This window comes from Streptomyces sp. NPDC127129, from assembly GCF_042671585.1.
Lineage (GTDB): Bacteria > Actinomycetota > Actinomycetes > Streptomycetales > Streptomycetaceae > Streptomyces.
Window position 1 is genome coordinate 54,928 of record NZ_JBHXTV010000021.1, and the last position, 55,692, is coordinate 110,619.

General features: G+C 72.3%; 53 protein-coding genes and 1 pseudogene (2 of these 54 cut by a window edge). 23 read left to right on the forward strand and 31 right to left on the reverse strand.

Annotated features, from left to right (window positions below; translation table 11 throughout):
• Window positions 1–111, reverse strand: partial view of an SGNH/GDSL hydrolase family protein gene (locus ACFVGW_RS31940; protein WP_385854389.1) — the 5' portion only. It extends 696 nt beyond the left edge of the window; only the first 111 of its 807 coding nucleotides appear in the window; the start codon lies at window positions 109–111; its stop codon lies beyond the left edge, outside the window.
• Between the two features lie 608 nt (window positions 112–719).
• Between ACFVGW_RS31940 and ACFVGW_RS31945 the strand changes: the two genes are divergently transcribed.
• The 4 genes from ACFVGW_RS31945 to ACFVGW_RS31960 all read left to right on the forward strand — a co-directional run bounded on the left by ACFVGW_RS31945 (window position 720) and on the right by ACFVGW_RS31960 (window position 4,651).
• Entirely contained in the window at window positions 720–1,547 is an 828-nt protein-coding gene (locus tag ACFVGW_RS31945; RefSeq protein WP_383312206.1) for a glycosyltransferase family 2 protein, read from the forward strand.
• Between the two features lie 11 nt (window positions 1,548–1,558).
• Window positions 1,559–2,590 (forward strand): glycosyltransferase family 2 protein, encoded by a 1,032-nt coding sequence (locus ACFVGW_RS31950; protein WP_385854390.1) that lies wholly within the window; start codon window positions 1,559–1,561, stop codon window positions 2,588–2,590.
• A gap of 20 nt (window positions 2,591–2,610) precedes the next feature.
• The gene (locus tag ACFVGW_RS31955; RefSeq protein WP_385854447.1) at window positions 2,611–3,384 is read left to right on the forward strand and encodes a polysaccharide deacetylase family protein; all 774 of its coding nucleotides are present in this window, start codon (window positions 2,611–2,613) and stop codon (window positions 3,382–3,384) included.
• An 82-nt stretch (window positions 3,385–3,466) separates the two neighbouring features.
• Entirely contained in the window at window positions 3,467–4,651 is a 1,185-nt protein-coding gene (locus ACFVGW_RS31960; RefSeq protein ID WP_385854391.1) for a DUF5925 domain-containing protein, read from the forward strand.
• Between the two features lie 28 nt (window positions 4,652–4,679).
• On the opposite strand, the gene ACFVGW_RS31965 is transcribed toward ACFVGW_RS31960, so the two are convergent.
• Window positions 4,680–5,054 carry a GntR family transcriptional regulator gene (locus ACFVGW_RS31965; protein WP_352189921.1) on the reverse strand — a complete coding sequence of 125 codons (375 nt, stop codon included), beginning with the start codon at window positions 5,052–5,054 and terminating at the stop codon, window positions 4,680–4,682.
• A 73-nt stretch (window positions 5,055–5,127) separates the two neighbouring features.
• Between ACFVGW_RS31965 and ACFVGW_RS31970 the strand changes: the two genes are divergently transcribed.
• Complete coding sequence (locus ACFVGW_RS31970; protein ID WP_385854392.1) at window positions 5,128–6,048, forward strand: GNAT family N-acetyltransferase; 921 nt, start codon at window positions 5,128–5,130, stop codon at window positions 6,046–6,048.
• Window positions 6,029–6,520 carry a DUF402 domain-containing protein gene (locus ACFVGW_RS31975; RefSeq protein WP_352189923.1) on the forward strand — a complete coding sequence of 164 codons (492 nt, stop codon included), beginning with the start codon at window positions 6,029–6,031 and terminating at the stop codon, window positions 6,518–6,520. The genes ACFVGW_RS31970 and ACFVGW_RS31975 overlap by 20 nt, the downstream gene beginning before the upstream one ends.
• Here the strand turns inward: ACFVGW_RS31975 and ACFVGW_RS31980 are convergent.
• The 5 genes from ACFVGW_RS31980 to ACFVGW_RS32000 form a co-directional block, all read right to left on the reverse strand.
• Complete coding sequence (locus ACFVGW_RS31980; protein ID WP_383226258.1) at window positions 6,507–6,923, reverse strand: DUF6299 family protein; 417 nt, start codon at window positions 6,921–6,923, stop codon at window positions 6,507–6,509. The genes ACFVGW_RS31975 and ACFVGW_RS31980 overlap by 14 nt on opposite strands.
• Window positions 6,924–6,997: 74 nt before the next feature.
• Entirely contained in the window at window positions 6,998–7,456 is a 459-nt protein-coding gene (locus tag ACFVGW_RS31985) for a GNAT family N-acetyltransferase (protein WP_385854393.1), read from the reverse strand.
• Window positions 7,453–8,949: a tripartite tricarboxylate transporter permease gene (locus tag ACFVGW_RS31990; RefSeq protein ID WP_385854394.1), complete on the reverse strand. Its 1,497-nt coding sequence runs from the start codon at window positions 8,947–8,949 to the stop codon at window positions 7,453–7,455. Before ACFVGW_RS31990 ends, ACFVGW_RS31985 begins: the two co-directional genes overlap by 4 nt.
• A gap of 2 nt (window positions 8,950–8,951) precedes the next feature.
• A complete protein-coding gene (locus ACFVGW_RS31995) occupies window positions 8,952–9,476 on the reverse strand; it encodes a tripartite tricarboxylate transporter TctB family protein (RefSeq protein ID WP_385854395.1) in 525 nt (174 codons plus the stop codon).
• The gene (locus ACFVGW_RS32000) at window positions 9,473–10,456 is read right to left on the reverse strand and encodes a Bug family tripartite tricarboxylate transporter substrate binding protein (RefSeq protein ID WP_383226268.1); all 984 of its coding nucleotides are present in this window, start codon (window positions 10,454–10,456) and stop codon (window positions 9,473–9,475) included. Before ACFVGW_RS32000 ends, ACFVGW_RS31995 begins: the two co-directional genes overlap by 4 nt.
• 121 nt (window positions 10,457–10,577) lie before the next feature.
• Between ACFVGW_RS32000 and ACFVGW_RS32005 the strand changes: the two genes are divergently transcribed.
• Window positions 10,578–11,246: a response regulator gene (locus ACFVGW_RS32005; protein ID WP_352189929.1), complete on the forward strand. Its 669-nt coding sequence runs from the start codon at window positions 10,578–10,580 to the stop codon at window positions 11,244–11,246.
• Here the strand turns inward: ACFVGW_RS32005 and ACFVGW_RS32010 are convergent.
• Window positions 11,228–11,797: a hypothetical protein gene (locus ACFVGW_RS32010; protein ID WP_385854396.1), complete on the reverse strand. Its 570-nt coding sequence runs from the start codon at window positions 11,795–11,797 to the stop codon at window positions 11,228–11,230. The genes ACFVGW_RS32005 and ACFVGW_RS32010 overlap by 19 nt on opposite strands.
• Window positions 11,798–11,923: 126 nt before the next feature.
• Here ACFVGW_RS32010 and ACFVGW_RS32015 point away from each other — a divergent pair, with 126 nt between their 5' ends.
• Window positions 11,924–12,793: a GyrI-like domain-containing protein gene (locus ACFVGW_RS32015; RefSeq protein ID WP_385854397.1), complete on the forward strand. Its 870-nt coding sequence runs from the start codon at window positions 11,924–11,926 to the stop codon at window positions 12,791–12,793.
• A 429-nt stretch (window positions 12,794–13,222) separates the two neighbouring features.
• Here ACFVGW_RS32015 and ACFVGW_RS32020 read toward each other — a convergent pair whose 3' ends face one another.
• Both ACFVGW_RS32020 and ACFVGW_RS32025 read right to left on the reverse strand, forming a co-directional pair.
• Window positions 13,223–13,741, reverse strand: coding sequence for a hypothetical protein (locus tag ACFVGW_RS32020; protein ID WP_385854398.1), 519 nt, complete (start codon window positions 13,739–13,741; stop codon window positions 13,223–13,225).
• A gap of 911 nt (window positions 13,742–14,652) precedes the next feature.
• Window positions 14,653–15,660 carry a hypothetical protein gene (locus ACFVGW_RS32025; RefSeq protein WP_385854399.1) on the reverse strand — a complete coding sequence of 336 codons (1,008 nt, stop codon included), beginning with the start codon at window positions 15,658–15,660 and terminating at the stop codon, window positions 14,653–14,655.
• Window positions 15,661–16,424: 764 nt separating this feature from the next.
• Here ACFVGW_RS32025 and ACFVGW_RS32030 point away from each other — a divergent pair.
• Window positions 16,425–17,396, forward strand: coding sequence for a lytic polysaccharide monooxygenase (locus ACFVGW_RS32030; protein WP_385854400.1), 972 nt, complete (start codon window positions 16,425–16,427; stop codon window positions 17,394–17,396).
• Here the strand turns inward: ACFVGW_RS32030 and ACFVGW_RS32035 are convergent.
• From ACFVGW_RS32035 to ACFVGW_RS32050, 4 genes and pseudogenes are all read right to left on the reverse strand, one after another.
• Window positions 17,393–18,256, reverse strand: coding sequence for an esterase/lipase family protein (locus ACFVGW_RS32035; protein ID WP_385854401.1), 864 nt, complete (start codon window positions 18,254–18,256; stop codon window positions 17,393–17,395). The genes ACFVGW_RS32030 and ACFVGW_RS32035 overlap by 4 nt on opposite strands.
• A 235-nt stretch (window positions 18,257–18,491) precedes the next feature.
• Entirely contained in the window at window positions 18,492–19,451 is a 960-nt protein-coding gene (locus ACFVGW_RS32040; protein ID WP_385854402.1) for a hypothetical protein, read from the reverse strand.
• Window positions 19,448–22,912 carry a DNA polymerase III subunit alpha gene (locus ACFVGW_RS32045; protein ID WP_385854448.1) on the reverse strand — a complete coding sequence of 1,155 codons (3,465 nt, stop codon included), beginning with the start codon at window positions 22,910–22,912 and terminating at the stop codon, window positions 19,448–19,450. Before ACFVGW_RS32045 ends, ACFVGW_RS32040 begins: the two co-directional genes overlap by 4 nt.
• An 897-nt stretch (window positions 22,913–23,809) precedes the next feature.
• Window positions 23,810–24,058: pseudogene (locus ACFVGW_RS32050) on the reverse strand (PHP domain-containing protein); the annotation flags it as partial.
• Between the two features lie 149 nt (window positions 24,059–24,207).
• On the opposite strand from ACFVGW_RS32050, the gene ACFVGW_RS32055 reads away from it, so the two are divergent.
• The 3 genes from ACFVGW_RS32055 to ACFVGW_RS32065 all read left to right on the forward strand — a co-directional run bounded on the left by ACFVGW_RS32055 (window position 24,208) and on the right by ACFVGW_RS32065 (window position 27,238).
• Complete coding sequence (locus tag ACFVGW_RS32055) at window positions 24,208–25,254, forward strand: DUF3533 domain-containing protein (protein ID WP_385854403.1); 1,047 nt, start codon at window positions 24,208–24,210, stop codon at window positions 25,252–25,254.
• Between the two features lie 100 nt (window positions 25,255–25,354).
• Complete coding sequence (locus tag ACFVGW_RS32060; RefSeq protein ID WP_385854404.1) at window positions 25,355–26,314, forward strand: GNAT family N-acetyltransferase; 960 nt, start codon at window positions 25,355–25,357, stop codon at window positions 26,312–26,314.
• A 42-nt stretch (window positions 26,315–26,356) separates the two neighbouring features.
• Complete coding sequence (locus ACFVGW_RS32065) at window positions 26,357–27,238, forward strand: alpha/beta fold hydrolase (protein ID WP_385854405.1); 882 nt, start codon at window positions 26,357–26,359, stop codon at window positions 27,236–27,238.
• Here ACFVGW_RS32065 and ACFVGW_RS32070 read toward each other — a convergent pair.
• From ACFVGW_RS32070 to ACFVGW_RS32090, 5 genes are all read right to left on the reverse strand, one after another.
• Window positions 27,217–27,921 carry a hypothetical protein gene (locus tag ACFVGW_RS32070; RefSeq protein ID WP_385854406.1) on the reverse strand — a complete coding sequence of 235 codons (705 nt, stop codon included), beginning with the start codon at window positions 27,919–27,921 and terminating at the stop codon, window positions 27,217–27,219. The genes ACFVGW_RS32065 and ACFVGW_RS32070 overlap by 22 nt on opposite strands.
• A 117-nt stretch (window positions 27,922–28,038) precedes the next feature.
• Window positions 28,039–28,929, reverse strand: a complete 891-nt coding sequence (locus ACFVGW_RS32075; RefSeq protein WP_385854407.1) for a S1 family peptidase — start codon at window positions 28,927–28,929, stop codon at window positions 28,039–28,041.
• 295 nt (window positions 28,930–29,224) lie between these two features.
• The gene (locus ACFVGW_RS32080; RefSeq protein WP_385854408.1) at window positions 29,225–30,013 is read right to left on the reverse strand and encodes a DUF1684 domain-containing protein; all 789 of its coding nucleotides are present in this window, start codon (window positions 30,011–30,013) and stop codon (window positions 29,225–29,227) included.
• Window positions 30,014–30,123: 110 nt separating this feature from the next.
• Complete coding sequence (locus tag ACFVGW_RS32085; protein WP_385854409.1) at window positions 30,124–31,881, reverse strand: FAD/NAD(P)-binding protein; 1,758 nt, start codon at window positions 31,879–31,881, stop codon at window positions 30,124–30,126.
• A complete protein-coding gene (locus tag ACFVGW_RS32090; RefSeq protein WP_385854410.1) occupies window positions 31,865–33,112 on the reverse strand; it encodes a DUF5685 family protein in 1,248 nt (415 codons plus the stop codon). The genes ACFVGW_RS32085 and ACFVGW_RS32090 overlap by 17 nt, the downstream gene beginning before the upstream one ends.
• A gap of 332 nt (window positions 33,113–33,444) precedes the next feature.
• On the opposite strand from ACFVGW_RS32090, the gene ACFVGW_RS32095 reads away from it, so the two are divergent.
• Window positions 33,445–33,879, forward strand: a complete 435-nt coding sequence (locus ACFVGW_RS32095; RefSeq protein WP_383226299.1) for a cell division protein SepF — start codon at window positions 33,445–33,447, stop codon at window positions 33,877–33,879.
• Between the two features lie 110 nt (window positions 33,880–33,989).
• Here the strand turns inward: ACFVGW_RS32095 and ACFVGW_RS32100 are convergent, their stop codons facing one another.
• Window positions 33,990–35,672, reverse strand: a complete 1,683-nt coding sequence (locus ACFVGW_RS32100) for an MFS transporter (protein WP_385854411.1) — start codon at window positions 35,670–35,672, stop codon at window positions 33,990–33,992.
• 406 nt (window positions 35,673–36,078) lie between these two features.
• On the opposite strand from ACFVGW_RS32100, the gene ACFVGW_RS32105 reads away from it, so the two are divergent.
• Window positions 36,079–37,116 carry a phosphatase PAP2 family protein gene (locus ACFVGW_RS32105; RefSeq protein ID WP_385854412.1) on the forward strand — a complete coding sequence of 346 codons (1,038 nt, stop codon included), beginning with the start codon at window positions 36,079–36,081 and terminating at the stop codon, window positions 37,114–37,116.
• Between the two features lie 71 nt (window positions 37,117–37,187).
• Here ACFVGW_RS32105 and ACFVGW_RS32110 read toward each other — a convergent pair whose 3' ends face one another.
• Window positions 37,188–37,391, reverse strand: coding sequence for an I78 family peptidase inhibitor (locus tag ACFVGW_RS32110; RefSeq protein ID WP_383226307.1), 204 nt, complete (start codon window positions 37,389–37,391; stop codon window positions 37,188–37,190).
• Window positions 37,392–37,720: 329 nt separating this feature from the next.
• On the opposite strand from ACFVGW_RS32110, the gene ctaD reads away from it, so the two are divergent.
• The gene (ctaD, locus tag ACFVGW_RS32115; RefSeq protein WP_385854413.1) at window positions 37,721–39,424 is read left to right on the forward strand and encodes a cytochrome c oxidase subunit I; all 1,704 of its coding nucleotides are present in this window, start codon (window positions 37,721–37,723) and stop codon (window positions 39,422–39,424) included.
• Here ctaD and ACFVGW_RS32120 read toward each other — a convergent pair.
• The 4 genes from ACFVGW_RS32120 to ACFVGW_RS32135 form a co-directional block, all read right to left on the reverse strand.
• On the reverse strand, window positions 39,372–40,340 hold the full coding sequence (locus ACFVGW_RS32120; protein WP_385854414.1) for a helix-turn-helix transcriptional regulator: 969 nt from the start codon (window positions 40,338–40,340) through the stop codon (window positions 39,372–39,374). The genes ctaD and ACFVGW_RS32120 overlap by 53 nt on opposite strands.
• 47 nt (window positions 40,341–40,387) lie before the next feature.
• Window positions 40,388–41,665 carry a glycosyltransferase gene (locus ACFVGW_RS32125; RefSeq protein WP_385854415.1) on the reverse strand — a complete coding sequence of 426 codons (1,278 nt, stop codon included), beginning with the start codon at window positions 41,663–41,665 and terminating at the stop codon, window positions 40,388–40,390.
• A gap of 83 nt (window positions 41,666–41,748) precedes the next feature.
• Window positions 41,749–43,038, reverse strand: a complete 1,290-nt coding sequence (locus ACFVGW_RS32130; protein ID WP_385854416.1) for an ABC transporter substrate-binding protein — start codon at window positions 43,036–43,038, stop codon at window positions 41,749–41,751.
• Window positions 43,016–43,507 carry a hypothetical protein gene (locus tag ACFVGW_RS32135; protein WP_385854417.1) on the reverse strand — a complete coding sequence of 164 codons (492 nt, stop codon included), beginning with the start codon at window positions 43,505–43,507 and terminating at the stop codon, window positions 43,016–43,018. The genes ACFVGW_RS32130 and ACFVGW_RS32135 overlap by 23 nt, the downstream gene beginning before the upstream one ends.
• Before the next feature lie 148 nt (window positions 43,508–43,655).
• Between ACFVGW_RS32135 and ACFVGW_RS32140 the strand changes: the two genes are divergently transcribed.
• Genes ACFVGW_RS32140 through ACFVGW_RS32150 form a run of 3 tightly spaced genes read left to right on the forward strand, consistent with a single transcriptional unit; the run spans window position 43,656 to window position 47,304 of the window.
• Window positions 43,656–44,054 carry a hypothetical protein gene (locus ACFVGW_RS32140; RefSeq protein WP_385854418.1) on the forward strand — a complete coding sequence of 133 codons (399 nt, stop codon included), beginning with the start codon at window positions 43,656–43,658 and terminating at the stop codon, window positions 44,052–44,054.
• On the forward strand, window positions 44,042–46,648 hold the full coding sequence (locus ACFVGW_RS32145) for an ATP-binding cassette domain-containing protein (protein WP_385854419.1): 2,607 nt from the start codon (window positions 44,042–44,044) through the stop codon (window positions 46,646–46,648). The genes ACFVGW_RS32140 and ACFVGW_RS32145 overlap by 13 nt, the downstream gene beginning before the upstream one ends.
• A complete protein-coding gene (locus tag ACFVGW_RS32150) occupies window positions 46,645–47,304 on the forward strand; it encodes an ATP-binding cassette domain-containing protein (protein ID WP_383296530.1) in 660 nt (219 codons plus the stop codon). Before ACFVGW_RS32145 ends, ACFVGW_RS32150 begins: the two co-directional genes overlap by 4 nt.
• On the opposite strand, the gene ACFVGW_RS32155 is transcribed toward ACFVGW_RS32150, so the two are convergent.
• On the reverse strand, window positions 47,288–47,860 hold the full coding sequence (locus ACFVGW_RS32155) for a transglycosylase family protein (RefSeq protein ID WP_385854420.1): 573 nt from the start codon (window positions 47,858–47,860) through the stop codon (window positions 47,288–47,290). The two genes, ACFVGW_RS32150 and ACFVGW_RS32155, sit on opposite strands and share 17 nt — an antisense overlap.
• Before the next feature lie 194 nt (window positions 47,861–48,054).
• On the opposite strand from ACFVGW_RS32155, the gene ACFVGW_RS32160 reads away from it, so the two are divergent.
• The gene (locus ACFVGW_RS32160; protein WP_383226320.1) at window positions 48,055–48,837 is read left to right on the forward strand and encodes a hypothetical protein; all 783 of its coding nucleotides are present in this window, start codon (window positions 48,055–48,057) and stop codon (window positions 48,835–48,837) included.
• Between the two features lie 179 nt (window positions 48,838–49,016).
• Window positions 49,017–49,292 (forward strand): hypothetical protein, encoded by a 276-nt coding sequence (locus ACFVGW_RS32165; protein ID WP_385854421.1) that lies wholly within the window; start codon window positions 49,017–49,019, stop codon window positions 49,290–49,292.
• A gap of 108 nt (window positions 49,293–49,400) precedes the next feature.
• On the opposite strand, the gene der is transcribed toward ACFVGW_RS32165, so the two are convergent.
• The 5 genes from der to aroH all read right to left on the reverse strand — a co-directional run bounded on the left by der (window position 49,401) and on the right by aroH (window position 53,821).
• The gene (gene der / locus ACFVGW_RS32170; protein ID WP_383226324.1) at window positions 49,401–50,849 is read right to left on the reverse strand and encodes a ribosome biogenesis GTPase Der; all 1,449 of its coding nucleotides are present in this window, start codon (window positions 50,847–50,849) and stop codon (window positions 49,401–49,403) included.
• A 70-nt stretch (window positions 50,850–50,919) separates the two neighbouring features.
• Entirely contained in the window at window positions 50,920–51,507 is a 588-nt protein-coding gene (locus ACFVGW_RS32175; protein WP_383226383.1) for a lysophospholipid acyltransferase family protein, read from the reverse strand.
• 53 nt (window positions 51,508–51,560) lie between these two features.
• Window positions 51,561–52,247: a (d)CMP kinase gene (gene cmk / locus ACFVGW_RS32180; protein WP_352191647.1), complete on the reverse strand. Its 687-nt coding sequence runs from the start codon at window positions 52,245–52,247 to the stop codon at window positions 51,561–51,563.
• Window positions 52,248–52,373: 126 nt separating this feature from the next.
• On the reverse strand, window positions 52,374–53,462 hold the full coding sequence (locus tag ACFVGW_RS32185) for a prephenate dehydrogenase (RefSeq protein WP_383226326.1): 1,089 nt from the start codon (window positions 53,460–53,462) through the stop codon (window positions 52,374–52,376).
• Window positions 53,459–53,821: a chorismate mutase gene (gene aroH / locus ACFVGW_RS32190; protein ID WP_383179229.1), complete on the reverse strand. Its 363-nt coding sequence runs from the start codon at window positions 53,819–53,821 to the stop codon at window positions 53,459–53,461. Before aroH ends, ACFVGW_RS32185 begins: the two co-directional genes overlap by 4 nt.
• Window positions 53,822–54,114: 293 nt before the next feature.
• Here aroH and ACFVGW_RS32195 point away from each other — a divergent pair, with 293 nt between their 5' ends.
• The 3 genes from ACFVGW_RS32195 to ACFVGW_RS32205 all read left to right on the forward strand — a co-directional run.
• Complete coding sequence (locus tag ACFVGW_RS32195; RefSeq protein WP_385854422.1) at window positions 54,115–54,450, forward strand: DUF952 domain-containing protein; 336 nt, start codon at window positions 54,115–54,117, stop codon at window positions 54,448–54,450.
• Between the two features lie 224 nt (window positions 54,451–54,674).
• Window positions 54,675–55,166, forward strand: a complete 492-nt coding sequence (locus ACFVGW_RS32200) for a Rieske (2Fe-2S) protein (protein ID WP_385854423.1) — start codon at window positions 54,675–54,677, stop codon at window positions 55,164–55,166.
• A gap of 10 nt (window positions 55,167–55,176) precedes the next feature.
• Window positions 55,177–55,692, forward strand: partial view of a DNA polymerase beta superfamily protein gene (locus tag ACFVGW_RS32205; protein ID WP_385854424.1) — the 5' portion only. The gene runs 174 nt beyond the window's last position; only the first 516 of its 690 coding nucleotides appear in the window; it begins with the start codon at window positions 55,177–55,179; its stop codon lies beyond the right edge, outside the window.

Below are 55,692 nucleotides of genomic sequence, written 5' to 3' on the forward strand. Positions count from 1 at the left end.
GTAGTCGAGAGCTGCGGTTTCGGCTGCCTGCGCGGCACCCGCCCCGGTGAGGGCGAGGACGGCACCGAGCAGGAGCGAGGACGAGAATGCCACGAATCGGGACCTTTTCATGGAACCTCCCTGTAGCAGGATCTCTGCGCTACTAGGTAGTAGCAGCGCGCCGGGTCCGCTGGAAGTGTCCATGCCAAGAAGATTTGGCGAGTAGCCGCCGACGCCCCGTCAGGGACCGTCGAGATCAAGCCATCTGATGGATCTTGCACAGAAATGAATTCGCACAACAATGCGCACGAGTTTCATTCGGCCCCAATAACACCACCAGACAAACGGATTGCGAAAAACAGATCGGGACGGTTCCGTATCTGACCGCCGAAGGGCCTCAATTAGCAGAAAGGGGAGTCACCGATCCAGGACTTGCCATACAGTCCCATTCATCAATACCGTCGTACATCTCACCCGCATCGGACCGACGCGCTCAACGGCTCAGGGGAGGGCTTCAGCGTCGCGAAGGTCCGAAGCGGGGCGCGGTAGGGGGGGCAGTGCTCGGCGTACGCATGTGTGCGCCGGGTCGCGTTGCCGCGCGGTCTGAGATGCCGACTCACCCATGCCGTACGGCGATTGTTCGCTGCGCGGACGGGGTGAGTACCCCCCTTTCGTAACCGGACAGACCACCGGACAGCCCGGGGGCGGGCGGTCCACCGGACGAGAGGGAAACACCACTCATGAGTTCATTCCTGCGCCCGGCCGTCGACCACGAAGCGGTGGACCAGAGCCGAATAGCAGCCCAATACAAGGCGATCACCTCGCATTTGGCGATCACTCCGCCGGTGAGTGTCGTGATCCCCGCGATGAACGAAGCGGAAAACCTTCCGTACGTCTTCAAGTCGCTGCCCGACTGGATCCACGAAGTGGTTCTCGTCGACGGAAACTCCACCGACGACACCGTCCGTGTGGCGCGTGAACTCCGGCCCGACGTCAAGGTCGTCAAACAGGTCGGCAAGGGCAAGGGCGACGCGCTCATCAGCGGCTTCGCCGCCTGCACCGGCGACATCATCGTGATGGTCGACGCGGACGGCTCCGCCGACGGCCAGGAGATCGTCTCCTACGTCTCCGCGCTCGTCGGTGGCGCCGACTTCGCCAAGGGCTCGCGCTTCGCCAACGGCGGCGGCACGGACGACATGACGCCCGTCCGCCGGCTGGGCAACTGGGCCCTCTGCGCCCTGGTCAACCGCAAGTTCGGCGCCCGCTACACCGACCTCTGCTACGGCTACAACGCCTTCTGGCGCCACTGCCTCGACAAGGTCACCCTGGACTGCACCGGCTTCGAGATCGAGACCCTGATCAACATCCGGGTCGTCAAGGCCGGCCTCAAGGTCCAGGAGGTACCGAGCCACGAGTACCTGCGCATCCACGGCGTCAGCAACCTCAACGCCGTGCGGGACGGCATCCGGGTCCTCAAGGTCATCCTCAAGGAGAAGGGCGTCAGACGCGCGGCCCGCCGCCGGCCGAACTCCTTCTCGGTCAACGTCCCCCGGGGTGAGACGTCTTGAGCGGAGACGTCGTGAGCGGAGACGTCGTGACCGACCGTGGGTTCTCCGTCGTGATCTGCGTCTACACGGAGGACCGGTGGGAGGACATCCTCGCCGCGGTCGGCTCCGTACGGGACCAGTCGCATCCGGCCCGGGAGATCCTGCTCGTGGCCGACCACAACGAGCGGCTGCGGGCCCGGCTGACCGCGCGGTTCACGGACGGGGCGGATCGGACGGAGGAGGTGCGGGTGCTCGCCAACGCGGGCCCCCGCGGCCTCTCCTCCGGACGCAACACCGGAATCGCCGCCGCCCGGGGCGAGTTCGTGGCCTTCCTCGACGACGACGCCGTGGCCGAGCGGCACTGGCTGCGGTACTTCGCCGAGGCGTACGACGACCCGCGGGTCATGGCGGTGGGCGGGCGGACCGTGCCCGCCTGGGCGTCGGGCCGCCGGCCCGACTGGTTCCCCGAGGAGTTCGACTGGGTCGTCGGCTGCACGTACCGCGGCCTGCCTCCGGGACGGGCCCGGGTACGCAACGTGCTGGGCGGCAACGCCTCGTTCCGGCGTACGGCCTTCGACGCGGCGGGCGGCTTCGCCACCGGCATCGGGCGGGACGGCGACCGCCGGCCGCTCGGCTGCGAGGAGACCGAGCTCTGCATCCGGCTCTCGCAGGCCCTCCCCGACGCCGTCCTGCTGATCGACGACCGGTCCGTCATCCACCACAAGGTCCCGTCCGCGCGCGAGCGCTTCGGCTACTTCCGCACCCGGACGTACGCCGAGGGACTCTCCAAGGCGCTGGTGTCCCGAAGTGTGGGCGCGAACGCGGGCCTTGAGACGGAGCGGCGGTACACCACCCGGGTGCTGCCGGCCGGTGTCGTCCGCGGGCTGCGCGACGCGCTGCTCGGCCGTCCGGGCGGCGCCGGCCGGGCGGGCGCCATCGTGACGGGCGTGACGACGGCGGCCGTCGGCTACGTACGGGGGGCGCTGCGGGCGCGCGGGGGCGGGGCCACGTTCTCGTCCGGGCCGATCCCGGGCCGCCGGGACGCCCCGGAGGTGGCCGCGTGAACGGAACCGTTCCGATCCTGATGTACCACGCGGTGGACCACGAGCCCGCCGCGGCCACGCGCCGGCTGTCCGTCTCCCCCGAGGCGTTCGCCGCGCAGATGGCGGTCGTCGCCGACCGCGGGCTCACGGCGCTCACCACGGCCGAGCTCGCCGAGGCCTGGCGCTCGGGCCGGAGTCTGCCCGCGCGCCCGGTCCTCATCACCTTCGACGACGGTTACGAGGGGGTGCACCGGCACGCGCTGCCCGTGCTCACCAAGCACGGCTTGGCGTCGACGCTCTTCGTCTCCACGGGCTGGCTCCGGGGCGCGCACGACGAGGGCGGCGCCCCGGACACCATGCTCGGCTGGGACCAGGTGCGCGAACTGGCGGCCGCCGGTACGGAGATCGGCGGCCACACCCACACCCATCCGCAGCTCGACCAGGTCGACGAGCGGCGCCTCTGGTACGAGACGCTGCGCTGCAGGGAGCTCGTCCGGGAGGAACTCGGCCGCGCGCCGATGTCGTTCGCCTACCCGTACGGCTACTCCGACCGCCGTGTACGGCGCACCGTCCGCGCGGCCGGCTACGCCCAGGCGCTCGCGGTCGGCAACGCCACGGCGCGGCGCCGGCAGGGGCCGTACGCGCTGGAGCGGCTGACCGTTCGGCGGTCCACCGGGATCGAGGAGTTCGAACGCCTCCTGGAGGGCCGGGCGATCGCCCGTACCTTCGCCGCCGACCGGGCGCTGACCAAGGGCTACGCGCTGGTACGCCGTACCCGTGCCGCGCTCCGCTCGGCGGGGCGGTACGGGCTCTGAGGATCCGGGGCCGTGGCGGGCCCCGGATCGTCCCGTTCAAAACACCGTGCACGGAATGCCCGGTTGCCGGATCATGGTCGCCATGTCTGCCACGCCAGCCGAGGGTTCCGCGCCGTCCGGGTCCGTGCCGTCCGAGGGTTCCGCGCCGTCCGGGTCGGCGCCGTCCGGCGGTACCGCGCCGTCCGAGCCGCACCGGGCGCTGCCCATCCGGCTCAACGTCGACGACAGCGACTCGCCGTCCGACGTCATCGACGCGCTCTTCCTCGGCCGGTTCGCCACCGGCGAGCAGCCGCACTCGCACAGCACGTCCCTGGACCGGGTGAAGCCCGCCGCGACGCTTCTTCCCGCCGGGGCGACGGTGGTGCGCGCGGCCAAGGACGACGACCGCGCCGCCGTGCTCGCCGAGGGCGAGGGCTGGACGCTGCTGATCTCCCGCTGGAACCGCGGCGCGGACGTCACGGTCACCGCGACCGCCCCCGAGCTGGCGGAGAGGATCCTCAAGGAGGCGACGGACGGGGCGAAGGACGAACCCGAACCGCAGCCCGAGAACGTGACGATGGGCTTCTGGTACGTGTCGCCGCGGCGCGGTCCGCACCGCACGACCCGGCAGATCAGCGCGGGGACCTGGGAGGAGATCCGGCCGAACTACACGGCGCCCGTCGCCGACGCGATGGACCGGCTGATGAAGGTCACCCCGGACGACATCGCGGGCCGGCTGCTGCTGCTCCACGGCCCGCCGGGCACCGGGAAGACCTCGGCGCTGCGCACCCTGGCCCGCTCCTGGCGGGACTGGTGCCAGGTGGACTGCGTCCTGGACCCGGAGCGGCTCTTCAACGACGTCGGCTATCTGATGGACATCGCGATCGGCGAGGACGAGGGCACGGCAAAGGGGCGGTGGCGGCTGCTGCTCCTGGAGGACTGCGACGAGCTGATCCGCGGCGAGGCGAAGCACACGGCGGGGCAGGCGCTGTCCCGGCTGCTGAACCTGACGGACGGGCTGCTCGGCCAGGGCCGGAACGTCCTCGTGGGCGTCACGACCAACGAGGATCTGGAGCGGCTGCACCCGGCGGTGGTCCGCCCCGGCCGCTGCCTGGCGCGGATCGAGGTCGGCGGGCTGACCCGGAGCGAGGCGGTGGGGTGGCTGGGCCGCGAGGAGGGCGTGGGCCGCGAGGGCGCGACGCTGGCGGAGCTGTACGCCCTGCGGCGCGGCACCTCGGCGCCCGGACTCCCCGAGCCCCGCATCCCGGACGCGGGGCTGTACCTGTAGGGCGGGCGCCCGGGCCGGCTCAGCCGGCTCAGTCTCCGTACGCCGCCCGCAGCGCGTCCGCCACCGCCGCCGACGCCGCCTCGTGGGTGAGGCCCAGGCGCCTCGCCTCCCCCGCGTACGTCGCCGCCGCGCCCGCCGCCAGGCGGGCCGCCGCGTCGCCCGCCGCCGCCACGAACGTGCCGTGCCGGCCCCGGGTCTCGATGACGCCGTCCGCCTCCAGCGACTTGTACGCCTTGGCGACCGTGTTGGCCGCGAGGCCCAGCTCCTCCGCCAGGCCGCGTACCGTCGGCAGCTTGTAGCCGACCGGCACCGCGCCGGAGCGGGCGCGCTCCGCGATCTGGGCGCGCAGTTGTTCGTACGGGGCGGTCGACGAGTCCGTGTCCACGGTGATTCGCAATGTCACGGCCCGATTCTCCCCCCGTCCCCGGGGAAAATGGGAGGCGGCCGCGCCACATCGGCACGTACCGTGCGGCACCATGACTGTGATCGTCCGTGACGTACGACCGGAGGACGCCGAGCACTTCGCGCGCGTCCGGCGGGCCGCTCTCCCGTTCATGCTGACGAACGCCGCCCAGGTGGCCTTCGACTGGGCCCACGCCCATCCCGACGCGCGCAGCCGGCCGCTGGTCGCCGAGATCGACGGCGAGATCGTCGGCACCGCCCAGCTCGGCATGGTCCATGACGCGCCGGAGTCCGGCGTCGGCTCGGTCAACATCTACGTCCACCCGGAGAAGCGGGGGCTCGGCGCCGGCACGCTGCTCGTCCGTGCCTCCGAGGAGCACCTCGCGCGGTGCGGGGCGACCTCGGTCTTCAGCTGGGTGCTGGACGGTCCGGAGTTCCGCGGCTTCGCCGAGCGGCGCGGCTACGCCGCCCGCCGCTCCGCGCACTTCCTCCGGCTCGACCTCGGCTCCGCCGAGCTGCCGCCGCTCGCGGAGCCGCCGGCCGGTGTCGAGCTGCGCAGTGCCGCCTCGTTCGCCGCCGACCCCCGTCCGCTGTTCGCCCTCGACGCGCTGACCACCGCCGACGAGGCGGGCGACGTCGGTGCCGAGCTGACGGACTACGAGCACTGGCTGGCGACCACCTGGAACCATCCGCTGTTCGACGCCGAGCTGACCACCGTCGCGGTCGTCGACGGCCGCCCCGCCGCGTTCAGCGCCGCCCAGACCGACGGCCGGGGCCGGTACAACTCGGGGATGACCGGCACCGACCCGGCCTTCCGTGGGCGCGGCCTCGCCAAGCTCGCCAAGAACCACTCCCTGCACCGGGCCCGGGCCGCCGGCTGCACGGAGGCGTTCACCGGGAACGACGCGGGCAACGGGCCGATGCTGGCGATCAACACGTGGTTCGGATACGAGATCTGCGCGACGGAGGTACGTCATGCCCGCACGCTCGGTTGAGGTCGTGCTCGTGAAGGCGGGGCGCACGAAGATCCGCTACCCCGCCGAGGTCCTCTCCGACGACGGCACCCTGCTGTCGGTCCGCGCCCCGTGGGCGGCCGAGGGGGTGCGGGACTTCGGCTTCGTACGGTTCGAGCCGGGTGATGTGTTCGTGGAGCACTACTGGCGCGACCGCTGGTACGCGGTCAAGGAGGTCCGCTCCTCGGAGGGGACGCTCAAGGGCTGGTACTGCGACGTCACCCGGCCCGCCGAGGTCGGGGGCGCGGAGGTCGTGGTCGAGGACCTGGACCTGGATCTGTGGGTGTCGGCGGACGGCAGCGAGGTGCTGCGGCTCGACGAGGACGAGTTCCAGGCGAGCGGCCTGGCCGCCTCCGACCCGGAGGCGGCGGCCCGCGCCGTCGACGCCCTCGACGAGCTCGAACTGCTCGGCCGCGAGGGGCTCGTCCGGCTGCTCGGCGTCAGCCGAGGATGACGTCCGCCTCCTGCACGGCGAGGAAGCCGGGCAGGGGCACGCCCAGCGGTCCCGAGGGCGTGAGCTGCATCAGGGTCGCCCTCACACGGGCCGTGCCGGTCCGGTAGCCGGGCTCCTTCACGACGGCCGTGTTGGACCAGTCGCGCACCTGCCCGTCGCAGACGGCGCGGGTCCCGCCGATCCCGGCGGAACGGTCCGCCTGGACGAGGGTGCTGCTGACGAAGACCGGTCCCGCGCTGTCGTCGAGGCAGCGGTAGGTGCCGGAGACGGTGACCGTGCCGTCGGCGGCGACGGTGCCGTACGCGTCGACGGAGAGGTCGTCGGCGACCGCGTGGGCGGCGCCGCCCGTGGTGGCGACCAGCAGCGAGCCGAGCGCGAGGGCGAGGGCAAGACGGATGCGCATGGGGAATGTCCCTTCGGGGTGGGGGGTGTATCGCCCGCCAGGGATATCGGATCAAGCCCCGAAGTGGCCGAAACTCACCCTATCGGGGGCGAGTTGAGGCGCTTGCGGTAATGAATACGGTCGTACGGTCCGTCCAGGCGGCGCTCGACGACCTCGTAGCCGTACCGCTCGTACAGCTTCTGGTTCTCCCACATCATCGCGTTGGTGAGGAGCCGGACCTCGGGAAGCCCGAGTGCGCAGGCACGGTCCTCCACGAAGGCCAGCAGGCGCCGGCCGAGTCCGCTGCCCTGTGCGTCCGGGTGGACGGCGATGTTGTCGAGATACAGATGGTCGGCCTCGGCCCTGAGGACCACGAGGCCGACCACCGGATCGCCTGCCACGAACACCCTCCCGGCGGCGACGTCCGCCGCGTGATCCGCCTCCATCGGGCCCGGCACGAGGCCGATCCGCTCGATGTAGTGGTGATAGGCCATGTCGGTCACGGCCTTCACCCGGGGGACGTCGGAGCTCGTCGCACGGCGGATCTCTGTCATGCCGACACGCTACGGCGGCGGACGATCACCTTCCTCAGCAGGGGCCACGCCAGGAGGACGGCGATGACGGCGTACACGGTCACCGCGAAGGGCGTGTTCACGAGGCCCGTGAGCGAGCCGTCGCTGATCTGCAGGGCACGGCGGAGCTGCTGTTCGGCTGCCGGACCGAGGATGACGCCGATGACGGCGGGCAGCACGGGAAGTCCGTAGCGCCGCATGCCGAAGCCGATCAGACCGATGATCAGCAGGATGACGAGGTCGAGCGCCTCGCCGCCGACCGCGTACGCGCCGACGGCGGCGAAGAAGAGGATGCCGGCGTAGAGGTAGGGGCGCGGGATGCGGAGCAGCTTGGCCCAGACGGGCGCGAGGGGCAGGTTGAGCGCGAGCAGCAGGACCATGCCGACGAAGAGCGAGGCGATCAGGCCCCAGACCAGGTCGGGTTCGCGCTCGAAGAGCAGCGGTCCCGGCTGGATGCCGTACTGCTGGAACGCGGCGAGCATGACGGCGGCGACGGCGGTCGTGGGCAGGCCCAGCGTCAGCATGGAGACGAGCGTCCCGGCCGCCGAGGCGGACGCGGCGGACTCGGGTCCCGCGACGCCCTCGATGGCGCCCTTGCCGAACTGGTCCCTGTGCTTCGAGAACCGCTTCTCGGTGACGTACGAGAGGAAGGTCGGGATCTCGGCGCCGCCCGCCGGGATCGCGCCGAACGGGAAGCCGATGACGGGCCCGCGCAGCCAGGACTTCCAGGTGCGCCGCACGTCGTCCCTGCCGAGCCACGGCCGGCCGACCGGGATGGCCTCCCCCGCCGTCCGGCGCAGATGCGCGGCGACCCAGAGCGCCTCGCCGATGGCGAAGAGACCGACCGCGACGATCACGACGTCGATGCCGTCGGCGAGCTGGAGCGATCCGAAGGTGAGGCGCTGCTGCCCGGTCATCTGGTCGAGGCCGACCAGGCCGAGGGTGAGACCGATGAGGAGCGAGGCGAGACCGCGGATCCGGGAGGAGCCGAGGACGGAGGTCACGGCGATGAACGCGAGGACCATGATGGCGAAGTAGTCGGGCGCGCCGATGTCGACGGCGAGCGCGGCAACGGTCGGAGCGAGGGCGACGAGCAGGAGCGTACCGATCATGCCGCCGGTGAAGTGGCCCATGGCGGCCGCCGCGAGCGCCTGTGCGCCACGGCCGGCCTTGGCCATGGGGTTGCCCTCCATGGCGGCGACGACGGCCGCGCTCTCGCCGGGGGTGTTGAGCAGGATCGAGGTGGTGGAGCCGCCGAACATCGCTCCGTAGTAGATGCCGGCGAACATGATGAAGGCGCCGGTCGGTTCGAGTCCGTACGTCACCGGGAGCAGCAGGGCCACGGCCATGGCGGGGCCGATGCCGGGCAGGACACCGATGGCCGTGCCGAGGAGCACGCCGATGGCGGCCCACAGCAGGTTCATCGGGGTGAGGGCGGTACCGAATCCGTCGATCAGGGAGTTCAGCGAGTCCATGGTCAGAGCACTCCCATCAGCGGGCCGCCGGGCAGCGGAACTCCGAGCAGGTTGTTGAAGACGACGTAGGTGAGGAGGGAGAGCCCGGCGGCGATCAGCGGGTCGCGGTGGAGGTGGCGGCTGCCGAGCGCGTAGGCGGCGCCCCAGAAGAGCAGGGCTCCGGCGACGGGGAAGCCGACGGGGCCGATGAGGACGGCGAAGGCGAGGAAGACCCCGGCGAGGAGCAGGACCGTGCGCCGGTCGGCGGGCTCGGAGAGGTCGACGTCCTCCCCGCCCTCGGACTCGCCGCGGCCGCCGCGCAGGACGTCGATCGCGAGGAGGACGGCGACGACGAGCAGGCCGGTGCCGACGACGACGGGGACGGTCTTCGGGCCGACGGGCCCGCGCTGGGCGATGTCGACGGTCATCGTGAGGGCGTCGGTGAGGACGAGGACGCCGATGAGGAAGAGGAGAACGCTGACGCCGAGTTCGGAGTGCTCGCGCAGCCAGGAGGAGGCTCGTCTGCCGGTGGTGGTCGTCGTCGTCACAGTCCCAGCTCCTTCAGTACCGACGCGACCTGCGCGTTCTGCTCGGTGAGGAAGGTGCCGAACTCCTCCCCGGGCAGGAAGGCGTCGTTCCACCCGTTCTTCCTCAGCGACTCCCGCCACTGCGGGGAGTCGCGCAGCTCGGTCGCCAGGCCGACGAGCTTGTCGCGCTCGGCGTCGGAGAGGCCGGGCGGGGCGACGATGCCGCGCCAGTTGATGAACTCGGTGTCGAGCCCGGCCTCGCGCAGCGTGGGGGCGTCCAGGCCGGGGACCCGCTCCGCGCCGGTGACGGCGAGGAGCCGCAGCTCGCCGGACTCGATCTGGTCGAGGTACTCGCCGACGCCCGAGACGCCGAAGGCGACCTTGTTGCCGAGGATGGAGGCGAGGAGCTCGCCGCCGCCGTCGAAGGGGATGTAGTTGACGCTCTTCGGGGCGATGCCCGCGGCCCTGGCCATCAGCATCGGGGCGAGGTGGTCGGGCCCGCCGGGCGCGGAGCCACCGCCGACGGGCAGCTTGCCGGGGTCCTTCCTCCAGGCCGTGAGCAGGTCCTGGATGGTCCTGTACGGGGAGTTCTTGCCGACCACGACGATGTCCTGCTCCATGGTGAGCCGGGCGATCGGGGTGGTGTCGGCGAGGGTCTTCGGGGTCTTGTTGGTGTGGACGGCGCCGACGACGCCGAGGCCCATGGACATGGCGAGCCTGCCGTTGCCGTGCTCGCCGACGAGCCGCGTGAGGCCGACGGTGCCGCCGGCGCCGGGCAGGTTGAAGACCTCGATGCCGGTGGTGAGACCGGCGTCCTCGGCGTTCTTGGCCGCCGTGCGGGCGGTGATGTCGTATCCGCCGCCGGGCGTGTTGGGAACCATGAAGCGCAGGCCCGGGATCCGGGTGCCCGTGTCGGAGCCGCTGCCGGTGGCGAGCAGGGGCGGCCCCACCAACACCAGCAGCGCGGCCCCGAGCAGGGCGAGGGGGGTGCGCAGACGCACGTGTGCCGCCTCTCGATAGGTATGTGAAGTGGCCCACATGTTGCCCGCGCGTTAAGAACCTGTCTCTCTTCCGCAACCAACGGACGTTGTGGTCCTTGTGGTCGCGACCTAGCGTGTCGGCGTGACGAAGGTGCTGGTGGTGGACGACGACTTCATGGTCGCGAAGCTGCACAGCCGTTATGTGTCGGCCGTGGACGGTTTCTCCGTCGTCGGGGTCGCACACAGCGGCGGTGAGGCGCTGCGCCTCGCCGACCGGCTGCGCCCGGATCTCGTCCTGCTCGACATCTACCTGCCCGACATGGACGGCGTCTCGGTCCTGCGCGAGCTGCGCGGGGCGGGTCTCGCGGTCGACGCCCTGTTCATCACGGCGGCGCGGGACGCGGGCATGATCCGCTCGGCGCTGCGCGCGGGGGCGCTGCACTATCTGATCAAGCCGTTCAACCAGTCGGCGCTCCAGGAGCAGCTGCGGCACGTGGCCTCGCTGCGGAGCCGGCTGGACGAGCTGGACGAGGCGCGCCAGGAGGACGTGGACCAGATCTTCGGCACCCGCCCGCCGGGCTCGCGCGAACTTCCGAAGGGCCTCGCCGCCCACACCGCCGAGCTGGTGGACGGCATCCTGCGGGCCCATCCGGAGGGCCTGTCGGCGACGGAGTGCGCGGAGGCGGGCTCCCTGTCCCGGGTGAGCGCGCGCCGCTACCTGGAGTACTTCGCGGAGACGGGCCGCGCGGAGATCACCCTCCGCTACGGCGGCACGGGCCGCCCGGAACGCCGCTACCGCCGCCTGGGCTGACGGCGTTCACGGTGCCTGCCGAGCAGTCGGCCCTGCTCCGCCTGGAGCCGGGCGAAGCCGTCGCGGGCATACGCGTGTATCGCCCCGGCGGGGAACACGACCACGGAGAGGTGGTCGGTGAAGTCGTCCCGCTCCCAGCGGGCGGCGGTGATCTCGAAGCCGGCGACGTGCGCGTACAGGTCCAGGAGGACGGGCGGCATGCCCGGCTCGTCGAGCAGGTCGACGTGGCGGACGACGACATCGCGCATGGCGCGGATGTTGGGCAGGAAGACCGTGCCGGCCCAGAGTCGCCACGCGGTCAGCTCCTCCTCCGTGGGCGGCGTCGTGTCCCGGAAGGGCGAGACTCCGCCGGGCCGGGCGTGCAGGGCAAGGAACTCCTCGAACATGCGCGAGTTGGTACTGGTGAGTGCGTACAACGGACCGTAGAAGTCGGCGAGTTGCCGGTTGACCCGGGCGAGCCGCTCCTGCCGCTGGGCGAGTCGGAGCCCGTTGAGGTACGTGACGAGGTATCCGGCGAAGGCCAGGACGACGGTGAGGACGGCTGCACTCATGATCCGGATGCTAGTTCGACGGCGAGCGCGCGCGACACCGCCTCGGGCCGCATGATCGGATCGGTCCGGATCTGTCGGGCGGGGCCGGTACGGGTCTTGCCAGGGTGGGAGTCGAAAGGAGGCCTTGTGATCTCGGCACTCAACCAGCTCGTCGACCTCGTCGAGGAGCACCTCGCGGAGGAGCCTGACGTCCAGGCGCTGGCGGGTTCGCTCGGTACGACCGAGTACCACCTGCGCCGGATGTTCTCGTCGCTGGCCGGTATGCCGCTGTCGGAGTACGTGCGGCGGCGGCGCATGACCGTCGCCGCCGCCGACGTCGTCCGTGGCGAGGGGGATCTGCTGAGCATCGCGGTCCGGCACGGATACGGCTCGAGTGAAGCGTTCGGACGTGCGTTCCGGGCGGTCCACGGCGCCGGACCCGGTGATGTACGCCGCGACGGAGGCCCCTTGCGCACACAACCGCAGCTCAGGTTCCGCCTGACCGTCGAAGGGAGCGTCCCCATGGACACCCGCCTCGTCAACCGACCCGCGTTCCGCCTCGTCGGACACGCCACTCGGGTCCCGCTCATCCACGAGGGTGTCAACCCGCACATCCAGGAGCACATCGCCGCTCTGCCCCAGGAGGAACACCTGCGTCTCAAGGCCCTCGGCGACACCGAACCGGGAGGCCTGCTGCAGATCAGCGACGGGCTCGACCCCGACGCGAGGGAGGGCAGCGAACTGACGTACCTGCACGGGGTCGCGGTGGACCGGAACACCCCGGCCCCGGCCGACCTCGACGCCATCGAGGTGCCGGACGGGATGTGGGCGGTCTTCCGTACCAGCGGACCGCATCCGCAGGCCCTGCAGACGACCTGGGCGGCGACCGCGACCGACTGGTTCCCCTCCAACCCGTGGCGGCTGCGCCCGGGCCCCTCGATCGTCGCCACCCTGGAACGCTCGGACGACTTCACCACCGCGACCTGCGAGCTGTGGCTGCCCGTCGAACCGGCGTGACGCACCCTCGAACGGGATGAACGCCTCAGCGGGCGGACCGGCGGCCTCCGCCCGCTGAGGCGCACCACACCCCCCCACGACACACGACCCCGGGCACTTCCTGAGCCCGCTCTTACCCCCGCCGTAAGTACCGCACTCCTGTGCCGCAGCACGGAAACACTGGTCACAGGCCCCCTTGAGCCCACGCACCAGCTCAGACGCGAGGGCGGTCGGATTCGCCAATAGGTCAGGCAACAGGCAGCCCTTGGCTCCGCCGGCGCAGACGTGGTCGTCTCAGATATGGAGGACATCGCGCGCCCTGGGCGAGCCGTAGAGCCGTTCAAGTAGCACGGGCCTCAGCCCACCACCCGAGGCGTCGGGCTGCTCCGCGAAGGACGGCAGCCCGACGCCATCTAGTTGAAGACTAGTTGGTCACCGAGTTCGCATTGATCATTGCTGCATCAGCGCGCCTGCGGCCAATGCTCCCAGTGCTGCGCCCGCGATCGCGCCACCAACTCCTCCGACTGCCGCCCCCGCGGCTGCACCAACTGCCGCGCCGGCGGCCATGCCAAGGTCCCGACTACTTCTCGCGAGGCCGGGAGTGATGTTAGCGCCGATCATGCCGCACAGCGAGGGGGCCCCGTCCGGGGTGACGGCTGACGGAATGACCGCTCGGGCTCCGGTGGCCGCGCCGATCAGCGCTTCCACCTCACCCTCTTCGAGCACCCCATCTTCCTTGAGCCCGTTGAGGGTCTTCTCGAAGTGCTTCTTCCGAACCTCCTCAGAGGCCCCCTTAAGGAGTTCCAGTTCTCGCGTGGTCGCGCGAATGATCCAGGGCAACTTGTCGCACCAAGGCTGGGGTTGCGGGACGAAGTCCCACGGAGGCATGTACGGGATGTAGTCCCCGGGGTCTGCGGGCCGAGGCGGCCGGCCGATGGGGTGAGGCCGTCCGATGACGTCGTTTGGCATGATCGTCTCCTTCAGACATGGTTTGCCAATACGATCGACGTAGTAGACCCCGGCGCGTCTTGCCGACCCTATTTGCCGAGGTCTCTTGGCTACGTCGTTTTCGGAACCCCCACTTGTCATGTTGCGCCTCAGACGGCGTAACTGCATCTCAAAGAGACTCCGCAGCCCAAGCCGCGCTTGAGAACGACGAGGCGCGAGTGGGGCTAGATCGATCGCCGTCGGCCACCGCTGTGTGCCCCTTTGGGAACCTTGCGGCGCCCTCCGACTGCTCGGGTCGTGATGACGCCTGATGGGAACTCAGGTTCATGCAGCCTCGCATTGTGGGGAGCTCTCTGGCGGGCATTTCGAGGCCTGCTCTGGGTCTAGCGCCGAGGTAGCCCGTGCAGATATGGCGTGCGTGGGTGAGGCTCGTTGCCCGGTGTTCAGCAGGGGCATACCGTCGGGCCGGGCCGCGCAAGGGGGGCGCTGTTAACCAGCAACGACCAATCATGACGGCTGGAACCCAGAACTCAGGCGAGCGAACCGTCATCCCCACAATCCAATCTGACAGATAGTCAGTTCTAGTTACAGTGGGCAATGTGCAGAACAAGCGGGGCCCGCCCCAGCTCCTACCGGTGGTAGGGCTCCTCACATCCGGCCTGAATCACCTCAGACTGCAATTCCGAGCAGCCCGGCGGCTGGTGCGTAGCCGAGCATTCTCGTGTAGGCGCCTGGCAACAGCCTTCAGAGAGCGTCGGAGCCGTTCCCTGTTCTACCCGTAGGTCTTCAAGGCGCGGCAGTTGGGACCGAGCGCGATCATGTTCCAAGGGTCGTCAGGTCCATCCTTGCCCAGGTCGTGGACGCGGTCGACCTGCAAGATCGGCAGGCCGGCCGTGGTCCGTTCCTTTGGGTGACCATCGCATTCAGGGTTCTCACGGTTGCCCTTGCTGCGCCTTGTGACCCCGGCTCGCGCGCTGGAATCTCGGACGTATCGGTCGGCCTGCGTGGGCTTTTTCGGCTGGCCGCGGCGCTCGGCGTTCGATTCCGCTCTTGCAGCCAGGCGCCTGTACGCGTCCTCGTCGCTCTCCGAGGTGTCGCGAACCTCCGGATCGACATCGCCCGGACGGGTAGTCGCCTGTGTCGTCGTACAGGATGTTCCTGTGTGCCTCTAGCGCTTCGTGAACATCAACGGGCCACGTATCACGCTCCGGAGAAGGCACGGGGCAAGCACTCAGAGAAATTTCGCGGCGCCACTTGCGGTCCTCGCCGATCCCCCACCGCCGCCTGCGCTGCGCGATGACGGCCCAAGTTTCGAAGCTGAGCTGCCCCCCCATACGGCTTGTACCAGTAGCGGAGCGGCGACCATCGGCCTGGTAGGCAGCCATGAGTTCGTTACCATCGACGATCTTCTGGTCTCCTGAGAGACCATCGCCGACGTACGCAATCCAGTTCGTCTCCGGGATGCGACCGTCGGCATAAGGCCCATTGTCGTCGGCAAAGACGCTCAGGATGCCGTCGCTCAGGCAGCCGATGCCTGCCATCTTCTGGCCTCCGTAGGAGCGCCGGACGGCATCCCTGTCTTTGAAGGCCTCGCCAAGCAGCGGGCGCAGGGCGTCCGCCCACCTGTCGGCGAGCAGGTCGTGGAGGCCAAAGTCCTCCAGCAGGCCCTCAGGAAGCGGGTAGAAGTAGCGCTGAAGAAGTCCAGCTGCAGCCTCCGCGGCTGCTTCGGGGTGTGAGCGCAGGAGTGCGTAGTCCTCCCTCGGGAGTCCACCTTCAGGATCGGCGCGGTTCAAGGACTCCACCGTCGGCCGCCGGCCCATGCTGGTGAGTGCCAGCTCGTCGCTGTGTTCCACGATCCAAAGGTCGTCCCGCACAAGGGCCCAGAAGGGGTACCGTGCCGCATCTGCACCATCTTCGACGTGCGCGTACTTCTCCAGCAACGGCGCTATTGCATCGCGAATGGTCGGCCAGGCGGGCTGCATGCGGGGCGCCCCCGTGACGACCCGGGCAAGCGACCAAAGGACAAGGGCGGGGCGCTGAAGAGCGGCACCAGCCTGCTACGCCCCTGTCGCACGTCCCCCACTCGCCGACGGAACGACTTCGGCGGCTCGCCCACCGTGAAGCCCTCACGCCTCGGCCAAGCCACCGAGGCCTTGGCGCCACCGCTGAACTCCGAGGGCTTGAGCGCGGTCCCGAAGTCGAACTCGTGGGCCACGCCCGCTATGGCCTTGGAGTCGTACTGTCGACCCTCGTGCGTAAGGACATAAGCGACCGCAGAGCGGTACCCGTAGGTGTCCCAGAATGCGTCCGACCCAACCCGGTCATGCTCTGCAATCGCCTGCAGGATGCCCGCTCAGGTGATCTCAGAAGGAGCCATGGCGACACCGCAGATCAACGCACTGACAATGATCGCTCCTTCAGGTACGGCCGCTGCCGCCCTGCGTGGCTCCCCCTGAGAGCCACGCAGGGAGCCCACAGAGACGACACGGGATGGATGTGGACGGACACTCACGGACGGAAGGGCTGTCCCGACCAGCGATCCGTGGCTGGCACCGGGCACTTCCTGAGCCCGCTCTTACCCCCGCCTTAAAGGCGTCCTAAGGATCGTCGTCTCCCGCTCTCCACGGCCTTTCTCGAGGTTTCCGGCGGCTAGCTTTCTGAGCGTCCCCCCACGCCCCACCCCTCGTGAAGGAGCTGTCCCCCCATGACCTCTCGCCGTACCGCCGCCTCGGCCGTGACCGTCACCGCCGCGCTTGCCCTGTCGGGGCTCGCCGCCGGGCCGGTCTTCGCGCACGGGTCCATGACGGACCCCGTGAGCCGGGTGTCCGCCTGTTACGCGGAGGGGCCGGAGAGCCCGAAGTCGGCGGCGTGCAAGGCGGCCGTCGCGGCGAGCGGGACGCAGGCGTTCTACGACTGGAACGCGGTGAACATCGCCAACGCCGCCGGGAAGCACCGCGAGCTCATCCCGGACGGCAAGCTGTGCAGCGCCGGCAACGACAAGTACCGCGGTCTCGACCTGGCCCGTGCCGACTGGCCGGCCAGCACCCTCGCCTCCGGGAAGCACACCTTCCGCTACAAGGGGACCGCCCCGCACCGGGGTTCCTTCGAGCTGTACGTGACGAAGGACGGCTACGACCCCTCGAAGCCCCTGAAGTGGTCGGACCTGGAGGCGAAGCCGTTCGCGACGGTCACCGACCCGCGGATGGAGAACGGCGACTACGTCTTCGACGGCACGATCCCGAACAAGTCCGGCCGCCACCTGATCTACTCGGTCTGGCAGCGCTCCGACTCCCCCGAGGCGTTCTACACCTGCTCGGACGTCGTGTTCGGGAAGGACAACGGCGGTACGACCGCGCCGGCGGCGACCGCGCCGACCGACGAGGAGTTCGAGGCCGGGAAGGACCAGTCCTCCGTCGAGCACGGCGGCCACGGCGACGACAAGGCCGAGACCGGAGCGAAGGAGACGGCCGCGGCGCCCGCGACCTCCGCGCCGGCCACCTCCGCGCCGGCCGCGCCCAACCAGCCCGCCGCCGCGGGTCCCGAATCGGGCGAGCGCCTCGCGGAGACCGGGGGCGACGCCACCACGCCGTACCTGGCGATGGGTGGCGCCGCCGTCCTGGCGATCGGCGCGGCCGTGCTCTTCGGTGCGACGCGCCGCCGCGCCGTTCGTCGCTAGCCGATCACGGACAGGCAGGTGGTCGGGGTCGCGTGGGCCGGGTCGAGGGCGTTCTCGACCTCGTGGAACGTGACCCGGTCCACCGTCCCGATCGCCACGTGCTCCGAGAGGTCGAGCGCGCACTTGTCCTGGATGACGACGTTGGTGACGTTCGGACCGTCGAGGAATCCCGAGCGGTACGGGGTGACGACCTCGTCGTACTTGGTCGCGATGACGGTGTAGGTGACGCCCGGAACCGTGTCCCCGCCCGCGTTGAGCTTGGTGATGAACGGGGAGCCGGCGATCTGGTCGGCGAGGCCCGGGGTCTTCTCGGTGACGAAGTCCTCGACACCGGGGAAGTACGGCAGGAGCTTGGTGAGGCCGAGGAGGGTCGTGCCGTGGTTGTCGGGGGCGATCCCGACGAGCGCGTTGACCTTCTCGGCCCCGCCGAGGAACTTCAGGTAGTACCGCGGCATCATGCCGCCCTGCGAGTGTCCGACGAGGTCGGCCTCGGCGGCGCCGGTCGCCGCGAGGACCTTGTCGACGTAGGCGTCGAGCTGTTCGGCGGACTTGTCGATGGGGCCGAGGCCGTGGAAGAAGGGCACGTTCGGCAGCTGGCCGTAGTCGAGCGAGTAGACGCAGTAGCCTCGGTTGACGAGGTACGGCGCGAGGGCCAGCCAGTTGTCGATGGAGTTCCCGAACGTGCCGTGGACCAGCACGACCGGGCGCGGGTGGGCGGCCGAGGGCTTGCAGGAGAAGTCGTTCCAGCCCCTGCTGGAGGTGGTGGATGCCTGGGCCGAGGCGGCGGTGGGGGCGAGGGTCGCGGCGGCGGTCAGCAGCAGGACCGAGAGGGCTCTGAGCACGTGTTTCCAGGGCAGCATCGTGCGATCTCCTTGCGGCTCAAGGGAAATCTGTGACGAACGATGGCAGTAAGCCCTGCGGCCCGGACCACAAGTGGGGATGCTCTGCTTCCAGCCAAGCTACGCACGGGTAGCCTCGGCTGGGAAGTTACGCGTCGGTAAAAAGTGACTTCTCGTCAATACGGAGTACGCGTACGCCGCGAAGACCCTCCGGACGCGCGGACCGGGCGCGCGGACCGGACGTACGGACCGGGCGTCAGGCCGCGAGCGAGCCCGGCACGATCGCCCGGGGCCCGAACTTCGCCCGTGCCCGGTCCGCCACCGCCTCCAGCCGCCGCGCCTTCTCGTCCGCCGGGTCGAAGGTCAGCTGCCGGGCGGCCCCCTCCGCGGGCGCCAGCCCCTCCGCGCGCAGCGCGATCCCCCGCACCCGGGCCCGCTGGAGCCCGAAGGAGCCGTGGATCGTGTACACGAGGGCCGCCAGCGCCGCCGAGTGCGCGGTCGGTTCCGGCAACGTGCGCGTACGGGTGGTGGTGGACCGGTCCGCGTACCGCACGGTCACCGTCAGGGAACGGCACACCTGCCGCTCCGAGCGCATCCTGGCACCCAGCTCCTCGGCGAGGGAGAGCAGCGCCCTGCGCTGGGCCGTCGGGTCCAGCTCGTCGTGCGGGAAGGAGCGTTCGGCCGCGAGCGAGCGGGAGGCCGCGTTCGGTACGACCACGGACCTGTCGATCCCCCGGGCCCGCTCGGCGAGTTCACGTCCGGCCTTCACGCCGACGAGCCGCTGGAGCACGGCGAGCGGTGCGTCCGCGACCCGGCCGACGGAGTCGAGTCCGTACGAGCAGAGGGTACGGGCGGTGGTGCGGCCGACCCCGTCGAGCACGGCGACCGGGCGGTCCCGCAGGAAGACGGCCGGATCCTCGACGACCCGGGTGACACCGGGGCGCGCCTCGCGGGCCGCCATCCGGGCCAGCATCGGGTTGGGCCCGACCCCGATGACGCAGTCCACGCCGTACAGGGCGAGCGCTCTGACCCGTACCACCGAGGCGAGTTCCGTCGGGGTCCAGCCGAAGTAGCGCAGCGCGCCACGGACGTCGGCGAGCAGGGTGTCGGGCGGGCAGGCCTCGACGACCGGGGTGAACTCGCGGACCAGCCCGACCAGTCGGGGAAGCATCGCCTCACCCTGGGCCTCGAGCCCGAACCGTACACAGAGGATCATCCCGCGCTCCCCGGACTCTGGTGCCACAGCTTCCTTCCGCTGGGAACCCCTTCACCGGCCGGTTTCAGGTCCGCCCAGGGGTTCATCTCGTATCCGGTCTCCATCGTGATCCGGCGTCCGCCGTAGGTCCCGCCCGTGCGTTCGCCGGCCTCACCGGCACGTTCGGGCTGTTCGGGCTGTACGGGCTGTACCGGCTGCTCGGCGAGCCGCCCCGCCACCGCCTCCAGACCGCCGGAGGCACGCACCTCCACCAGCTCGGCGAGGTTCCAGGCCGCGGAACCGACCACGCTGAGGCTGCGGGGGCCGCGCCGCTGCACCACGCCCCGGACGAGCAGCAGCCAGGAGTGGAAGACGGTGTGGGCGCAGGCCTCGTGGGAGTCGTCGAAGAAGGCGAGGTCGACCAGGCCGGTTCCGTCGTCGAGCGTGGAGAAGATGACCCGCTTGCCGGAGCGGATCGGCGGGGTCTGGGTGGCCGCCTTGGCACCCGCGACCAGGACCGTCTCTCCGTGCCGGGCCTCGCGCAGCCGCTTGGCGGAGACCACGCCGAGTTCGCGCAGGAAGGCGTGGTGGTCGGCCATGAGGTGGCGCGAGGCGTCCATGCCGAGGACGCCGAGTTCGGCACTGAGCCGCTCCGACTCGTCGAGGTCGGGCAGGCCGATGGGTGCGGTCTTCCGGCCCTGGGCGAGCGGGAGTTGGCCGCCGTAGGAGGCGGCTCCGCGCTGGGTGCGGTGGAGCTCTGTCACATGCAGCAGCAGATCGCGGCGGTTGGCGCCGAAGGCGTCCAACGCGCCGACCTGGGCGAGCCGTTCGGCCACCGGTTTGCGGGGACGGGCCCGCTCCCAGAAGTCGAGCAGTGAGGCGTAGGGCTGTCCGGCCTCGATCCGCGCGCCCTCGGTCTCGCTGATGCCGTGGACGTCCGCGAGGGCGAGCCGCAGCCCCCACCGCTCCGGCGTACCGGACACCAGTTCGATTCGATGGGCGGCCGCGGACCGGTTCACGTCCAGCGGCAGCACCGGGACGCCGCGCCGCCGGGCGTCCGCGAGCAGCAGCCGCTTGGGGTACATCCCCGGGTCGTGGGTGAGCAGCCCGGCGTAGAAGGCCGCCGGGTGGTGCGCCTTGAGCCAGGCCGACTGGTACGTGGGTACGGCGAAGGCGACGGCGTGCGCCTTGCAGAAGCCGTACGAGCCGAAGGCCTCCACGATCTCCCAGGTGCGGGCGACGACCTCGGGGCCGTACCCGCGCTCCTCCGCCCGCTGCGCGAACCAGACCTTGATCCGGCCCTGCGCCTCGGGGTGCGAGAGCCCGCGCCGCGCCTGGTCCGCCTCGCCCCGGCCGCAGCCGGTCATGATCCGTACGATCTCGATGATCTGCTCGTGGAAGACGACGACGCCGTACGTCTCTTTCAGCGCGTCCTCCAGATCCGGGTGCGGGTAGCGGACGGGTGCCCGGCCGTGGCGGGCCTCGATGAACGGGCGGACCATGTCGGCGGCGACCGGTCCCGGCCGGAAGAGCGAGATGTCGACGACGAGGTCGTGGAAGGTGCTGGGCTGGAGCCGGCCGACCAGATCACGCTGGCCGGGCGACTCGATCTGGAAGCAGCCGAGGGTCTCGGTGGACTGGATGAGCCGGTACGTCGCGGGGTCGGCGGGCGGGATCGCGTCGATGTCCGGCCGGGTGCCGGTGGCCCGCTCCACCTCGGCGACGGCGTGCGCCATGGCGGACTGCATCCGCACCCCGAGGACGTCGAGCTTGAGCAGCCCGAGGTCCTCCACGTCCTCCTTGTCGAACTGGGACATGGGGAACCCCTCGCCGCTGGTGGGCACGACGGGGGTACGGGTGAGCAGCGAGGCGTCCGAGAGCAGGACCCCGCACGGGTGCATGGCGATCCCGCGGGGCAGGCCGTCGAGGGCCTCGACCAGCCCCCAGAGCCGTCCGAACTTCTCCTTCTCCCTGGCCAGTTCGCGCAGCTCGGGCAGTTCGTCGAGGGCGGCGCGGGCGTCCCGGGCGCGGATGTGCGGGAACGCCTTGGCGATCCGGTCGATCTCGGCCGGGTCCATGGACAGGGCGGCACCGACGTCCCGTACGGCGTGGCGGACGCGGTAGGTCTCGGGCATGGAGACGGTGGCGACCCGATCGGTGCCGAAACGGTCGATGATCGCGCGGTAGACCTCCAGGCGGCGGGCGGACTCCACGTCGATGTCGATGTCGGGCAGCGCGGTGCGGTTCTTGGAGAGGAAGCGCTCCATGAACAGGCCGTGCTCGACGGGGTCGGCGTGGGCGATGCCGAGGAGGTGGTTGACGAGGGAGCCGGCGCCGGAGCCCCGGGCGGCGACCCGGATCCCCATCCTCTTCACGTCGTCGACGACCTGAGCGACCGTCAGGAAGTAGGTGGCGAAGTGGTGATGGGCGATGATGTCGAGCTCGCGGTGCATCCGGTCCCAGTAGTCGCGGCGCCGTTCGTACCCGCGCAGCACCATGCCCGCGGCGGCCCGGGAAGCCAGCACGCGCTGGGCGGTGCGGCGTTCGGCGCCGACGAGGGACGGCTCGGGGAAGTGGGCGGAGCCCATGCCGAGGTCGTCCTGGGGATCGACCAGGCAGTCGGCGGCGACCGCCTGGGTCCGGTCGAGCAGCCGGTACGCGGTGTCCCGGCGGAAGCCCGCGGCCTCGACGATCCGCTCGGCGGCGGCCAGCATGGCGTCGCCGCCCTTGAGCCAGGCCTCGCCGCTGTCGAGCTCCTTGCGGGGGTCGACGGGGACGAGGCGGCGGGCGGAGTCGAGGACGTCGGCGACGGGGCCCTGACCGGCGTCGGCGTAGCGGACGGCGTTGCCGAGGACGGGGCGGACACCGTGCTCGGCGGCGAAGCCGACGGTACGGGCGGCGAGCCGCAGCGAGCCGGGCCCGGTGCCGGCACGGCCGTGATGGACGGCCTCCAGACGGAGGGCGTCGCCGTACCGCTCGCGCCAGGGCACGAGGAGCCGGGCGGCCCGGTCCGGGCGCCCGGCGGCGAGCGCCTGCCCGACGTCGGAGGCGGGACCGAGCAGGACGACGAGGTCGTCGCCGTGATTGTCGTCCCAGGCCAGCAGGGGCCCGCCGGCCTCTCGGGCGTGCGCGGCGCTGACCATCCGGCAGATCGCGGCCCAGCCGGCGCGGGACCGGGCGAGAAAAACAGCCCGCGAGGCGGACTCGTCGACGAAGGCCCCACCCCGCACGGGCACGCGCCGCGCAGAAACCTCCCCCCGCCCGGGCCACCCCCCGCCCGGCCCTCCGGAACGCCCGACCGCGGCCGCAGGCCGGGACACCGCCCCGGCCGCGCCACCGGAACGGCCCGCCGGTCGGGGCGCGACGCCGAAACCGGACGCCGATCCGGGGGCGCCACCGAAACCGGACGCCGGTCCGGGCGCGGCACCGAGGCCGCGCGCAGCACCGGACGCAAGCCCGGCCGCGAACCCGGAGCCGGACACGGGCCCAGGCGCGACACCAAAGCCAGCCTCGGCAGTACCGGAACGGACCGCCGAACCAGGCGCGGCACCGAGACCGCGCGCAGCACCGGACGCAAGCCCGGACGCAGGCCCGGAGCCGGACGCAGGTCCAGGCGCGGCACCGGAGCCGGGCGCGACTCCGGAGCCGACCGCAGGCCCGGACACCGATCCGCCCGCAGGCTCGGGCGCCGTACCGGAGCCGACCGTCGATCCGCGCGCGGCACCGGAAGCGGCCGCCGGTCCAGACGCGACACCGAGGCCCCGCGCAGCCCCGGACGCAGGCCCGGAGCCGGACGCCGGCCCAGGCGCGGCACCGGAGCGGGGCGCGACTCCGGAGCCGACCGCAGGCCCGGACACCGATCCGCCCGCAGACTCGGGCGCCGTACCAGAGCCGACCGCCGATCCGCGCGCGGCACCGGAAGCGGCCGCCGGTCCAGACGCGACACCGAGACCGCGCGCAGCCCCGGACGCAGGCCCGGAGCCGGACGTCGGCCCATGCGCGGCACCGGAGCCGGGCGCAGGCCCGGACGCCGGTCCGGCCGCAGGCTCGGGCGCCGTACCGGAGCCGACCGTCGATCCGCGCGCGGCACCGGAACCGGACGCCGGTCCGGGCGCGGCGTCGGGTGGGACGGGAACGTCGGCGGGCAGGGGCGACCCGGCCGGGTGGGTGGCGCCCGCGCCGGGCGGCACGGCGCCCGGGAGGCCCGGATCGGTGGCGACGGCATGGGCGGAGCCCGGCCCCGCCCCCGGCAGGGACGACCCGGCTGAGGGCACGGCCCCCGGCAGGGACGGACCGGCCGAGGGCACGGCGCCCGGCTCCGTGCCAGCCGCTCCCGACGCCCCCCGCCCGAAACCGTTCACGGCGTACACACGCCGACCCGCGCCGCCGCGGCCCGCCTCGGGCGTCGCGGGCGGGGCGATCGACAGGTCCACGCCGAAGAGCGGACGCACACCCGCCGCCTCGCAGGCCTTCGCGAAGCGGATCACGCCCGCGACCGTGTCGCGGTCCGTGAGAGCGAGCGCGTCCATACCCCGCTCCGCCGCCCGCTCCGCCAGCCGCTCAGGGTGCGACGCGCCGTACCGCAGGGAGAAGCCCGATGCGGTGTGCAGATGCGTGAACCCCGGCATGCACACCTCCCGCATCAATTCGCACGTACGTTCCCACCCCCTCTTCCTCACCATAGACCATTTCGAACGTCCGTACGATACGCCGCGCACCTCATCCGTTCAGCCCCGTCCCACCTGCACAAACACCCCTCTCCCCCGAGCGTGGGGGCATGAGCTTCGTCGATGAACTGAAGAGTGCCGTCACGCCCCGAACCGCCCTGCTCGTCATCGGCGTCTTCGCCCTCCAGCTGCTCTTCATCGCCTCGTACGTAGGGGCGCTCCACGACCCGAAGCCGAAGGACGTCCCCTTCGGCGTGGTCGCGCCCCCACAGGTCGCCGCCCAGCTCGTGGGGCAGCTGGAGAAGCTCCCCGGCGAACCGCTCGACCCCCGGACCGTCACGGACGAGGCCGAGGCCCGGGATCAGATCCTGAACCGGGAGATCGACGGCGCCCTCCTGGTGAACCCGGCCAGGAACACCGACACCCTGCTCGTCGCCTCCGGCGGCGGCACGGTGCTCGCCTCCGCCCTGGAGTCGCTCTTCACCCGGATCGAGGGGCTCAACCAGCGCACCGTCCGAACCGTCGACGTCGCCCCCGCCTCCCCGGAGGACTTCGACGGCCTCTCCGCCTTCTACCTCGTCGTCGGCTGGTGCGTCGGCGGCTACATCTGCGCCGCGGTCCTCGCCATCAGCGCGGGCGCACGGCCCGCGAACCTCCAGCGCGCCCTCATCCGGCTCGGGACCCTCGCGCTCTACGCGATCCTCGGCGGCCTGGGCGGCGCGATCATCGTCGGCCCGATCCTGGGCGCCCTGCCGGGCAGCATCGCGGCCCTGTGGGGCCTGGGCGCCCTCGTCGTCTTCGCGGTCGGCGCCGCCACGCTCGCCCTGCAGTCGCTCTTCGGCATCGTCGGCGTCGGTCTCGCGATCCTGCTGATCGTGGTCGCGGGCAACCCGAGCGCCGGAGGCGCCTTCCCGCTGCCGATGCTGCCACCGTTCTGGAAGGCCATCGGCCCCGCCCTGCCGCCGGGGGCCGGCACCTGGGTGGCGCGCTCGATCGCGTACTTCAAGGGCAACGACGTCACCGTCTCGCTCCTGGTGCTCTCCGCCTGGGCGGTCGTCGGCAGCGCGATCACGCTGGTGATGTCCTCGCTGAAGCGCAGGCCGGGAACCGAGCCGACCCCCGAGGAACTCGGCGCCGCGGGCGGCGCCGCCGCCTGAACCGACCCGGTCCACACCGGAAAAGCCCTGGCCCACCGACCGGTGGACCGCTACGTTCGCGGGGCACCGCCGACCGCTCCCCGAACCGACAAGGCTCTCCGTGACTCTCGTTCGCCCTGCCCGCCCCGATGAACTTCCCGCCCTCGTCGAGCACCCCGGTGACCCCGAGCGCAACGCCGCCACCCGCGCCTACCTCACGCAGCTCCTCGACAGCGCGTGCACCCGGCCCGAGTGGTGCCTGGTCGCCGCGGAGGACGACGGACGGCTCACCGGCAGCGTGGTGCTGTGGACCCTGCCGGGCCACGAAGTCCCGCTCGCCGTCGTGCTGTTCGAGGCTCCGGAGCACTCTCCCGAGACCGCGTCCGCGCTGCTCGACGCGGCGGCCGCGAAGGCCGGGGAGCTGGGCGCGAAGGAGCTGGAGCACGTCGTCGACTCCCCCGCCCAGGCACCGCAGTTCCAGCGGAACCCGGAGCGCCGGGGCGAGCTGTTGCGCGACTCCGGCTTCGAAGTGGCCCGCGACGGAAGGCGGTTCGGCTTCCGGACCCCTGCCGCTTCCGGCGAGACCGGCGCGACCGGCGAGCTGCCCGCCGACGACCCCCGCCTGACCTTCCGCTCGCTCGCCGATCTCGGCCCCGAGCCCTTCGTCGCCGTCCTCGCCGAGCTGCTCGCGGACACCGCGGACGCCCGGCTCGCCGCCGACGTACGACAGCACGGCGCGCGGCGCGCCGCCGAGCTGCTCTTCGAGGAGACGGCCGGGCTGAAGCACGAGCCCGAGTGGTGGGAGCTCGGTTACGACGCCGACGGCACCGTCGCCGTGATCAGCCTGCCGGCCGAGAACCCCGGCTTTCCGGTGATCGGCTTCGTCGGCGTCGCCCCCGCGCACCGCGGCAAGGGGTACGCCACCTCCGTCGTGATCCGCGGCACGCGGGTTCTGGTCGCCGCCGGCGCCAGGGAGATCCGCGGGGACTGCGACGCCGCGAACGTGGCGATGGCCAAGGCCTTCGAGCGGGCCGGGTACGTGAACTTCGCCGACCGGCTGGAGTTCGCCCGCGCCCTCTGAGCCCTACGGCGGCGCCCGCAGCACGCCCTAGGCTGTCCGGCCATGGGAAAGCATGTGCGCACCGACGACGGCCGCCTGCTGCTGGCCGAAGAATGGGGAAACCCCTCGGGGACTCCCGTACTGCTCCTGCACGGCACACCCGGCAGCCGGCTCGGCACCGCGCTGCCCGATCTCGCCGACCGCCATCCCGACTTCCGGTTCTTCGCCTACGACCGTCCCGGGTACGGAGGTTCGGACCGGCTCCCCGGCCGGCGGGTCGCCGACGCGGCCCGGGACGCGGCGGCCGTCGCCGACGCGCTGGAGGTGGGGCGGTTCGCCGTGGTCGGGCGGTCCGGCGGCGGGCCGCACGCGCTCGCCTGCGCGGCCCTGCTGCCCGACCGGGTCCGGGCCGTCGCGGCGCTGGTGGGCATCGCGCCCCCGGACGCGGCGGGGCTCGACTGGTTCGCCGGCATGACCCCGTTCAACGTCCGTGAGTACGGCCTGGCGACCGAGTCGCCCGAGCTGCTCGACGCGGACCTCGCCGCCCGGGCGGCGGACATCCGGCGCGACCCCGAGCGCCTGATCGAGGATCTGCGGGCCGAACTCTCCGACCACGACCTGCCGATCGTCTCCGATCCCGCCGTACGCGCCGTGCTGCTGCGCACCTACCGCGAGGCCCTCGGCGCCTCGCACCACGGCTGGACCGACGACTGCCTCGCCTTCGCCCGCCCCTGGGGTTTCGACGTCTCCGCCGTCGCCGTCCCGGCCCTGCTCTGGCACGGACTCGACGACGCCTTCTCCCCGCCCGACCACACCCGCTGGCTGGCCGGACGGATCCCCGGAGCCACGCTCGTCCTGGAGCCGGACGCCGGTCACTTCGCCGCCCAGTACGCGCTGCCGGCCGTGCTCGGGTGGATCCGGGCTCAGGAGGGCGGCGGCAGATAGCCGGCGGAACGGGCGCCCTTGAGGCAGTTCATGATCCGCTCATGGCTGTCGCCGACCGTGTCCACGACCCGCATGCGCATGTGGAGGGCATCGACCTCGTCGACGAAGCGGCGGGAGAACGCGCCCATCAGAACGGTCTCGTACGTCCCGGTGCCCACCAGAGGGAACGTCCCGAAGGTGGGGATCTGGAAGTCCTCGCCGGCGACGAGACCGGCCGCCGTCAGGGTCGCCACCGCCCCCGGAACGTCCGTCCACGGGGTCGAGGCGGGGTCGGTCTCCCCCGCGAGCACGACTCTGCACTCGTACTTCTCGACCACCGCCGTGTACTGGCCGCCGTTGTAAACGCCGGTCCGCCACTCGGCGGCGTTCCCGCGCAGCGTGCCCTTCGTCCAGTCGCTCCGCCAGCCCAGGTAGGGCCGTACGGTACGGGCGTACTGGGCCCGCGCGAGGACGGCGGCCGCCGCGACGGCGAGGAGGCTGCCGAGCGGCTCCATGTCCAGGAGCTGCAGCCGCCACGGCCAGTCGGTCCTGGCCTCCTCGGTCATGTTGGCACGGACGATCTCCCAGCCCAGGACGGCGGTGAGCAGGCAGAGCAGCACGATCGGTGCCGTGAAGAGCAGGCGGCTGCGCCGGACCCTGCGCTGGGCGTCGCCGGGTATCGGCCCACCGGGCTGGACGGTCACGCGCTCTCCCCCACCACGAGTCCCTGCGTCGGGCCCCGGCCGTCACACGGCCGGGGCCCGACGCCCGATGGGATCATGGTGCTACGGAGAGCGGGTCTCCGCCTAGGGCGTTTCGGCCTAGAACACGTTGACCCCGTACGCGTTCAGCGCCTCGGTGACCGGCTGGAAGAAGGTCGTGCCGCCCGAGGAGCAGTTGCCGCTGCCGCCCGAGGTGAGGCCGATGGCGCGGCTGCCGGAGTAGAGCGGGCCGCCGGAGTCGCCGGGCTCGGCGCAGACGTTGGTGCGGATCATGCCGTAGACGATGTCTCCGCCACCGTAGTTGACGGTGGCGTTGAGGCCGGTGACGGAGCCGCTGTGGGTGCCGGTGGTGGAACCCCGGCGGGTCACGGACATGCCGACCGTGGCGTTGGCGGCGCTGGTGATGTCCACGCTGCCGACCGTGCCGGACTTGGTGACGCTGCTGTTGGTGTACCGGACGATGCCGTAGTCGTTGGTCGGGAAGCTGGATCCCGAGGTGGAGCCGAGGACGGTCGTGCGGCCGGAGTTGGAGTACCAGGTGCCCGCGCCGTCGGTGCAGTGCCCGGCGGTCAGGAAGTAGTAGTTGCCCGCGCTGTCACGGACGTTGAAGCCCAGGGAGCAGCGCCAGCTGGACGCGTAGATCGCGTCGCCGCCGGAGATCAGCTTGTTGAACTTTCCGGGGGTCCGCTCGATACGGATCGCCCCGGCGTTGGCGCCGGCCTGGCGCTTGATCTCGGCTATCTCGGCCTTCGACACGGTGGAGTCGGCGGTGACGACGAGGGTGCCGGTGGCCTGGTCCACGTGCCAGGCGGTGCCCGCCACGTCGGCGGCCAGCACGGCGTCGCCCGCGGCGGAGAGCTGCGACGCGCTGAAGGTCTGGGCGGTGTCGGCGCTCGCGGTGGGGATGGCGACGGCGGCCGCGGCGGCGAGTCCGGTGGCGACGGCGAGCAGACGGACGGATCTCGGGGGGGTGGTGCGCTTGGTCCTCACTTCTCGTTCCTCCAGAGGGGAATCGGGGGTCCGCCGTGGGGGGTCGGACCCGTGAGGCGCGGCCAGGGGCCGGCGCTGTGGGCGAGTCTCGGCCGCCCGACCGGGCGCCGCAAGGGCGCCTTTCGGCCGTACGACGCTCAACTACCGCCCGCCACAAGGAGGTTGTAGTAGGGGATCCGCGAGACGGGGCACGGGGCCGCCCGTGCGTGAAAGGCTCCGGCGGCCGCACCACCACCGCCGGACGCGCCCGTGTGCCCCTGTGCCCCCCTGTGCCCCCTATGAGAAGGAGTCCGGGTCAGGCTTCGATGAGCCGCCGCTCCCCGGCCGGCACCCCGGTGTCGAGGGTGTTCCCCGGGGGCGGGAAGGGGCAGATGAAGTGGTCCGCGAAAGCGCACGGCGGCAGCAGCGCGCGGTTGAAGTCGACCGTCACCGAGCCGTCCGCGGCGGGCGCGGGCGGACGCAGGAAGCGGAACCGGTAGCTGTCACGGCCGCTGGTGGCGTCGGCGAAGACCGCCCAGAGCGTGCCGTCGTCCTCCACGGCGACCTGGAGCGTGTGCTCGACGCCACGGAGCTCGAAGGAGAGCTCGCCGGTGAGACCGAGTCCCCGTTCCTTCCCGTCGGCGTTCCCGACCCGGACGTTGCGGGACTCCTCGTACGCCCGGAAGGTGCCGGGCACCACCCAGCGCTCGTCGTACGGTGTGGCCTCGATGCCCCGGAAGGCGCGGCGCGCCGCCGACTCGGGGTCGAAGTCCCGTACCGCCCAGAGCCCTTCGCGGCGCATGAGGACGAGCCGCCGGCCGGCGGACTCCGCGCGGGACTCGTGGATCGGGGCGTGGTCGGCGGTCAGCCGGACGCTGCCGATCAGCGGCTTGCCGTCGACGGTGACCGCGTCCTCGGCGCCGGCCGTGAGGACCACCTCGTCGCCGTCGTCCAGCCACCGCCCGGGAACGGCCGGAATTCGACCCTCCGGGTGGTCGGAGAGCCAGTACGTGCCGGTGAGGGAGAGCGGCCCGTACGACGAGGAGACCGCCGCCGTGCGCTGCTCGTGCCAGTGCTGCCAGTCCTGCTGGGGATCCGTGCTCATGGTGTTCAACCCTTCCATACGGGGTCGGGAAGCCCGGACGCGACGCTCGCGTGGCCACGCGGAGGCACGCGGGGCCACGCGGGGCCACGCGGGGGCAGGGCGCCGGGCGTTCACAGGTCGCGCAGGAGCGCGAGCGCGGCCCGCGCGGTCGCGTCGTTCTGCCGGAGGGAGAGGCCGTTGGCGCCGGGCCGGGCGAAGCCTCCGGCGCCCCGGGCGTCGGTGTGCGGCCCGAGCGCGAAGCGGCGGGGGTGCGGCACGCCGGACCGGTCCAGGACGCGGCCGTCGGAGGGATCGACGGCCAGGAGTCCCGCCGGGGTCGCGGCCGCGCCGTCGGCGTACAGCGCGCGCAGCAGCGGGTCCCGGGTGGTCGCGGCCGTGGGCTCCGGGAGCCGCGCCTCGACGAGGGCGCGGGCCTCGGTGACGTGCCCGGGGAGGGTGGAGCTCCGCGCGCGGAACACCCCGTTCTCGGCGCGCACCCGGAGGTCCGCGCCCAGGAACCGCACGACACCGGCGCGCGAGAGCGCGAGCAGGTTCCGCAGCCGTGGGCCGGGCGGTCCCGAGGCCAGGGAGCTGAAGAAGCCGTGCCACCAGGTCCCGGTGTCGCCGAGCCGTGCCAGCTGCCCGTAGACCGAGTTCAGGCCGTGGAAGAGGGCGAGGTCGGGGCTGTGCCCCGGGTCGTCGCGGCGGGCCACGTCGTCGGCGACATGACCGCGGACGTGGTCCTGGAGGGCGGCCGGGGAGGCGTGGCGCACCCCGGCGAGGGGGCGGTCGAGCGCGGCAAGGTCGAGCCGGTCGGCCCGGTGGGGCACGGCGGAGGCGACGAGGGCGTCGAGTCCGGGGCCGCCGGGCGGGCAGGCGGCGAAGGCGCGGTCGAACTCCACCCACGGGAGGTGGGTGCGTTCGGGGTGTGCGGTGAAGAGGCGGTGGTAGTGGGCGAAGCCGAGCTCCTGGGCGATCAGAGGCCGGACGTCCCGCCGGAAGTCGAACCCGCCGGGCCGGGCGAGGAGGGCGTCGATCTGCTCCGGCCCCAGGTAGCGCGGCAGCGGGGGCCGTTCGCCCTCCAGGGGGTACGTGATCTTCGCCCGGTACGGGACTCCGCGTCGCGACCCGACATGGAGGACCGGCTCGCGTCCGGACGGCACGTACGTCCCGTTCTCGTACCGGCCGCCGCGGCCCTCGGTGAGCAGCACCATGAGGTCGACGAAGGCGAGGCCCAGACCGCGCACGATCACGGGCGCGCCGGGCGCGAGCCGCCGCAGGTCGCTGTCGGCGGTGAAGTCGGGCGGCAGGTGGACCAGGCCGTGACGTTCGGCGTGTGCGGCCAACGCCGCCTGTTCGTCGTCCGGTTCGGCGTCCAGATGCCCCTGGGCCAGGATGACGGCGTCGGCGGTGAGCGGCGCGTCGACGCCTTCCAGCCAGACCGTCTGGCGTCCGGTACGCGCCCCTGCGACGCGCACCGCCCTGCGCCGGTGGTGGTGGACGACGGCGCCGGGCGGCAGGGCGGCGACGGCCCTCTCGTACACCCAGCGCAGATACCCGCCGTGTGTGCTGCGGCTGACGAAGGCGTCCCCGTCGCCGCCGGTCCACTCGTGCACGGTGGGCCCCGGGAGGACCGGGCCCGCCATCTCCACGGTGTCGTCGGTGAACATCGTGACGTGCCGGGCCTGCGAGTTCATCCAGAGCAGCGGCGACTGGCCGCGGCGCCACAGCCGCCCGCCGCCCGGCGGGTACGGGTCGACGAGATGGATGTCGAGGCCCGAACCGCCGTACAACCCTGGCGCGTTGGCGGCGATGCGTTCCAGCAGCCCGGTGCCGCGCGGCCCGGCGCCGACGATGACGAGGGAGCGTCGCTCAGCAGCCGCAGTCACACCCGCAGTCGCAGCCGTCGCAGCAGCCGCCGTCCCCTTCCCCGTCACCGCAGTTGCAGCAGGAGCAGCAATCGCCGCAGCCGCTGCAGTCGCAGTTGCTGCACGAGCCCTCGCGGCGCTCCCGGCTCCACGGGTCCTCGTACGTGCCGCAGCACAGCTGGCACGTACACGCCAGGCCCATCCAGACGGCACAACCGGCCATCAGGCCGCGGCGCCGGTTCGGCGGCTCGGGCGGCAGCGGGCCTCCGGGACCGCCGGGGCCGCCCGGCCCCGGGGCGTACGGGTTGCCCGGCACCGGGCCGGGGGCGTACGGCCCCGGCTGGTACGGCCCCGGCTGGTGCGCTCCCCCGGGAGCACCCGCCCCGTGCGCACAGCTCGTCGTGCCGAACGCGCGGTCCACCGAGACGCGCAGCTCGTGGGCGAGCAGTACGTGCACCAGCCGGCCGTTCACGAACTCCGCGTCCCGCAGCGCGAGGCGGATCCCGTGGAGCGCGTCGTCCGCGAGCCGGCGGGCCTCGGTGAGCGACGTGCCGGTCGCGGTGAGCGGGTTCCACGCGCCGGACGCGGCGTCCGCCTCCCGGTCCTCCACGGCGTCCAGCAGATGCGCGAGCCTCCCGAAGAGCCGGCCCGCCTCGGCGAGCGGCTCGAGGTTCCCGGGCCGGCCCGCGAGCACGGCGGTGTGCGCGAAGGCCGCGGCCGTCGCCGTCTCGGTCGGCTCGGTGACCACGAGGAGCGGGGTGCCGGGCCCGGCGAGGCTCTCGACCCCGGCCTGCCGGTCCACGGCGTCCACCAGGACGGCCGTGTCGAAGCCGATCGCCCGCCCGGTCCGCGCGCCCGCCCGGTCCCAGGACCTGGCGACCCGGCGGGCCGCCGCGGCGACCGGGCGGCGCGCCAACAGCCCGTCCCGGTCGGCGACGTGGTCCCGCACCTTCGCCGAGGCGAGGACCAGCGACACGGCCGCCGCGAGGCGTGCGCCCTCGCCCATGGCGACCGGCGCGGTCCTCATCTGGCGCAGCGGGCAGGGACCGGCGGTCCGGCGCCCGCCGTCGACCGGGCCCGTCTGAGCCTCCGTCAGAACCGAGACGATGAGGCCGTCGTAGTTGGTGACCACCCGGGCGAACTGCCCGTGGTCGGCCCGAAGTGCCAGACAGAGGCCGCAGAGATGGGCCATCCATTCGGTCCTGAGGCCCTCGGTGAGCCGATGGGTGCAGGGCCTGACTATGCCGAACAAGGGACTCCCCGTGAGTCGCGCGCAGGTGCTGCCGCAGCGGTCTGCGGCGGTGTTGCGGCATCGTATCGACCTGGTCCGTTCACCCGGACGCTCCGAGCGTCACCCTTCTGGACCGACTTTCATATTTTAGATCCACGACCCCTCCGGAACCTCCGTCAGGCCCCGTATACCGCAAGATTCCTGACGATTCACCAGAAACCGGGCCTCACGTTCTGCACCAGTACCGTCACGAAACCCGCGCGCGCCGACTATCCACTTGGCGCGCGATCCGCATCATGGACGACGATAGGGATATGCGGAACCACAAGTGACCGCGCTGAAAGGAGGCGACCATGGGATCGGTGCGCAAGGCGAGTGCATGGCTGGGCCTCGTCGAGGACAACGACGAGCGCTACTACGACGACGAGTACGCCGAGACTGCCGAGAGCGGCGACGCCTGGGTGACGGACCCCCGGGTCCGGGTGGCGTCCGACTCGGCGCAGGAGCAGGGCCGCAGGATCGCGACCGTCTCCCCGGACGGGTTCCGGGACGCCCGGGGCATCGGCGAGCTCTTCCGGGACGGTGTCCCGGTCATCGTGAACCTCACGGCCATGGAGCCCTCCGACGCCAAGCGTGTGGTCGACTTCGCCGCCGGTCTCGCCTTCGGTCTGCGCGGCTCGATCGAGCGGGTGGCGACGCGGGTCTTCCTGCTGACCCCCGCCGACACGCAGATCATCAGCGGAGACCCCGCGGGGCGTGCGCAGGACGGTTTCTTCAACCAGAGCTGAGCCGGGAGCGCCTCCCGGCGGCAGCGCCGGGGGAGCTCACCGGCCCGAGCACCTGCCCGTACCACCGGACGGATCACCGGACGGATCACCGGACGGATCACCGGACGGATTCACGACCGGCGGGCGCCCTGCCCGGCAGGCCCCGGGGACGAGCAGACCGGTTCGGCGGGCTCGCGGACGGCCGGTTCGGCGGGCTCGCGGGTGGCCGGCACCCGTACCTCCGCGGGGGCCTCGGGCACCAGGTCCTCCGGGTCGACCATGCACTCCATCACGCGCGGCAGCCGCAGCGCCATCAGCGCGCCGAGCAGCAGCAGCGCCGCGCTGACGAAGAGCGTGACGTGAAGGCCGTCCACGAAGGCGTGCCGCGCCGCGTGGTACAGCGCCGGACCCGCTGTGCCGCCGAGCTGGTCGGCGACCTTGTAGGCCTCGCCGAGCGAGTTGGCGGCGGCCTCGCTCGCGGCGGCCGGGACACCGGGCACGGCGGCCAGGCCGGGCGCGTACGCCGCGTTCATCACGCTGCCGAGGAGCGCGATGCCCATGCCGGCACCGAGCTGGTACGAGGTCTCGCCGATGGCCGCCGCGCCGCCCGCGCTCTCCGGCGGGGCCTCGCTGAGCATCGACTCGTACGCCGAGAAGAGGGTGGTCTGGAGCCCGAAGCCGAGCAGGACGAAGCCACAGGTGAGCAGCAGCGGCCGGTCGTGCTGGCCCATCAGGACGAGCAGCAGCACGGCGGCGGCGGTGAGGACGAAGCCCCAGCCGACCATCCGGCGCGGACCGATCCGGCGCAGCGTGTACGAGCCGGTGGCGCCGGCCGCCATGGCGGCGAAGGTGAGCGGCAGGAGCCGCAGCCCCGTCTCCAGCGGGCTGAGCCCGAGGACGAGCTGGAGGTACTGGACGGCGATCAGCTCCAGGCCGACCAGGGCCAGCATGGCGAGCACGATGCAGCCGACGGAGGTGGTGAAGGCGGCGCGGGAGAAGAGTCGCATGTCGATCAGCGGATGCGCCCGGCGCCGCTGCCGGCGTACGAAGAGGATCAGCAGCGCCGCGCCGAGGAGGAGCGGTGCGGCGGTCGCCGGGTCGAGGAGGTTCTCGCCCGCGCCGATCCGCTTCACCCCGAGGACCATGCCGAGCACTCCGGCCGCGGCCATCAGCGCGCCGAGGACGTCCCAGGGGCCGTCGCCGCGCCCCTTGGACTCGGGCAGCAGCCAGCGGCCGAGCGGCAGGATGAGCGCCATCAGCGGGATGTTGATCAGGAAGACCGAGCCCCACCAGTAGTGCTCGACCAGGAAGCCGCCGAGCACCGGCCCGGTGGCGGCGCCGATCGCGGCGACCGCCGTCCAGATGCCGATCGCGGTGGCCCGCTCACGCCGGTCGGGGAAGACCGCCCGGAGGATCGAGAGGGTGGCGGGCATGATCATCGCGCCGCCGACGCCGAGGAGGGCGCGGGCGCCGATCAGGACACCCGGCGCGGTGGCGAGGGCCGCGACCGCGGAGGCGACGCCGAACAGCGCGTAACCGAGGAGCAGCACTCTGCGCCGGCCGATCCGGTCGCCCAGCGTGCCGAAGAGGATCAGCAGCGAGGCGCAGATCAGCGGGTAGGCGTCGACGATCCAGAGCAGCTCGGTGGAGCTGGGGCGCAGGTCCTCCGTGAGGGAGGGGACGGCGACGTGAAGAATGGTGGCGTCCAGCGCGACCAGCAGCAGGCTGACGCAGAGGACGAAGAGGACGACCCAGCGGTTGGCGCCGCCGCCGGCGGCGCGGAGTCGTGCTCCGGCCGTGATCGTCCGCTGCATGTACGTACCTCCCAGTGAAGCTCTCGCGCTCGGCGGGCACCGGCCGGGGTTCGGGTTCCCGGGGCGGCCCGGCATCGACGGGCGAGTGAGCCGTCAGCGTACGCGAGTTCAAGGCCCGAGCGCGTGGTGCAGCTCTCACCCCGGCGGACCGCCGGGTGTGGCGTACGCCACTCCGCCTGCCCAGCGCGCCTCCTCGAATTCCGGCCGCACAACCGTTTGACGCATTTCCCCGACGTGCAAACAGGCTTCCGGAAAGTCACCCTCCGGCAATAGGGCGGAAGGTCATCGGATTCTCCGACAGACGCCAGGAATAAACCCCGGTCTGAGACCTACTCCACATCACATCGTCATCACGAAGACACCGGATCGACCAAGGTCGACACTCACTCCCTGTAACGTCGATTGGGTGCGTACCGACATCTTTGCCCGGCTGGACCGGGAGCCGGAACCGCCGAAGATAGAGGTCCCGCGGATGACCCGCACGCGTCTCGCCCTCTTCGGCGGGACGCTGGCGTTCTATCTCGCCATCGTCGTGGCCGTGCTGCTCTCGACGTGGCTGGTGACCCTCGACTGGAAGATCATGCTCTTCCGGCCCTATCAGCAGTGGCCGGACCTGCACGCCTTCCTCGACTACTACGTCGTCCTCGGCCAGCGCGGTCCCACCGCCGTGATGGTGGCGGCCTGGCTGGGCTGGCGCTCCTGGCGCCAGCACACCCTGCGACCGCTGCTCACCCTCGGCGCCGCGCTCCTCCTGCTCAACGTCACGGTCGGCGCGGTCAAGCTCGGCCTCGGCCGCCTCGGTCCCCACTACGCGACGCAGATCGGCTCTGCCGAGCTCTTCGCCGGCGGCGATATATTTCCGTCCGGCCACACCGCGAACGCCGTCGTGACCTGGGGAATCCTGGCGTATCTGGCGACCACCCCGCGGGCCCGGCGCTATCTGTCGGCCCTCTCGGCCGTGGTCGCGCTGGGCGTCGGCCTGACCACCGTCTACATCGGTACGCACTGGCTGAGCGATGTGCTGCTCGGCTGGGCGGCGGGGCTGCTCATCCTGCTGGCCCTGCCCTGGTGCGAGCCGCTGATCAGCCGCGTGGAGGCCATGGTCCTCAGCGCGCGCGACCGGCTGCGCGAGCAGCTCCGGGCCCGCCGCAGGCTGGTCCCGTCGCTGCCCGTCGCGACCGGTGGGCCGCGTCCGGCGATGTACCCGCCGCGCCCCACGGCGGCCGAGGAGCCGGTCCGGGAGGTCATCGGCGCCCGCAGCGGGCGGGCCGCCGCCGCGCGCGGCGAAGGCCGGCTCACCCCGCCGCTCACCGCCCCGCGTCCGCACACGGCGCACGCCGGACACGGAGGGCACACCGGGCACGCCCCACGCTCGGAGCGGACCCCGGTCACCCCGGCCGGCAGCCGCCGTCCGCCGCACTCGCGGCCGCTCACCGGCGGCTGAGAGCGCACGACCCCACGACGAAGGGCCCCGGCCACGGCCGGGGCCCTTCGCGCTGGTGCGGGGGTCCGCCGCTAGCCGAGCCAGCAGCGCGTGACGGAGCCGTCCGTCACCTCGAAGTTGATCCGGCCCTCCAGGTATTCCATCGTGATGATCGAGCCCGGGGGCAGGGAACGGACCACGTCCCAGCCGTGCTCGCGGGCGAGCAGTTCGGCGCGCTCCTGGTCGAGCCCCACATAGTCTTCGGGCGGTACGGGGAACCTCGGCTTCGGTGTCATGTGCCTCACGTTAGTCCCTTACCGGTCACGCTTGTGTCACAGCTTCTCGACATATGTTTGACACGAGCGCCGTCACCCGAAAGGGCAGTTTCCAGCCGTTTCCCCGGTAATTCAAGGGCCGTTCGGACAGTTCGTCCGAGGGGTTCCGGAATTCCGTTCCACGCCCTGGTCTGGGAAATTCGGGGACGAACGACGACCTCACGGTGTTCACGTTTTCCCCGCATGACGCGCACACGCTCGGCCGACCGGAGCAGTGCGCCCGGCCGCCTCCCGTGTCCCCGCCCCCGGTGCGCGCATCATGTCCGGACGATTCGGAACCGGAGGCATCGATGGGCATCGACACCGCGGACGCGGCCGTCGAATCACCTCGGGAACGGCATGGGCGGGTCCTGATCGACTGGCTCACCACGACCGACCACAAGAAGATCGGCCACCTCTACCTGGTCACGTCGTTCCTCTTCTTCCTGGCCGCCGGCGTGATGGCGATGCTGATGCGGGCCGAGCTGGCCCGCCCCGGAACCCAGCTGCTCGACAACCAGCAGTTCAACCAGGCGTTCACGCTGCACGGCACGATCATGCTGCTGCTCTTCGCGACGCCGACCTTCGCCGGCTTCGCCAACGAGCTGGTGCCGCTCCAGATCGGCGCCCCCGACGTCGCCTTCCCGCGGCTGAACATGTTCTCGTACTGGCTGTTCCTCTTCGGCGGCCTGATGGTGGTCGGCTCGCTGCTCGTGCCGAGCGGGCCCGCCGCCTTCGGCTGGACCGCCTACGCCCCGCTCAACAGCCTGGAGCGATCCCCCGGCATCGGCCCCGATCTGTGGATCATGGGGCTCGCGCTTTCGGGCTTCGGGACGATCCTCACCTCGGTGAACTTCCTGGCGACGATCGTCGGGATGCGGGCGCCCGGTATGACGATGTTCCGGATGCCGATCTTCACCTGGAACATCCTCTTCACCACGATCCTGGTCCTGATGGCCTTCCCGGTCCTGGCCGCGGCGCTGCTCGTCCTGGAGTCGGACCGACGCTTCGGCTCGCTGGTGTTCCAGCCGGAGAACGGCGGGGCGCTGCTGTGGCAGCACCTCTTCTGGTTCTTCGGGCATCCCGAGGTCTACATCATCGCGCTGCCGTTCTTCGGCATCATCAGCGAGATCATCCCGGTCTTCGCCCGCAAGCCGATCTTCGGCTACACGACCCTCATCGCCGCCACCATGGCGATCACCGGACTCTCGGTGGTGGTGTGGGCGCACCACATGTTCGCCACCGGGGCGGTCCTGCTGCCCTTCTTCTCCCTGCTGTCGTTCCTGATCGCCGTGCCGACCGGGGTGAAGTTCTTCAACTGGACCGGCACGATGCTCAAGGGCTCGCTCTCGTTCGAGACGCCGATGCTCTGGTCGATCGGCTTTCTGGTGTCCTTCCTCTTCGGCGGGCTGACCGGCGTCATCCTCGCCTCGCCGCCGATGGACTTCGCGGTCACCGACTCGTACTTCGTCGTCGCCCATTTCCACTACACGGTCTTCGGAACGGTCGTCTTCGCGACGTTCGCCGGTTTCACCTTCTGGTGGCCCAAGTTCACCGGCCGCATGCTCGACGAGCGCCTGGGCAAGATCCATTTCTGGACGCTGTTCGTCGGTTTCCACCTGACGTTCCTCGTGCAGCACTGGCTCGGCGCGGAGGGCATGCCGCGGCGGTACGCGGACTATCTGGAGGCCGACGGGTTCACCGCGCTCAACACGGTCTCGTCCATCGGCGCGTTCCTGCTCGGCGCCTCCACGCTGCCCTTCCTGTACAACGTCTGGCGCACCGCCAGATACGCGGAGAAGGTCGAGGTGGACGACCCGTGGGGGTTCGGCCGCTCCCTGGAGTGGGCGACGTCCTGTCCGCCGCCCCGCCACAACTTCGACGCCGTTCCGAGGATCCGCTCCGAGGCCCCGGCCTTCGACCTGCACCACCCGGAGTTCATGGCCTACGAGCGGATGCGGCTCACCGCTCCGAGCGCTCCACGGCGCGAGAGAGCCGGTCCCTCAGAACCCTGACCCGGTCTTCGAGCTCCTTCGGGGCGACGACCTCGAACTCGAGCCCCAGCATCAGGACGTGGACGACCATGCCCTGCAGGCTGCCGGCCCCGGCGCGCAGCAGACAGGTGCCGTCGCCGTCCGGCTCCAGGACGCCGTCCATGGGGCCGACGACCGAGGCGGCCTCGGCGAGCGGGACGTGCAGCCGGATCGTCGCCTCGGCCGCGTAGGCCGCCCCGGACACGCCCTTGGCGACATAGGCGGCCAGGTCGTCGGCGGGCGGCTCGCGGGGCGGGAAGCGGGGTCCGTGCGGCGGCTTCGGTTCGATCCGGTCGACCCGGAACGTACGCCAGTCGGCACGGTCGACGTCCCAGGCGACCAGGTACCAGCGGCGTTCGGTGCACACCAGCCGGTGCGGTTCGACGGTGCGGCGGGTCGTGGCGCCGGCGTGGTCGCGGTACTCGAAGCGGAGCCGCTCGCTGTCCCGGCAGGCGTTCGCGAGCTCGGTCAGAACCGCCGGATCGACCTGGGTGGCCGGGGTGCGCAGCATCGGCACGGTGAAGGCGTTGAGGGTGCTGACCCGGCGCCGCAGCCGTCCGGGCAGCACCTGCTCCAGTTTCGCCAGGGCGCGTACGGAGGTCTCGCCGATGCCCTCGACGCCCTGCCCGGCGGCGGTGCGCAGCCCGACCGCGACGGCGACGGCCTCGTCGTCGTCGAGGAGCAGCGGCGGCAGCTCGGCGCCGGCGCCGAGCTGGTACCCGCCGCCCGTGCCGGGGCTGGCGTTGACCGGGTAGCCGAGCTCGCGCAGCCGGTCCACGTCCCGCCGTACGGTCCGGGTGGTGACGCCGAGCCGTTCCGCGAGGTCGGTGCCCGACCACTCGCGATGGGCCTGCAGCAGCGAGAGCAGGCGGAGGAGTCGTGCGGAGGTCTCCAGCATGGGTCCGAGTCTGCCAGCCGTCGCGGACAGCTACTGTCCTCGACGGCTCAGCGGAAGCGGCGGACGAGGACTCCGATCCGGCGCTTGAGCTCGTATCCGGCGTCGACCACGGTGCCGACCGCGCGGTGGCGGGTCTCGCGGAACGCGCCATGGGTACGGCCGCTCGCGCCCCGGGCGACCAGCTCCGTCCAGATCTCCTCGTGGCGGGCCGCGATCCGGGCCGGGTCGAAGCGTTCCGAGGCGGTGAGGGCGGCCCGCGCGGTCTTGGCGCGCAGTTCGTCGTCCTCGACGAGGTCGAGCAGGGCACGGGCCACCGCGGAGACGTCGTCGACGGGCACGAGGCGGCCGTCGACCCGGTCCTCGATGATCTCGCGGGGGCCGTTGGGGCAGTCGGTGGAGACGACGGGCAGACCGCACCGCATCGCCTCGACGATCGTCATGCCGAAGGACTCGCGCCGCGAGGTGACGGCGGCGATCGAGCCCTTGGCCCATTCCGGCTCCATCGGGTTGGCCGTGCCCATGAGGAAGACGTTCCCGCCGAGTCCGAGCTTCTCGATCTGCCGGGCCAGCGCCTGCTTCACATTGCCGAAGTGGTCGCCGGTGCCGTAGATCCGCAGCTTCCAGTCCGGGTGGGCTGCCGCCACCTCGGCGAAGGCGGCGACCAGCACGTCGTACCGCTTGACCGGTGTGAGCCGCCCCGCGGCGACGACGACCTTCGAGGCGGGGTCGGCGGGCGGCATGCTCGGCGCGGGCACGCTGTTGGGCACCGCGTCGATCCGTACGCCGGGCAGCCGCAGCCGGGTGCGGTACGACCGGGCGTCGGCCTCGGTGACCGTGGTGACGGCGTCGAGGACCGTGTACCGGTGCGCGATCTCACGGCGCAGCCGGTAGGTGTGGCCGTCCAGGATCAGGTGCTCCTGGCCGACGAGGACCGGGCCGCGGCGGGTCTGCCGCGCGAGGTGGACGTTGAGGCCGGGGCGGGTGGAGACCACCACGTCGGCCTCGACCGACGCCAGATGGGCGCCGATCCGGGCGTCGGTCAGCGCGCTGTACTGCTTCCACCGGCCGTCGCCGCGCGGAAAGACCCGGGCGGGCCGGGAGATGTCCGGGTGGGCGCCGTCGTAGTCGGCGCTGTCCTTGCGCAGGTCGACGAGGTGACGCAGGGTCACGCCTGCGGGGACGCCCAGGACCGGCTCGTTCCGGTGCCGGAAGACGGAGACGATCTCGACCTCGTGCCGCTCGGCGAGGGCCTGGGCCAGGGTGAACGTCGTCCGGATGGTTCCGCCGATGTGGAAGGCGTTGTGAAGCAGGAACGAGATGCGCATCGGACTGGTGGTTCCCCCGGATCAAGTGGTGCGGTCCCTGGCGACTTTACGCGCCGGACAGGCCCGGTTCACGTCCGGTGCGCTCAGGGCCGGTAGCCGAGTTGGGGGACGACGGCGCAGTTCTTGGTCATGTCGCCCTGGCCGACCCAGCCCCGTCCGTCCTGCCAACGGGCCACGGAGAGACAGGTGTCACGGGTCTTCGGCGGCTCGGCGAGCTTCTCGAACCGGACGGGCAGCAGCAGGCCGCGGGCCGTGTACGGCTCCGGCCGGTTCATGAACTCCTCGACGCAGGCGCGGGTGAGCCGGTCCCCGCAGGACAGCGCCGCGTCCGTGAACCACATGGCGGCGGCCCAGCCCTCCAACTGCCACTGGGAGAGCGGCCGGTCGCCCATCGCCGTGCGGAACTCCCGTACCGCCGCGTGTCCGGTGTCCTCGTAGTTGCGGCTGGAGCCGGTGACGAAGAGCGAGGCCCGGCAGCCGGGGGTCCCGGCGTAGTCGCGCGGCACGGTCGAGGACCAGTTCTGCACGTTGGTCACCTTGGCGGTGACCTTGACGCCCAGCGCCTCCATCGCCTCGCAGAGCCGGACGTTGCCGTGGGTGTCCATGGCGTCGAAGACGAGGTCGGCGCCCTGGGCCCGCAGATCGGCCGCGACGGCGCGGAAGTTGGGCAGGGCGAAGTCGACCTGCTCCTCGACGACCCGGTACCCCTCGGCCCGCAGCCCGTCGGCGATCAGCCGGGCGTACGCGGTGGAGGCGGCCTGGTTGTAGGCGACGACGGCGGCGGTACGGGCGCCGTGTTCGCGCTTGAACCAGCGGTAGACCTCGGTCCCGCCGTACAGGACCCCGTCCCAGCCGGGCGTCTTCCCGGTGCGCGGGGCGAGGCTGCCGTAGATCCCGTACAGATGCGGATAGGTGTCGTACGCCGGGGTGAGCGGCTGGCCCCCGATGTCGGGGACGCCGGCCTTGGCGACGAGCGGGGCTCCCGCGTAGTCGAGGGCGGTGGTGGCGACGAGCGCGAACACCTTCCGTTCGTCGATCAGCTTGTGCACGCACTCGTTGTTGCCGACGCCACTGCCGCCGTCGTCGCAGGTGACGACCTCGACCCGGCGGCCGTTGATTCCGCCGCGGGCGTTGAGGGCGTCGAACCAGGCCCTGGCGCCGTCGCGCGGGCCTGAGAACGCGTCACCGCCGACGGGGCTGGTGGCGCTGGTGATGATGCCGATCCGGAGCGGCTCACCGCCGGAGGGGACAGTGGCGGTGGGCCGCGTCTCGAACGCACGCTCCGGGATCCGGCTGCCGCACGCCGCGGTCAGGCCGAGCAGCGCGGCGAGGAGCAGCGCGCCTGCCGTCTCAGCACCCCTGAACCGTCGCACCGCTGAGCTGCGCCAGGCCGCAGAGGGTCTTCACGGACACCTTCCAGGTGCCGTCCTGGAGTACGGAGGAGCCCTTGGAGTCGGCCAGGGCCGGGGCACCGGAGACGAGCAGGTCGTAGGTCACGTTCGCGTCGTTCGGCGAGGTGAACTCGATCGTCTTGACCTTCGCCGTGGCCGCGGCGGCGGCCTGGTTGGTGAGGAGCGCCTCCAGGGCCGGCCGCATCTGCTCGCCGTTCTCCAGCAGCTCCGCGCGCTCCGACGCCGGGGTGTCGGGGTCGAAGAAGTCGGTCCAGTTCTGGGTGATCTCCGCCCGGGCGGCGGCCGGGTCGGCCGGTGCGGTCGCGGCCGGTTCGGTGGTCGTGGCGGAGTCCGAGCCACCGCCGTCGTCCCCACAGGCCGCGAGGACCGGCCCCAGCACGAGGACCGAGGCGGCCGTCAGGGCCGCGATACGAGAGCGTGAGCGTCCCACTCGTCGCTTGAGAACCATCTGGCTCACCACCGGGTGTCCGTCGGGGCCGGGCGCCCTGATGATTCCAGGGTGGGCCGATTAAGGGCATAGTGCAAGGAACAAGGACATCAAGGGCGAGTCGCTCGTGGGGCGGAGGCGAGGAGGTCCCGTGCCGACATCCCGGGTACTGCTGTGGGCCGGTCTCGCCGCGGCCGCCGGCGGCGCGGTGCTCTGCGTCCTGGGGTGGTACGGGATCTCCGGCGAGCGGTTCGCCGAACGGCAGCTGCCCTACCTCGCGTCGTGCACGGTGCCGGGGGCGGCGCTGATCGTCGCCGGGGCCGTGCTGGTCGGGGCGGCGGGCCGGGTGCCGGTACGCAGGACGGCGCCGCCCGCCGAGGCCGTCGAGGACACGGCCCCGCCGTCGTCCGATGAGCCACCGGTCCGGGTACCGGGCGGGACCCTCGCCCACCGGCCCGACTGCCCGCTCGTGGCGGGCCGGACGGACGCCGAACCGGCCGGGGACGCGGAGCTCGGCCCGTGTCCGGTGTGTGAGCCGTGGCCTCGCTGACGTACGACCTCACGCTCGCCGGACTCGCGGTCGGCAGCGCCGCCGCGCTCACCGGCATCGGACTGATCGTCACCTACCGCGCGACGGGCGTGCTGAACCTGGCGCACGGGGCGATCGCCATGGTCTGCGCGTACGTGCTGCGGCAGCTGGTGGTCGAGTGGGGCTGGCCGCTGTCCCTCGGCGCGCTGGTGACGCTGCTCGTGGTCGCGCCCGGCATCGGCCTGGTCCTCGACCGGGCGGTGTTCCGGCCGCTGGCGCTCCTCGGCTCCAGCCCGGCGCAGACCCTGGTGGCCTCCATCGGTGTCTTCGTGCTCCTGGTGGGCGGTGCGGCGCTCGTGTGGGGCACCGGTGCGCGGGCGGACGCGCCGGTGCTGCTGGGCGACGACCCGTGGACGCAGCTCGCGGCGGTGGTGCTGCTGGCCGTCGCGGTGGGGGCGGTGACCCGGTGGACGCGGTTCGGGCGCGAACTGCGGGCGGTGGTGGACAACCGGCCGCTGGCGATGCTGGGCGGGATCGACGCGGACCGCGTCTCGGCGGCGGGATGGGCGTTCGGCGCGTTCACGGCGGGTCTGACGGGGGTGCTGCTGGCCCCGTACGTACGGCTCGACCCGTACGGGATGCCGCTTCTCGTCGTCGAGGTGATCGCGGTCGCGGTGGTGGCCCGGATGCGGAGCCTGCCGGTCGCGATCGTGACGGCTCTCGCGCTGGGCGTGGCGCAGGCGCAGCTGACCCGGCTCCACCCGGAGGGGTGGGCGGGGCCGCTGGTGCAGGCGGTGGGGGCGAATCTCTTCGTGCTCGCGCTGCTGGTGGCCGCGCTGGTCCTGCCGGGGGTCGGCGGCCGCGGCCAGGACGCGCTGCCCCCGCCGGCCGTCGCCCCCCGGACGCCGCCGGGCGTCTGGTTCACGGTCGGGGCGCTCTTCCTGCTCCCGGTGGGCTTCGCGGGTACGGACCTGCACACGGCGATCCAGGTCCCGGCGCTCGCGATCGTGCTCCTGTCGCTGGTGGTGGTGACGGGCCGGGGCGGGCAGATCGCGCTCGGCCAGGCGGCGTACGCGGGCCTGGGGGCGCTCTTCACGGCGCTGCTCGCGGCGGGCGGCCTGCCGGAGCTGCTCGCGCTCGCGCTCGCGGTGCTGATCGTGGCCCCGCTGGGCCTGGTGACGGGGTGGCCGGCGATCCGCCGCCACGGCCTGGCCCTGGCGCTCGCGACGCTGGCGGTCGGGGTGACGGTGAGCCGGTTCGTCTTCGCCCAGCCGTACGCGACGGCCGGCCTGGAGCTCGGGCGCCCGGCGGGCTTCGCCGACGACCGCCGCTACTACGCCCTGGAGCTCGTGGTCCTGGCCTGCTGCCTCGTCCTGGTCGGGGCCCTGCGCCGGGGCCGCACGGGCCGGGCGCTCGCCGCCCTGCGCGACCACGAGGGCGGTGCGGAGGCGTCCGGGGTGCGGGTGGGCCTGCTGAAGATCCTTGCCTTCGTCCTGGGCGCGGCCCTGGCGGCCCTGGGCGGCGGCCTCCTCGGCATGGGACTGCGCGCCTTCGACCCGGAGGCGTACGACCCGGTCCGCGGGCTCCTCTGGTTCGCCGCGGTCGTCGTCCTGGGCGCCGACAGCCTCCTCTCCCCGCTGGCCGCGGCGGCCCTGCTGGTCGGACTGGACGCGGGCACGAGGGGCGGCGTGGCGGCGGCCGCGATCGGCGTCCTGGCGGCTCTGACGGGCCGGATCCCGCCCCTGACGTCCTGGCTGCCGGCCAGGACCCCACCCCCCGCGGCCGCCGACGGCGGACGACCTCCCCCGGGTGGACCCGCACCTCTTTCGACAACCGGTACGCGCGAGCGACGCGGGACGGGGGTCCCCCCAGGCGGAGCTCCGGGGGAAGGCGGGAAGCCCAGCGCGGCCGGAGACCGGGCACACCCCCACCGCCGCGCACCGGTCCCCGGACCCGCACCCACCCCGCCCGCACGGCTCCGCGCCCACCACCTCACGCTCACCTATCCCGGCGGCCTCACCGCCCTCAGCGATGTCACGCTCGCCCTCACCCCGGGCCGGGTCACCGCCCTGGTCGGCCCCAACGGCGCCGGCAAGAGCACCCTCTTCGACTGCCTCGCCGGCACCCTGCGCCCCACCGGTGGCCGCGTCACGCTCGACGGCGCCGACATCACCCCACGTCCCGCCCACGCCCGCACCCGGCTCGGCGTCGCCCGTTCCTTCCAGCAGCTCGCGGTCTTCCCGTCCCTCACGGTCGAGGACAACGTCCGGCTCGGCGCCGAACAGGGCCGTCACCGCTCCTCCGCACAGACCGAACAGGCCCTCCGCCTCCTCGGCCTCTCCGGCTCCGTCCGCCACCACCCCGCCGCCGGCCTCCCCACCGGCACCCTCCGCCGTGTCGAGCTGGCCCGCGCCCTCGCCGGCGGCCCCCACACCCTGCTCCTGGACGAACCCTCGGCCGGCCTGGACGCCGAGGAGACCGACGCCCTCGCCCGGATCCTCGCCGCCCTCGCCGCCGACGGCCTCACCGTCCTCCTCGTCGAGCACGACCCGGATCTCGTCGCCGGAATCGCCCACACCGTGCACACCATGGAGGGAGGCCGGATCGTGTCATGAGCACCGAGATCGCCCTGCGCGCCGCCCGCGTCCGCTACGGCCCCCTGGAGGCCCTGCACGGCCTCGACCTGCCCGTCCCGGCCGCGACCGTCACCGTCCTCGTCGGCCGCAACGGCTCCGGCCGCACCACCGCCCTGCGCGCCCTCGCCGGCACCGTTCCCCTCGCCTCCGGCCGGGTCCTGTGGCGCGGCGCCGACGTGACCCGCCTCCACGCCCACGCCCGTGCGCGGCGCGGACTCTGCCTCGTACCGGATCTGCGGGCGGTGTACGCGACGCTCACGGTCGCCGAGAACCTGGACCTGGCCCCCGGGGACCGGGAGCGGGCGCTGGCGGCGTACCCCGAGCTGCTCCCTCTGCTCGCGCGCCCCGCCGGCACGCTCTCCGGCGGGGAGCGCCGGATGCTCGCGCTCTCCCGGGCCCTGGTGACCCCCGCCCGCGTGGTCCTGGTCGACGAGCCGTCCCTCGGCATGTCCCCCGCGGTGTCCGCGCGTACCTACCGGCTGCTCGCCGCCCTCGCACGCCCGGGCGGCGCCGCCGTCGTGCTCGCCGAGCAGCGGCCCCCGCCCGGGCTGCCGTCAGGCACGCTGCTGCACGAACTGCGCCGGGGCTCCCTCGCGTTCAGCGGGGAGGCCGCCGAGTTCACCGCAGGGCGCTGAGCGGTGCGATCCGCAGCATCGTTCCGACGAGGAGCCGGTTCGGGTCCGCCCCGACGACGCTGCGGTTCGCCTTGTACAGCGCCTGCCAGCCGCCCGCGATCCTGAACCGTCGGGCGATCGAGCTGAGGGTGTCGCCCGGCTGGACCACGTGCGCCCGCCCGCTCAGCCCGTACCGCTTGGAGCAGACCGGCCAGGCCCCCCACCCCTGGGTGCGCAGGACCTCCTCCGCGATCGTGATCTGCTGCTGACGGGTCGCCAGGTCGGCCCGTTTCGCGTACCGCAGTCCGCCGTGCCCCTCCCAGGTCGGCTGCCAGAACTGCAGCCCGCCGTAGTAGCCGTTGCCGGTGTTGATGTGCCAGCGGCCGCCGCTCTCGCACTCGGCGACGCAGCCCCACGGCCACTGGTCCTTGGCGCAGGCGTACGCGGGGACCCCGGCGGGGGCGGGGACCCGGGCGGCGGACAGGTGCGGGGCTGCCTGTGCCTGGGCCGGCGCGGGGACGAGGGCCATCAGCGCCGCGGCGGACGCACCGGCCGCCCACAATCTGATCTTCGACATCGCGGCAGGCTAGGCAGTGGAGAGGCCCTCAGGTCCCGTGCCGCGCGGGAGGACGCGCATCACCCACCCGGTCGGAGTCACACAAGTTGCCGCACCCGGACGCGTGACCCCGGCCGAGCCTTCCCCGTTGAACTCGGCATGAGACGAGCCGGGAACCGCCCGGCGTCGCACGCACCGAGTCCAGGGAGTCCCCCGTGCCGCGCATGCTCGACGTCAGCGAGGACGTACGCGCCGAGATCGGCGACGAAGAAGCCGACCGGCTGCTGGCCGGCGACAACGCCCCGGGCAGCTACGACTGCACCTCCTGCCGCACGCCGGGCGACTCCGAGCAGGAGCGCACGAGCACGGTGCTGTTCGTCGGCGAGGAGACCGCCGTCCTGGCGTTCGCCCACGCCAGCTGCATCCCGTCCCAGGTGGTGAAGGTCGCCGAGGAGCAGCTCCAGGGCGCCGTCCGCTCCATCGCGGCCACCGACGCGGCTGACGAGCTCAGCGCCGCCCACCCCGAGCAGGCGGTCCTGGGGGTCACCAGCGGGCTCGTCCTGATCGAGGGCGAGCTGCACCCGGCCCTGGTCGTCGAACCGACCGCGCCGGTCGCCCGGCCGGGCACCGACGGGCTGAGCGACGAGTTCCTGCCGCTCCTGATCGAGCAGGGCTTCCAGCCGATCTCCGACGTGAACCAGAAGCCGGGCACCCTCCCCGGCTGGTCCGTGCTGGTCGCCATGGGCCAGCTGCACTCCGTGCTCCAGCCGGGCACGGGCGGCACCGGCCAGGCCGCCTGGTGGCAGGCGCACCAGCCGCTCCAGGTCACCGAGGGGTGGCGCGCGGCGGCCAACAAGTCGCACACCGTCCTGGTCTTCGCCGCCCCCGTCGGATCGATCGGCCAGCAGCCGCGCGAGGACCTGCTGCGGGACGCCCTGGAGAAGGCCGCGGCGAACGGGCGCCTGGTCGCCGCCGCGATGCCGCTGGCCGGCACGTGACGGAGCACGGGCGGACGGGCATAGGACCGGCGTGGGTCCCCGTGGGTCCGACCGTGCCCAGGCCCCGGCGGCCGTCTCTTTCGGAGAGCCGCCCGCATCCGACGGAGGGCGGGGTCGTTGGCACATACGTGCACACATACGACCCACCCCGCCAGCCCTATCCGAGTCAGATCCCGTCCATGCGCCCGGCGCAGGACGTCACGGCAGGCCAGTCGGCCACGCCGATCTACGACGCTCTGTACTCGGAGTACCGCCGGTCCTTCCGCACGCTGCCGGGTGACCGCAGCGGCGAGGAGGATCTCGGCTTCCGGGCCTTCGGGACGCCGGTGAGCGGGGGGTTCTACGGGAGCCACGGACACCGGCCCGCCGCGCATCCGGTGGCGTGGTCGGCGCAGCACCACGTCCCGGCCGCGCTTCCGGCGGCCCTCCCGCCGGGCCCTCGCAGGGGCCTGTAGGGGCCGGCGGATCCCGGGAGTCTCCCGGAGGAGCGCACGTGCGGCGGAGGGCCGGGGCACATCGCCCCGGCCCTCCGCCGTACTCGTGCCACGGCACTCACGCCATGGCTACTTCTTGCGGCCGCGCTTCTCGCGGACCCGCACCGAGATGTGGATCGGCGTGCCCTCGAAGCCGAACTCCTCCCGCAGGCGGCGCTCGACGAAGCGGCGGTAGCCCGCCTCCAGGAATCCGGAGGCGAAGAGCACGAACCGGGGCGGCTTGGTGCCCGCCTGCGTACCGAACAGGATGCGGGGCTGCTTGCCGCCGCGGATCGGGTGCGGGTGGGCGGCGACCAGCTCGCCGAGGAAGGCGTTCAGCCGGCCGGTGGGGACGCGGGTCTCCCAGCCGGCGAGGGCGGTCTCGATGGCCGGGACGAGCTTGTCCATGTGGCGGCCCGTCTTGGCGGAGACGTTGACCCGGGGCGCCCAGGCGACCTGCTGCATCTCGGTCTCGATCTCGCGCTCCAGGTAGTAGCGCCGCTCCTCGTCGAGCTCGTCCCACTTGTTGTAGGCGATGACGAGCGCGCGGCCGGACTCGACCGCCATCGTGATGATGCGCTGGTCCTGGACCGAGATGTTGTCCGTGGTGTCGATCAGGACGACGGCGACCTCGGCCTTCTCGACCGCGGCGGCGGTCCGCAGGGAGGCGTAGTAGTCGGCGCCCTCCTGGAGGTGGACCTTCTTGCGGATACCGGCGGTGTCCACGAACTTCCAGGTCTTGCCACCGAGCTCGATCAGCTCGTCGACCGGGTCGCGGGTGGTGCCGGCGAGCTCGTTGACGACGACGCGGTCCTCGTTGGCGACCTTGTTCAGGAGCGAGGACTTGCCGACGTTCGGGCGGCCGATGAGGGCGATCCGGCGGGGGCCGCCGATCGCGTTGCCGAAGGTCTGCGCGGGGGCCTCGGGCAGGGCCTCCAGGACGGCGTCCAGCATGTCGCCCGTACCGCGGCCGTGCAGCGAGGAGACCGGGTAGGGCTCGCCGAGGCCCAGGGACCACAGGGCGGTGGCGTCGGCCTCGCCGGAGGGGCCGTCGACCTTGTTGGCGCAGAGGACGACGGGCTTGCCGGCGCGGCGCAGCAGCTTGACGACGGCCTCGTCGGTGTCGGTGGCGCCCACGGTGGCGTCCACGACGAAGACACAGGCGTCCGCGGCCTCGATGGCGTACTCGGCCTGGGCGGCGACGGAGGCGTCGATGCCGAGGACGTCCTGCTCCCAGCCGCCGGTGTCGACGACCTTGAAGCGGCGGCCCGCCCACTCGGCCTCGTAGGTCACGCGGTCGCGGGTGACGCCGGGCTTGTCCTCGACGACGGCCTCGCGGCGGCCGATGATCCGGTTCACCAGGGTCGACTTGCCGACATTGGGGCGGCCGACGACGGCGAGGACGGGGAGCGGGCCGTGCCCGGCCTCCTCGATCGCGCCTTCGACCTCCTCGACGTCGAAGCCCTCTCCCGCGGCGAGCTCCATGAACTCCGCGTACTCGGCGTCGCCAAGTGCCCCGTGGTCGTGCTGGTCGTTCATGAAGTCCGTTCCTTGATCATTCGTGGTCGGTGGGTCCCCGAGCCCCGGGGCCCACTACTCAGAGTCTCGCTCAGCGCCCGGTGAGGCGCCTGGCGTCCTTCAGGTGGCCGGTCAGCCGCTCCTGAATACGTACGGTGGCGTCGTCCAACGCCTTGCGGGTCCGCCGTCCGCTGCCGTCCCCGGCCTCGAACGCGTCACCGAAGACGACGTCGACACGGCTGCGCAGCGGGGGCAGTGCCTTGACCAACCGTCCGCGGCGCTCGGAACTTCCCAGGACGGCCACCGGAACGATGGGCGCCCCGCTGCGGACGGCGAAGTAGGCGAGGCCGGCGCGCAGGGAGGCGAAGTCGCCCTCGCCACGGGTGCCCTCGGGGAAGATCCCGAGGACGCCACCCTGCTCGAGGACGCTCAGCGCGTTGCCTATCGCGCCGCGGTCGGCCGTGGACCGGTCGACCTTGAGCTGCCCGATGCCCTCCAGGAAGGGTCCGAGCGGCCCGACGAACGCTTCCTTCTTGATCAGGAAGTGCACCGGCCGGGGGGCCGTGCCCATGAGCATGGGGCCGTCGATGTTGTGCGCGTGGTTGACGGCGAAGATGACGGGTCCGGCGGCCGGTACGCGCCAGGCGCCGAGGACGCGCGGTCTCCACAGGCCGTACATCAGCCCGATGCCGATACCCCGCCCGACCGCGGCGCCCCTCAGGGAGGGCTGTGTCACTGCGCGGCCGCCCTCTTCTCCTCCACCAGCGTCACGACGCACTCGATGACCTGGTCGAGCGTCAGCTCGGTGGTGTCGACCTCGACCGCGTCGCCGGCCTTGGCGAGCGGGGAGGTCTTACGGCTGGAGTCGGCCGCGTCCCGCTTGATCAGGGCCTGCTGGGTGGCGGCCACGTCGACGCCCTTGAGCTCGCCGGAGCGGCGGGCGGCGCGGGCCTCGGGAGAGGCGGTGAGGAAGATCTTGAGGTCGGCGTCGGGGAGGACCGTGGTGCCGATGTCGCGGCCCTCGACGACGATGCCGCCCTTGGCCTCCTTGGCGATCGACCGCTGCAGTTCGGTGATCCGCGCCCGGACCTCGGGGACGGCGCTGACGGCGCTGACCTTGGAGGTGACCTCTTCGGTACGGATCGGCCCGGCGGCGTCGGCACCGTCGACGGTGATCGTCGGCCGGGCCGGGTCGGTGCCGGAGACGATGAACGGCTTGGCGGCGGCGTTGGCGACGGCCTCGGCGTCACCGGTGTCGACGCCGTTGCTGATCATCCACCAGGTGATCGCCCGGTACTGCGCACCGGTGTCCAGGTAGCTCAGCCCCAGCTTGGCGGCAACCGCCTTCGAGGTGCTCGACTTGCCCGTGCCGGAGGGCCCGTCGATGGCGACGATCACGGTTTCCACGGTGGGGAACACCTTCCTGGGATGAGCGGGTGCGGCCTCGCGGACATGCGCGGCCCCCACAAGGTTACCGAGTCCCGGGAACCCGTTCGGCCGAGCGGTCGCGGACGGCCCCGGACAAGAGGCCGCCCCGGCCGTCCGTCACCCCTGCCTGAGCGCCCAGCCCCGTTCCCTCAGGGCGGCGCCGAGCGTGGGGGCCGCCGCGGGCTCGACCATGAGCTGGACGTGACCCGCCTGCTGGCCCGTCGCGTGCTCGATGCGGACGTCCTCGATGTTGACGCCCGCCCGGCCCGCGTCCGCGAAGATGCGGGCCAGCTCGCCGGGCTGGTCGCTGATGAGGACGGCGACCGTCTCGTACTGCGCCGGCGCCGCGCCGTGCTTGCCGGGGACCCGTGCGCGCCCGGCGTTGCCGCGGCGCAGGACGTCCTCGACGCCGCTCGTGCCCTCGCGGCGCTTCTCCTCGTCCGTGGACTGGAGCGAGCGCAGTGCCCGGACCGTCTCGTCCAGGTCCGCCGCCACCCCGGAGAGGACGTCGGCGACCGGGCCGGGGTTCGCGGACAGGATGTCGACCCACATGCGCGGGTCGGAGGCGGCGATCCGCGTGACGTCCCGGATGCCCTGCCCACAGAGCCGTACCGCCGTCTCGTCCGCCTCCTCCAGGCGGGCGGCGACCATCGAGGAGACGAGCTGCGGGGTGTGCGAGACGAGCGCGACCGCGCGGTCGTGGGCGTCCGCGTCCATGACGACCGGGACGGCGCGGCAGAGCGCGACCAGCTCCAGGGCCAGGTTGAGGACCTCGGTGTCGGTGTCGCGGGTCGGGGTGAGGACCCAGGGCCGTCCCTCGAAGAGGTCGGCGCTCCCCGCCAGCGGGCCGGAGCGCTCCTTGCCGGACATCGGGTGCGTCCCGATGTAGGCGGTGAGGTCGAGCCCCAGCTCCTCCAGCTCCCGCTTCGGGCCGCCCTTGACGCTCGCCACGTCCAGGTAGCCGCGTGCGGCCCGCTCCCGCATGGCGGCTGCCAGGGTGGCGGCGACGTGCGCCGGGGGTACGGCGACGATCGCGAGGTCGACGGGCCCCTCCGGCGCCTCGTCCGTGCCGGCGCCGAGCGCCGCCGCCGTTCGCGCGCGGGCCGGGTCGTGGTCGCGGAGGTGGACGGCGATGCCGCGCCCCGCGAGCGCGAGCGCGGCCGAGGTGCCGATCAGGCCGGTTCCGATGACGAGCGCGGTTCTCACTGGGCGATGTCCTTGCGCAGGGCGGCCGCGGCACCGAGGTACACGTGCGCGATCGCGGACTTGGGCAGCTCCGACTCGACGTGGGCGAGGAGGCGTACGACCCGCGGCATGGCGCCCTCGATGTCCAGCTCCTGCGCGCAGATCAGCGGCACGTCGACGATGCCGATGCGGCGGGCGGCCGCGGCCGGGAAGTCGCTGTGCAGATCGGGCGTGGCCGTGAACCAGATGCTGATCAGGTCGTCGGCGGTGAGCCCGTTGCGCTCCAGGACGGCGGTGAGCAGCTCCTCGACCTGCTCACTCATGTGTCCGGCCTCGTCCCGTTCCAGCTGGACGGCGCCTCGGACCGCTCGTACCGCCACGTCGTGCTCCTTACCTGACCTGCGTAACCCTGCGAGAGTGCTCCGATCAGCCTAGTCAGCCCGGCGGACACGCCGTCGCGGCGACCGCCCTCCGAGACGAGGAAGCCGCGGTTCCGGCCGCTGCCCGGTGCACCACCGCCCGGGCCGCGGCCGCCCGGGAGGCTGCCGAGATCGTTTCCTGTCGTCGTCCTGCCCTTTCGTCCGGCGCGAAACACGGCCAATGTCACCCAGACCGGACAGCTGTGCCACTCGGCGTAGTCGGAGGTGCGGACGGGCGCGATACAACTGTCGGCATGCTGCTGCACGTCGTACCGCTGGACGAATGGTCCGCCGATCCCGATCGCCCCTACGCCCCGCCCTCGCTGGCCTCCGAGGGCTTCGTCCACTGCTCGCCGGACGAGACGGCGGCCCTGACGATCGCGGACGCCCACTACCGGGACGCGCACGGTCCGCTCCTCGTCCTGGTCATCGACGAGTCCCTGCTGAGCGCCGAGGTCCGCTGGGAAGGCTCGGAGGACGCCCTCTTCCCGCACGTCTACGGCCCCGTCGAGCGGGCGGCCGTCACGGCGGTCCACGAGGTGCGCCGCGACTCCGACGGCCGAGCCAGGGAGCTGACCCCCTGGGTCTAGGGCCTCTCGTTTGGATCTTGCCGGGCTCGCGTGCCCTGGTGCCGCGCCTCGCCGCGTTGTCGTCGGTCGGCATGGCTCCGCCATGCCTCCCTCCTCCGCCTTGCGATCCACGGCACCAGACCCCGCTCACTGATCCGGCCTGATCCAAACGACAGACCCTAGGACGCAACACGCCCTCGGCGTGTTGTGGACCCCGGCCCGGGCGCACGACCAAGCTGTACGGCATGACTCCTGACACCACGCCCCGCCGTACCGTGCTGATGGCCGGTGCGGGCTCCGTCGCCGCCCTGGCCACCGGCTGCGGCTCCGACGGCGACACGGACAGCGGTACGACCGCCAGTCCGACGGCCCCGGGCACGGACACCACCCCCGCGCCGACCACGACGCCGCCGGAGGAGCCCACCGGGTCTCCGGCCTCGTCGCCGGCCGGGAACGCGCTCGCGCAGACGTCCGACATCCCGGTCGGCGGCGGCACGATCTTCAAGGAGGAGAAGGTCGTCGTCACCCAGCCGACCGCGGACGACTTCAAGGCGTTCTCGGCGATCTGCACGCACCAGGGCTGCATCGTCGCCAAGGTCGAGAACGGCACGATCGACTGCGCGTGCCACGGTTCCAAGTTCCGCATCACGGACGGCTCGGTGGTCAACGGACCGGCCACACGCCCGCTCCCGGCCGAGGAGATCACCGTGTCGGGAGACTCCATCACCCTCGCGTAGCCTGGCCCGCATGACTGCGGCAGACCTGGTGCGCGACCACACGATCTACTCCTGCGTCATGGGGTCGCGCGCCTTCGGTCTGGAGACCGAGGACAGCGACACCGACCGCCGGGGCGTCTTCCTCGCCCCGACCCCGCTCTTCTGGCGCTTCGACAAGCCGCCGGCGCACGTGGAGGGTCCCGCGGAGGAGCAGTTCAACTGGGAGCTGGAACGCTTCTGCGAGCTGGCGCTGCGCGCGAATCCGAACGTCCTGGAGTGTCTGCACTCCCCCGTGGTCGAGCACATCGACGAGACCGGCCGCGAACTGGTCGCGCTGCGCGAGGCGTTCCTCTCCCGCCAGGCGCACCAGACCTTCGTCCGGTACGCCGGCGGGCAGCGCAGGAAGCTCGACACGGACGTCCGCCAGTACGGTCACCCGCGCTGGAAGCACGCGATGCATCTGCTGCGGCTGCTGATGAGCTGCCGCGATCTGCTGCGCACCGGCGAGCTGACCATCCATGTCGGCACCGACCGCGACCGCCTGCTG

Coding starts and splice junctions, on each gene's coding strand:
- ACFVGW_RS31945 (WP_383312206.1), top strand. CDS start 720: ATGAGTTCATTCCTGCGCCCGGCCGTCGACCACGAAGCGGTGGACCAG.
- ACFVGW_RS31955 (WP_385854447.1), top strand. CDS start 2,611: ATGTACCACGCGGTGGACCACGAGCCCGCCGCGGCCACGCGCCGGCTG.
- ACFVGW_RS31960 (WP_385854391.1), top strand. CDS start 3,467: ATGTCTGCCACGCCAGCCGAGGGTTCCGCGCCGTCCGGGTCCGTGCCG.
- ACFVGW_RS31970 (WP_385854392.1), top strand. CDS start 5,128: ATGACTGTGATCGTCCGTGACGTACGACCGGAGGACGCCGAGCACTTC.
- ACFVGW_RS31975 (WP_352189923.1), top strand. CDS start 6,029: ATGCCCGCACGCTCGGTTGAGGTCGTGCTCGTGAAGGCGGGGCGCACG.
- ACFVGW_RS31980 (WP_383226258.1), bottom strand. CDS start 6,923: ATGCGCATCCGTCTTGCCCTCGCCCTCGCGCTCGGCTCGCTGCTGGTC.
- ACFVGW_RS31985 (WP_385854393.1), bottom strand. CDS start 7,456: ATGACAGAGATCCGCCGTGCGACGAGCTCCGACGTCCCCCGGGTGAAG.
- ACFVGW_RS31990 (WP_385854394.1), bottom strand. CDS start 8,949: ATGGACTCGCTGAACTCCCTGATCGACGGATTCGGTACCGCCCTCACC.
- ACFVGW_RS32010 (WP_385854396.1), bottom strand. CDS start 11,797: ATGAGTGCAGCCGTCCTCACCGTCGTCCTGGCCTTCGCCGGATACCTC.
- ACFVGW_RS32020 (WP_385854398.1), bottom strand. CDS start 13,741: ATGCCAAACGACGTCATCGGACGGCCTCACCCCATCGGCCGGCCGCCT.
- ACFVGW_RS32030 (WP_385854400.1), top strand. CDS start 16,425: ATGACCTCTCGCCGTACCGCCGCCTCGGCCGTGACCGTCACCGCCGCG.
- ACFVGW_RS32035 (WP_385854401.1), bottom strand. CDS start 18,256: ATGCTGCCCTGGAAACACGTGCTCAGAGCCCTCTCGGTCCTGCTGCTG.
- ACFVGW_RS32040 (WP_385854402.1), bottom strand. CDS start 19,451: ATGATCCTCTGTGTACGGTTCGGGCTCGAGGCCCAGGGTGAGGCGATG.
- ACFVGW_RS32055 (WP_385854403.1), top strand. CDS start 24,208: ATGAGCTTCGTCGATGAACTGAAGAGTGCCGTCACGCCCCGAACCGCC.
- ACFVGW_RS32065 (WP_385854405.1), top strand. CDS start 26,357: ATGGGAAAGCATGTGCGCACCGACGACGGCCGCCTGCTGCTGGCCGAA.
- ACFVGW_RS32080 (WP_385854408.1), bottom strand. CDS start 30,013: ATGAGCACGGATCCCCAGCAGGACTGGCAGCACTGGCACGAGCAGCGC.
- ACFVGW_RS32095 (WP_383226299.1), top strand. CDS start 33,445: ATGGGATCGGTGCGCAAGGCGAGTGCATGGCTGGGCCTCGTCGAGGAC.
- ACFVGW_RS32100 (WP_385854411.1), bottom strand. CDS start 35,672: ATGCAGCGGACGATCACGGCCGGAGCACGACTCCGCGCCGCCGGCGGC.
- ACFVGW_RS32110 (WP_383226307.1), bottom strand. CDS start 37,391: ATGACACCGAAGCCGAGGTTCCCCGTACCGCCCGAAGACTATGTGGGG.
- ctaD (WP_385854413.1), top strand. CDS start 37,721: ATGGGCATCGACACCGCGGACGCGGCCGTCGAATCACCTCGGGAACGG.
- ACFVGW_RS32120 (WP_385854414.1), bottom strand. CDS start 40,340: ATGCTGGAGACCTCCGCACGACTCCTCCGCCTGCTCTCGCTGCTGCAG.
- ACFVGW_RS32125 (WP_385854415.1), bottom strand. CDS start 41,665: ATGCGCATCTCGTTCCTGCTTCACAACGCCTTCCACATCGGCGGAACC.
- ACFVGW_RS32150 (WP_383296530.1), top strand. CDS start 46,645: ATGAGCACCGAGATCGCCCTGCGCGCCGCCCGCGTCCGCTACGGCCCC.
- ACFVGW_RS32155 (WP_385854420.1), bottom strand. CDS start 47,860: ATGTCGAAGATCAGATTGTGGGCGGCCGGTGCGTCCGCCGCGGCGCTG.
- ACFVGW_RS32165 (WP_385854421.1), top strand. CDS start 49,017: ATGCGCCCGGCGCAGGACGTCACGGCAGGCCAGTCGGCCACGCCGATC.
- der (WP_383226324.1), bottom strand. CDS start 50,849: ATGAACGACCAGCACGACCACGGGGCACTTGGCGACGCCGAGTACGCG.
- ACFVGW_RS32175 (WP_383226383.1), bottom strand. CDS start 51,507: ATGTACGGCCTGTGGAGACCGCGCGTCCTCGGCGCCTGGCGCGTACCG.
- ACFVGW_RS32195 (WP_385854422.1), top strand. CDS start 54,115: ATGCTGCTGCACGTCGTACCGCTGGACGAATGGTCCGCCGATCCCGAT.
- ACFVGW_RS32200 (WP_385854423.1), top strand. CDS start 54,675: ATGACTCCTGACACCACGCCCCGCCGTACCGTGCTGATGGCCGGTGCG.